Origin of the sequence: Roseibaca sp. Y0-43 (genome assembly GCF_020667835.1) — a bacterium.
Classification (GTDB): domain Bacteria; phylum Pseudomonadota; class Alphaproteobacteria; order Rhodobacterales; family Rhodobacteraceae; genus Roseinatronobacter.
In genome coordinates this window covers 1-54,854 of the sequence record NZ_JAFMPR010000002.1, presented here as the reverse complement: position 1 = coordinate 54,854, position 54,854 = coordinate 1, and the positions used below count along the sequence as shown (strand labels likewise).

The following is a 54,854-nucleotide window of genomic DNA, read 5'->3' as shown; positions in this document are numbered from 1 at the left end:
AGCGCTCTGCGCTCAGATACCCGCGCGCGCGACCCGCTTCCAGCGCCAGAACCGCCAGCACCAGAAGCTGCGCGGTGAACGCCTTGGTCGAGGCCACGCCGATTTCGGGACCGGCATGGATCGGCAGCGCCACGTCGCTTTCCCGCGCGATGGACGAGGTCGGCACATTCACAACCGAGATGACCTGTGCGACATGCGGCTTCACATGGCGCAGCGCGGCCAGTGTATCAGCGGTTTCGCCCGACTGGCTGACGAAGAGCGCCATGTTATTCGCGCCCAGAACCGGCTCGCGGTAGCGGTATTCGCTGGCGATATCCAGTTCCACCGGCAGGCCCGCGTATTTCTCGAACCAGTATTTCGCCACTTGGCAGGCGTAATAGGCCGTGCCGCAGGCAACCATGATAAGCCGGTCGGTGCGCGCGAAATCGACAGCGGCGGGCAGTTCCAGCGCGTTGCCGTCCAGCCCCGAATAGAACCCGAGCGCCGCTTTCAGGATCGCGGGCTGTTCGGCCATTTCCTTGGCCATGAAATGGCGGTGGCCGGATTTGTCTACCCGCGTGGTTTCCAGGTTGATGCGCGTGATGGGCCGGTTGGTCTGCTGGCCGTCGGCGTCGTAGATCTGCGCGCCTGCGCGCGTCAGCACCGCCATGTCGCCTTCTTCCAGATAGGTGATGCGGTCGGTCATCTCGGACAGCGCAATCGCGTCGGATCCAAGGAACATCTCGCCCTTACCATGCCCGAGGCACAAGGGCGAGCCGCGGCGCGCGCAGATAATCAGATCATCCTCGCCATCGAAGACGAAGGCCACGGCGAAAGCCCCTTCCAGCCGCGAAAGCGTTTCGCGCGCGGCCTGCACCGGGCTGCGGCCTTCGTCCAGCAGGCGCGAGGTCAGTTGCACGATGGTTTCGGTATCGGTCTGGCTTTGGAATTCGGCACCCGCGGCGGTCAGTTCCTCGCGCAGCGTGCGGAAATTCTCGATAATGCCGTTATGCACCACCGCCACGCGCCCCGCGCGGTGCGGGTGGGCGTTCGCGACCGTCGGGCCGCCATGCGTGGCCCAGCGGGTATGGCCAATGCCCACCCGGCCCGGCAGAGGGTGATGCACCAATTCGTCCGACAGGTTCACCAGCTTGCCCACCGCGCGGCGGCGGTCCAGCACGCCCTTGTTCACGGTGGCAATGCCCGCGCTGTCATAGCCGCGATATTCCAGCCGTTTCAGCGCCGACAGGATTGCGGGCGACACTTCGTGCTGGCCAAGGATTCCGACAATACCGCACATCTGCTTTAGCCCTTGTTCTTCTGTGCCTTGCGCGCGCGCAGCATGTCCATCAGCTTCGCGCCAAGGCCGGGTTTGTTCACCTGCTCGGCGCGGGCCAAGGCCAGATCGCCCGCAGGCACATCGCGGGTAATCACCGACCCCGACCCGGTCAGCGCGCCCGCGCCCACCGTGACGGGTGCCACCAGCATGGTGGACGAACCGATGAACGCCCCCTCGCCGATCGTGGTGCGGTGCTTGAAGACGCCGTCGTAATTGCACGTCACCGTGCCCGCGCCCAGATTGGCGCGCGCGCCCACATCGGCATCGCCCACATAGGACAGGTGGTTGACCTTTGCGCCCTCGCCCAGTTGGGCATTCTTCACCTCGACGAAATTGCCGATGCGCACGTCTTCGGCCAGTTCCGCACCGGGGCGCAGGCGGGCATAGGGGCCGACCACCGCGCCCCGGCTGACATGGGCCCCTTCCAGATGGCTGAAGGCGCGGATGGTCGCGCCCGATTCGACGGTTACATCGGGGCCAAAGACGACATAAGGCTCGATCACGCTGTCGCGGCCAAGGAATGTGTCCTGCGCGAAGATGACCGTGTCGGGCGCTTGCAGGGTCACCCCGTTTTCCATCGCGTCCCGCCGCGCCTGCGCCTGAAAGGCTGCTTCGGCGGCGGCGAGTTCGGCGCGGGTGTTGATGCCCAGTGTCTCTGCCTCTGGGCAGGTCACGATGCCTGCGCTCAGGCCCTTCGCGCGGGCCAGCGCCACCACGTCGGTCAGGTAATACTCGCCAGAGGCGTTGTTATTTCCGACCTCTGCGATCAGGTCGAACAGAACCGCGCGGTCGGCGCACAGAACCCCGCTGTTGCACAGGGTGATCGCGCGCTCGTCCTCGGTTGCGTCCTTGAATTCGACAATCCGCTCCAGCCGGTCGCCATTCGCCACCAGCCGCCCATAGCGCCCCGGATCGGCCGCGTGAAAGCCCAGCACGACCACGTCATGCGCCGCGCGCGCGGCTTGCAGCGCTTCCAGCGTTTCGGGCCGGATAAAGGGCGTGTCGCCATACAGAACAACCACATCGCCCGCCTGCCCCACCAGCGCACCCCGCGCCTGATCGACCGCATGGGCAGTGCCAAGCTGTTCGGGCTGGGTGACGATCTGCGCCTGCGGGTCTTCGTCGGCCACGACTGCTGCCACCTGCTCGGCCCCGTGGCCCACGACGACGACCACGCGCTCGGGATCGAGCGCGCGGCCCGCGCGCATGGCATGAACGACCAAGGGGCAGGACGCCAGCTTGTGCAGCACTTTCGGCAGGTCGGATTGCATACGGCTGCCTTGCCCGGCGGCAAGAATGACAAGCGAGATACTCATGGCCCCTCGATACGGTTCTGGATTTCGCCTGAATGCGCGGATTGGCGCTCAGACGCAAGTGGGCGGCCCATCACGCCTGATTTCAGCATGAAACAGGCGCAAGAACCCGCCGATTTGACCGATATCAATGTATCTTTTTAGAATGCTGCGATCTTGGCACCACACAGGCCGCCGCAAAGCCCGCGATGGCCCAAGGCAAAGGACACGCACCCATGTATAACTCGATCATCATCGCCGCGGCCCTGTTCAACGAGGGCGCGACCACGCGCGCCGCGTTGGAAAAGGCCAAAACGCTGCTCAATCCCGGCGGCACGGTCACGCTGGTCCATGTCATCGAAGAGGTGCCGGGCTATGTCGCGGCCTCTATCCCGAAAGAGCATATGGGCGCACGCCAGCGCGAGGTGCAGGAACAACTGGACGAGATGGCCAAGGCGGCTGGCGAGATGACCGTGAAATCCACCATCCGGCATGGTCAGCCCTCTGCCTCAATTCTGGGGGCCGCCAAAGAAGCAGGGGCCGATCTTATCATGATCGCCAGCCACAAGCCGGGGCTGAGCGATTATTTCATCGGCTCGACCGCCGCGCGCATCGTGCGCCATGCACAATGCTCGGTGCTGGTCACGCGCTGACACCATAAGGGGCCGCGCGGTTTGCCAAGCGCGCGGCCCTGTGCCAGTCTGAGAGGGCATCACACTCACCGCCCGGAGGACAGCATGTATAATTCCATCGTCGTGGCCGTCGCCTTGTTCAACCAAGGGGCCACCAGCCGCGCGTTGATCGAAAAGGCCAACAGACTGATCGGCCCAGACGGCACGATCACCCTTGTTCATGTGCTGGACGAGGTGCCCGCCTATCTGGCCGCCGCCGTCGCGAAAGAGCAATTGCTGGAACACCGCAAGGCCATCCGCGAGCAGCTCGACTCGCTCGCCGCCACCGCCAAGGCGAAACGCGTCGATGTCGATATTCGCGGCGGGCGTCCGTCCGAGAATATCCTCGCCTGCGCCGAGGAATGCCATGCCGACCTTATCATGATCGCCAGCCACAAGCCGGGCATGGGCGATTATTTCATCGGCTCGACCGCGTCGCGGGTGGTGCGCCACAGCCAAGTGTCGGTTCTGGTCAGCCGCTGACGCTTTTTTCGCGCCATGTGACGCGAACAAGCCTTTCCCGCGCCGTGCAAAAGGGTATCTGGAACCCTGTTGATTGGCAGGTAGGCACAGCATGTCCGACGCATTGGTGATCTTCACGCCCTCTGGCAAACGGGGGCGGTTCGCCCTTGGCACGCCCGTGCTGACGGCGGCGCGGAAATTGGGGGTGGACCTCGATTCGGTCTGCGGCGGGCGCGGCATTTGTTCCAAGTGCCAGATCACGCCGGGCTATGGCGATTTTCCCAAACATGGCGTGAATGTCGCCGCCGACGCGCTGTCCGCGTGGAACGCGGTCGAGCAGCGCTACAAGGACAAGCGCGGGCTGATCGACGGGCGGCGTCTGGGCTGTCAGGCGCAGATCATGGGCGATGTGGTCATCGACGTGCCAGCGGAAAGCCAGCTTCACAAACAGGTCGTGCGCAAGGATGCCAGCGCCCGGCCCATGGTCATGGACCCGGCGACGCGCCTGTTCTTTGTCGAGGTGGCCCAACCCGACATGCACGAGCCTTCGGGCGATCTGGAACGGCTTGGGGCGGCCTTGCGCACGCAATGGGACGTGGCCGAGATTTCGATGGGGTTGGACGTGCTGCGCAAGCTGCAACCCACCTTGCGCGCCGGCAATTGGCAGGTCACGGTCGCGCTGTTTGCCGACCACTCGGGCGGGCCGGCGCAGGTGCTCGACATCTGGCCGGGGCTGTATGACGGCGCGCTTTACGGGCTGGCGATTGATCTGGGATCAACCACCATCGCCGCGCATTTGTGCGATCTGCGCGATGGGCAGGTCGTGGCGTCCTCTGGCATCATGAACCCGCAAATCCGCTTCGGCGAAGACCTGATGAGCCGTGTCAGCTACGCCATGATGAACCCCGGCGGCGATGCAGAGATGACGCGCGCGGTGCGCGACAGTCTTGATACGCTGATCGCCGCGCTGGCATCAGACGCGGGCTGCAACGCGCGCCAGATCATGGAAGTGGTGATCGTGTGCAACCCAGTCATGCACCATCTGTTGTTGGGCGTGGACCCGGTGGAACTGGGTCAAGCCCCCTTTGCACTGGCCACATCGGGCGCGCTGTCGCTTGGGGCGCGCGACTTGGACCTGACCGCGCTGAACCCCGCCGCGCGCGCCTATCTTCTGCCCTGCATCGCGGGGCATGTGGGGGCGGATGCCGCCGCCGTGGCGCTGTCGGAAGCGCCAGAGCAATCGGATGACCTTGTGCTGATCGTCGATGTCGGCACGAATGCCGAGATCCTCTTGGGCGACACGCGCCGCGTGCTGGCCTGTTCCTCGCCCACCGGACCGGCCTTCGAGGGCGCACAAATCTCCTCTGGTCAGCGCGCCGCGCCCGGCGCCATCGAACGCATCGAAATCGACCCCTTCACAAAGGAGCCGCGCTTCCGCGTCATCGGGTCGGACCTATGGTCGGATGACCCCGAATTCGCCGCCAATGTCACCGGCATATGCGGTTCGGGCATTATCGAGGCCGTGGCAGAAATGCGCATGGCAGGGCTGGTCGATGCCTCTGGGCTGATCGGGTCGTCGGCGCAAACCGGGACAGAGCGCTGCGTGCCAGAGGGGCGCACGCACGCCTATGTCATCCATGACGCCACCGCCACCGGTGGGCCGCGCATTACCGTCACCCAAGGCGACATCCGCGCGATCCAGCTTGCGAAATCGGCGCTTTATGCGGGGGCGCGGCTGTTGATGGATGAAATCGGCACCGACACGGTCGACCGCATCGTTCTGGCGGGCGCGTTCGGCGCGCATATCAGCCCCAAACACGCGATGGTGCTGGGCATGATCCCCGACGCGCCCTTGGACCGTGTCACAAGTGCCGGGAACGCGGCGGGCACGGGCGCGCGCATGGCGCTCTGCTCGAAATCCGAGCGCGCGGCGATCGAGCGGACCGTGACCCGCATTCACAAGGTCGAAACCGCGATAGAGCCGCGCTTCCAGGAACATTTCGTGGCCGCCAATGCCCTGCCCCATGCAACCGCCCCCTTCCCGCACCTGTCGCAGGTGGTGACGCTGCCGCAGGTCAGCTTCAACAGCGGCGGCAGCGAAGGGCGGCGGCGCAAACGGGGTTGAAGCGGGGCGGCGGCAGGTTAGCTTGCGCGCCATGACACAGATCGACCTTGCCCATCGCACCCGCCTGCCCGACGCGCTTCGCGTGTTGCTGGAACAATATCCGCGCAACATGTGGGAAAGCCATCATAATTTCGACGGGCTGACCCGCTTCTGGCTGGAGCGGCACCTGATGTTCCGCCGCGCCCTGGCGCAATGGCAGGACGACACGCGCGGCTTTCTGGATGCCGGGCGCGATGCGCCGGCGCATGGGCAGATGACGGCGCGTTTGGGGGGCTTCCTGATAAACGAGTTGCACGGGCATCATCACATAGAAGACGCGCATTACTTCCCGGTTCTGGCACAGGCAGAGGCGCGGCTGGCGCAGGGGTTCGAGTTGCTGGATGCCGACCACCACGCGCTGGATGCGCAGCTTTCCGCGCTGACGGATGCGGCGAATGGCCATCTGCGCGCGTTGCAGGACAAGGGCGCCGACCAAAAGGCCAGCGCGGGGGCGATGTTGGCGCAGTTGGAAGGTTTTGAGCGCTTTCTGGACCGCCATCTGGTCGACGAGGAAGAGCTGGTGGTGCCGACGATCCTGCACCATGCGCTGAAATTTTAAACCGAAGCCCGTGGTTAACAGGCGCGGAACGCGCCCCACGGGCAGCGGTGGGCCGCCCCAGAGGCCTGCCGCTTTGGAAACCGCAAGTGCTCCGCTCACGGGTTATGCGGACTTGGTCGCCATAAAGTGCCCAAATCCACGCGCGGCAGCGGCAGACCGCGGCCCGCCGCTGCCCTGCCCCTACGCCGCCAGCGCCGCGTCCACCGCCTGTGCCAGCCGCCCGACGATCTGGTCGACATCGTCTTTCGTTACGATGAAGGGCGGTGCCAGCAGCACATGATCGCCGCGCACCCCGTCAATGGTCCCTCCCATCGGGTAGACCATAAGCCCCCGCGCCATCGCTTCGGTCTTGATCCGCGCGTGCAGTTTGCGCGCGGGGTCGAAGGGCGCTTTCGTGTCACGATCAGCCACCAGTTCGATCGCCTGAAACAGCCCGCGCCCGCGAATATCGCCCACATGCGCGTGCTGGCCAAAGGCCGCTTGCAATTGGTCGCGCAGATGCGCGCCCATGGCCTGCACATTGCCCAACAGATTGTCGCGCGCAATGACCTTTTGCACCGCCAAAGCCGCCGCCGCCGCCATCGGGTGGCCCATATAGGTATGCCCGTGCTGGAAAAACCCGGTCCCCTTGGCAAAGGCCTGATAGATGCGGTCGCTGAGCAGCGTCGCCCCCACCGGCTGATAGCCGCCGCCCAAGCCCTTGGCGATGGTCAGAAGGTCAGGCACCACGCCATCCTGTTCGCAGGCATAGAGGCTGCCGGTGCGCCCCATGCCGCACATGACTTCATCAAGGATCAGCAAAACGCCGTACTTGTCGCAAATCGCGCGGATCTGCTTGAAATAATCGCCCACCGACGGGACCGCGCCCGCCGTCGCACCCACCACGGGTTCGGCGATAAAGGCACAGACCGTGTCGGGGCCAAGCTCCAGTATCTTCGCTTCCAGCTCGCCCGCCGCGCGGGTGGCATAAGCGGCATCGGTTTCGCCCGCCTGCTGTTCGCGATAGGCGAAACAGGGCGCGATGTGATGCGCGTCCATCAGAAGCGGTTTGAACTGCGCGCGCCGCCATTCGTTGCCGCCCGCCGCCAGTGCACCCAACGTGTTGCCGTGATAGCTTTGGCGGCGCGCGATGATGTGGCGGCGCTGGGGCTGGCCGGTTTCGGTGAAATACTGGCGCGCCATCTTCAGCGCCGCCTCGACCGCCTCGGACCCGCCTGACACGAGGTAGACGTGGTCCAGCCCCTCGGGCGCATCGGCCACAAGCCGGTCGGCCAGTTCCTCTGCCACATCGGTGGTGAAAAAGCCGGTATGCGCATAGGCCAGCTTGTCGAGTTGTTCATGCAGTGCCGCCAGAACATCCGGGTGCCCATGCCCAAGGCAGGACACCGCCGCGCCGCCAGAGGCGTCGATATAGGTGCGCCCCTCTGTGTCGGTAAAGCGGATCCCCTGCGCGGAACGGGCCACGCGCGGGGCGGAATGGATGGAGCGGTGCAGAAGATGGGTCATGGCGCGGCCTTTTGGATGCTGGCCCCGGCATACCCCATGCGCCGCCCATGGATCAATGAAAACCGGCTAGAGCGCGGTGCCAGAGGCCGGGAAAAGCTCGTCCCGTGCGGTGTAATCCTGCCCATTGGCCAACAGGCACATGCGCCCGTCGGGCAGGCTGACGGTGATGGTCCACGCGCCCGCCTCAGAGGCGAAGGTTTCCATGATCGACTGGCCCGCATGGCCCACCGCGCGACGGGTTTGTTCCGCCTTGGCCAGCATGTCCAAAACCTTGGCGCGGGCGGCGCAGGGCATGGTCTGCGCCTGGGCGGTGCTGGCGCAGACGGCGAAACAAAGGGCAAGGAAAAGACGCATATCGGTGCTCCGTCACAGGATGACCCCACGTCGCACAGCCTGCCCGACAGGTGCAAAAGCTTGGTTAATGTGGCGCACGCGCCATGTTTGCGCACAAAAGTATACCGATTTGCCGCATTGCAGCATATTACCCCTTGCCATTTCTTTGCGAAACTGGTGGAACCGGCGCAAGATTCTTGCTTTCGGAGGTCACGATGGACACCCGCCCCTTCCGGTCCGTGCTGTATATTCCCGGCTCGAAAGAACGCGCGTTGCACAAGGCAACCGACCTGCCCACCGATGCGATCATCTTCGATCTGGAAGATGCCGTCGCCATCGACGAAAAACCCCGCGCGCGCAAGCTGCTGGCAGAGACGCTTCAAACGCTGGATTATGGCAACCGCGCGAAGCTGGTGCGCATCAACGCGCTGAGCAGCGAATGGGGTGCGGATGATCTGGACGTGATCGCCGCCGCCCGCCCCGAGGCGATCCTGCTGCCCAAGGTCGATTGTGCCGCTCATATCGAGGATCTGGCCCGCCGTCTGGATGCCCGCCCCGAGACCGCCGAGACCCGCATCTGGGCCATGATGGAATCGCCCCTTGGCATTCTGAACGCGCTGGAAATTGCCGGCGCGCCGCGCATGGCAGGCTTTATCATGGGCACCAACGATCTGGCCAAGGACATGGGCCTGCGCTACCGCGCCGACCGGATGCCGCTCTTGGCCAGTCTGCAAATGGGGGTTCTGGCCGCCAAAGCGCGCGGGCTGGTCGTGGTCGATGGGGTCTATAACGCGTTCCGCGACGGCGCGGGCCTGAAGGCCGAATGCGAGCAGGGCCGCGACATGGGCTTTGACGGCAAAAGCCTGATCCACCCTGCGCAGCTGGAAATCGCCAACCGCATCTTCGCGCCCTCGTCAGACGAGATCGACACCGCGCGCCGCCAGATCGAAGCCTATAACGCCGCCACCGCGCGCGGCGAGGGCGTGGCGGTTCTGGATGGAAAGATCGTCGAGAATCTGCACATAGTCACCGCGAAACAAATCCTGGCGAAGGCGGAAGCCCTCGCCTCTTGAGGGGAGTGAGCGATATGGGCACCTTGGTGCTGATCCTGGGCGTGGCGCTGTGGTGGGCAGCGCATCTGTTCAAACGCGTGATGCCCGAAAAGCGGGCGGCAATGGGCGATCAGGGGCGGCTGGCCGCGACGGGCGCGATCGTACTGTCGGTTATTCTGATGGTCATCGGCTATAAATGGGCCGATCCAATCTGGCTGTGGACGCGGCCAAGCTGGATGATCCACCTGAACAACCTGTTGGTATTCATCGCCTTTTACATGTTCGCCGTGTCGGGGATGAAAACCAACCTCGCTCGCAAGATCCGCCATCCGCAGCTGACCGGGTTCAAGGCATGGGCGACGGCGCATTTGCTGGTTGTGGGCAGCGTTCAAGGCGTGATCCTGTTTGGCGGTCTGCTGGCATGGGCGGTGGTGTCGGTTATCGTCATCAACCGCGCGAACCGCGACTGGACCCGCCCGCCCGAAGCGCCCATGTGGCGCGAAGGCGTGGCGCTGGTGTCTGCCGTGTTCCTGATGCTGGTTGTTGGCATCATCCATGGCTGGCTTGGCCCATGGCCCTTTGGCGGGGGTGCGTGATGCTGGCTTACCGCTTGCTGACGGCAGAGGACACATCGGCCTTTTGCCACAAGGTGACAGAGGCGCTGAGCAAGGGCTGGGTGCTGCATGGCAGCCCCGCCTATGCCGCGGACCCCGCCACGGGCGTGATGCGCTGCGCGCAGGCCGTGGTCAAAGAGGTGGATGCAACCTATTCGCCCGAGGTGAAGCTCGGCAGTCTCTGAGCTAAGAGGGGCTGCCGCCCCATCGGGGGCAAGCGGCCCTGCCTCCCCCGCACGTATTTTCGGCAAGATGAAGAAAAGGCCCCAAGCGTATGACTACACTTCCCAAAACCACCAAGGGCCGCTTCTTCGAAGACTACCGCATTGGCGACGAGATTGCCCATGCCGTGCCGCGCACCGTGTCGGGCGGCGAGCGCGCGCTCTACCACGCGCTTTACCCGTCGCGGGGCGCACTTTATTCGTCGGATGAATTCGCGCGCGCCTGCGGCCTGCCCGAAAGCCCGGTCGATGACCTGATGGCGTTTCACATCGTATTTGGCAAATCCGTGCCCGATATCAGCGTGAACGCGGTGGCGAATCTGGGCTATGCCCAAGGCCGCTTCCTGCGCCCCGTCTACCCCGGCGACACGTTGCGTGCGCAGTCGAAGGTGATCGGGCTGAAGCAGAACTCGAACGGCAAATCCGGTGTGGTCTATGTGCGCACCACCGGCATGAACCAGCGCGACGAATTGGTCATCGACTATGTGCGCTGGGTGATGGTCCGCAAGGGCAATCTGGACGCCCCCGCGCCCGAGACGGTGCTGCCAGAGCTGGCCGATGCCGTCAGCGCCGCCGATCTGGTGGTGCCCGAGGGGCTGCGCTTCGACGGCTATGATTGCGCGCTCGCCGGTGCCCCGCACCGTTGGGGCGATTATGCCGTGGGCGAGCAGATCGACCATGTCGATGGCATGACCATGGAAGAGGCCGAGCATATGCTGGCCACGCGGCTGTGGCAAAACACGTCGAAAGTGCATTTCGACCGCACGCAGCGGGTGGATGGCAAGCTTTTGGCCTATGGCGGGCATGTGATCTCGGTAGCGCGCGCGCTGTCCTTCAACGGGCTTGCCAATGCGCAGATGATCGTTGCGATCAACGCGGGCAGCCATGCGAACCCCTGTTTCGCGGGCGACACGATCCGCGCTTGGTCCGAAGTTCTGGACCGCGCCGAAACCGCGACCCCCGGCGTGGGCGCGCTGCGGCTGCGCACCGTGGCCACCAAGGGCGACCCGTTCGTGCTGCGTGGGGCCGAGGGCAAATACCACCGCGATGTGCTGCTGGATTTCGACTATTGGGTGCTGATGCCGATGTGAATGCGCCGGGCCAAGCCCGAATCATGCTAAGCTTTCCCCCGATCAGCTGCACGAGGAGAGAGCAAATGCGGTGTCACGTGGTCAGTGCGATGGTTCTGTTGCTTGTGCCAACGCTGGCACATGGGCAATCTGTTCTGAGTTGCGGGGCAAGTGAGCGCCCGTCATCCTTGATGGAGACGTTGAAAGGTGAATTCCGCGACGGGAATTTCCGCGCCTTCCTGGAGAAATCCGGTCGCTACCTGGCTGGCGAGGTGGCGAATTACGACAGTTATTTCGCGCGTATGGACGAGATTTTCCCAAACGGGTTTGACCTGTGTCAAACCGTTCTCGTCCGCCAAGAGGAGCCCGGCTTTCGTCAGGAAATCGTGCTTTACGAAGCCGACGCGATCAGCGGTCCGATATCGTTGTTTCTGACCTCGGTGGTCGTGAATGGCCGAGAGGAACTGCTGTATTTCAACTTCAATTCAAGCGCGACCGCCATTCTTGAACAGTTGCGCTGACGCGCGGGCGGCCAGATCGTGATCACATATCTGCGGATTTGTGATCTCAAGCTGGCAATTTGCGATCACAAAGGCCATCCAGCCGGGTTTTTTTAGCGGAAACAGCGTGGTTTTTGCGCGCAACCCCGCGCGCGACGCGTGACATTCGTGTGAAATTCGGTATGCACAGGGGCAAGAGCCGGGTCGCTTGCGACCAAGCCACATGAGAGAGGAGCCAGCCATGGCCGATGTGAACCGGGGCAATCGCCCGCTTTCCCCGCATCTTCAAGTCTACAAGCTGCCGCTGGCGGCGATCACCTCCATCCTGAACCGCATCACCGGCGTGGGCATGACGCTGGCCTCGGTGCTGATCGTGTGGTGGTTCGCGGCGGGGGCCTTCAGCGCGGGCTATTTCGATTTCGTCGATGGGTTGCTGACCTCGATCCTTGGCGAATTGGTGCTGATCGGATCGCTGGCGGCGCTGTGGTATCACATGCTCAATTCCATCCGCCACCTGATCTGGGACACGGGCCGCATGATGGATGTCGCGACCGTGGAAAAGACCAGCTACCTTGTGTTCGGCGGCACCGCCGTGCTGACCGTTCTGACCATTCTGGCCGTGTAAAAGGGGGATACCATGAGCTTCAAATCCGACTATTCCCGCGCGCATGGCCACGGCGCCGCCGGTGAAGGCCTGCACCATTGGTGGAGCCAGCGCGTCACCTCGATCGCGCTTATCCCGCTGACGCTGCTGTTCATCTTCCCGTTCGGGCGCACGCTGGGCGGCGGGCATGAAGCGTTCGTCGCCACCTATTCGAACCTGTGGCACGCGCTTGTGGCGGTGCTGTTCATCATCGCGGCCTTCGCGCATCTGCAACAGGGTTTGCAGACCGTGATCGAGGACTACGTTCCCAACAAGGCGCAGCGCACCGCCGCGCTGCTGGTCAACATGCTGCTGTGCTGGGCGCTTGGCGCGGCTGGCGTTCTGTCGGTTGCCACCGTCCTGTTCAGCGCCTGAGGAAGAAAGATGTCTGCATATAAGATCGAAGAACATACCTATGACGTGGTCGTGGTGGGCGCGGGCGGCGCGGGGTTGCGCGCAACGCTTGGCATGGCCGAGCAGGGGCTGAAAACCGCCTGCGTGACCAAGGTTTTCCCGACCCGCTCGCATACCGTGGCCGCTCAGGGCGGCATTGCTGCAAGCCTTGGCAATATGGGCCCCGATAGCTGGCAGTGGCACATGTATGACACGGTCAAGGGCTCTGACTGGCTGGGCGACACGGACGCGATGGAATACCTTGCCCGCGAAGCGCCCAAGGCGGTGTATGAGCTGGAACATTACGGCGTGCCGTTTTCGCGCACCGAGGACGGCAAGATCTACCAGCGCCCGTTTGGCGGCCACACCACCGAATTCGGCGAAGGCCCGCCCGTGCAGCGCACCTGTGCCGCCGCCGACCGCACCGGCCATGCCATGCTGCACACGCTTTATGGTCAGTCGGTGAAGCAAAAGGCAGAGTTCTTCATCGAGTATTTCGCAACCGACCTTATCATGTCCGAAGATGGCCAATGCCAGGGCGTGATGGCGTGGAAGCTGGATGACGGCACGCTGCATGTGTTCAACGCCAAGATGGTCGTTCTGGCCACGGGCGGCTACGGGCGCGCCTATTTCAGCGCAACATCCGCGCATACCTGCACCGGTGACGGCAACGGCATGGTCGCGCGCGCGGGCCTGCCGCTGCAAGACATGGAATTCGTGCAGTTCCACCCCACCGGCATTTTCGGCGCGGGCTGCCTGATTACCGAAGGCGCGCGCGGCGAAGGCGGCTATCTGACGAATTCCGAGGGCGAGCGCTTCATGGAACGCTACGCGCCGACCTACAAGGATCTGGCAAGCCGCGATGTGGTGTCGCGCTGCATGACCATTGAAATCCGCGAAGGGCGCGGGGTTGGGCCGAACAAGGACCATATCCACCTGAACCTGTCGCACCTGCCGAAAGAGGCGCTGCATCTGCGTCTGCCCGGCATTTCCGAATCCGCCCGCGTCTTTGCCGGTGTGGACGTGACCAAGGAACCCATCCCGGTGCTGCCGACCGTGCATTACAACATGGGCGGCATTCCCACGAATTACTGGGGCGAGGTGCTGAATGCCGATGCCGAGAACCCCGACCGCATCGCGCCCGGCCTGATGGCGGTGGGCGAAGCGGCCTGTGCAAGCGTGCACGGCGCGAACCGCCTGGGGTCGAACAGCCTGATCGACCTTGTGGTCTTTGGCCGTGCCGCCGCGATCCGCGCGGGGCAGATCGTGAACCCAAAAACCCCGAACCCCGAGCTGAACAAGGCCAGTGTCGAGCGCGCTCTGGACCGCTTCGACCGGTTCCGCAACTTCAACGGCGGCACACCCACGGCAGAGCTGCGGCTGGAGATGCAAAAGACCATGCAGGCCGATGCCGCCGTCTTCCGCACCGACAAGACGCTGGCCGAAGGGGTCGAGAAGATGAAGGTCGTCGCCTCGAAGATGGACGATCTGAAAGTGACCGACCGCTCGCTCATCTGGAACACCGACCTGATGGAAACGCTGGAGCTGGACAACCTGATGCCCTGCGCCATGGCAACCATCGTCGGCGCAGAGGCGCGCAAGGAAAGCCGCGGTGCCCATGCACACGAGGACTATCCCGACCGCGACGACGAGAACTGGCGCAAGCACACGCTGGCATGGGTGAATGGCGACAAGGTGGCGCTGGATTACCGCCCCGTCCACCTGAACCCGCTGACCGGCCATAACGAAGGCGGGATCGACCTGAAGAAGATCGCGCCGAAAGCGCGGGTCTATTGATCCGCGCGGCGCTTCTTGCGGCGCCCTTGGCGCTGTCGGCCTGCGCGGGTGTGCAGGACCAGCTTGCGCGCGACGCGGCCAAGCGCAGCGTCAACCCCGTGCTGGCCGAGCGCTTTCCCGGCGTGCCGCTGGAACCCGCAAGCGACTGCGTGATCGACAATGCCAGCGCGGGCGAAATCACCCGCCTGGCGCTGGCCGCAGCCCAGCCGACAGTCAGCCCGGAAACCAGCGCGCTGGTGGTCGAGATCGCCACGCGGCCCGAAACGATTAGATGTCTAGCCACGGACGGGCTTGCCCCGTTCCTGATGTAAGGAGGCAATCCATGGTCCAACTGACCCTGCCGAAGAACAGCCAGATGCGCACCGGCAAAACCTGGCCCAAGCCCGAAACCGGCGGCACGCTGCGCAAGTTCCAGATCTATCGCTGGTCGCCCGAAGATGGCGAGAACCCGCGCGTCGACACCTATTTCGTGGACCTTGACGATTGCGGGCCGATGGTGCTGGACGCGCTGATCTATATCAAGACCAAGATCGACCCGACGCTGACCTTCCGCCGGTCCTGCCGCGAAGGTATTTGCGGGTCTTGCGCGATGAATATCGACGGGCAGAACCGTCTGGCTTGTATCTTCGGCATGGACGAGGTGAAGGGCGATGTGAAAATCTACCCCCTGCCCCATATGCCGGTCATCAAGGACCTGATCCCGGACCTGACGCATTTCTACGCGCAGCACGCCAGCATCAAGCCGTGGCTGGAAACCAAGTCGAACACGCCCGCGAAAGAGTGGAAACAGTCGATCGAGGACCGCGAGAAGCTGGACGGGCTTTATGAATGCGTGATGTGCGCCTGCTGTTCCACATCCTGCCCCAGCTATTGGTGGAATGGCGACCGCTACCTTGGGCCGGCCGCGCTGCTGCACGCCTATCGCTGGCTGATCGATTCCCGCGACGAGGCCACGGGCGAGCGTCTGGACGACCTGCACGATCCGTTCAAGCTCTACCGGTGCCACACGATCATGAACTGCGCCAAGACCTGCCCCAAGGGTCTGAACCCGGCCAAGGCGATTGCCGAGATCAAGAAGATGATGGTCGAGCGCGTTCTCTGACCGCTGAAAAGGGGGGCGCTCGCGCCCCCCTCTGGGCCTGATCGGCCCATTCACCCCCCTGAGGATATTTGGGCAAGGATGAAATGGCACGGGTTCGTGCTATACCTGCCTTATGGACGACAAAGCCCCTATCGACGTGATCGTGTTGCGCGGCCTGTTGGCGATGGCCCTTGCCGGGCTGGCATTGGTCGGCATCGGCATGGCGATGACGGACAGCACCCGCGTCTTGCGCACCATGCCGCCGCCCGATTATGCGCTGGGTCTGTCAGAGGATGGGACGAGCTTCCACTTCTCGGGCCTTGTCGATTTCGGGCTGACGCGGGATTTGCGCGCCTTGGCTGCGGCGCATCCGCAGGTGAAGCGTTTGGTGCTGGACAGCCATGGCGGCTATATCGCAGAGGCGCGCGGCGCGGTCACGGTGTTGCAGGCCGAAGGGATTGCCACCCATGTCGAGGGGCATTGCGCCTCTGCCTGCGCGTTGATCTTCGCGGGCGGGGCCGCGCGGTCGCTGGCACCAGAGGCGCGGATCGGGCTGCATGGCTATGCGCTGCGCCCCGGCAACATGTATTTCGGCATGATCGACCCGCGTGCAGAGATGGCGCGCGACATGGCGATCTACCGCGCGCAAAAAGTGGCCGAGCCCTTCGTGCGCAAATTGTCAATCCTGCCGCAAGCGCCGATGTGGTATCCGGCCCATGAGGAACTGCGCGCGGCGGGGTTCGTGACCATTCCTTAGCGTTTGGGCAACTCGGCCAGCACCGCCTGCGCCGCCGCGCGGGGGTCATCCGCGCGCCAGATCGGGCGGCCCACCACGATGTGATCGGCCCCGTCCGCAAGCGCCTGCGCGGGTGTGGCGATGCGTTTCTGGTCATCGCTCGCGCTGCCAGCGGGCCGCACGCCGGGGGTGACGATCAGCCGCCCAGCCGCATTGGGCAAGGCCCGGATGGCGGCGGCTTCCTGCGGGCTGGCGATGACCCCATGCGCGCCCGCGTCGAATGCCGCGCTGGCGCGGGCGAGCACGATCTCTGGCACCGCGCCGGGGCGGATCTGGGCGGCATCCAGATCGCTGCGGTCGGACGAGGTCAGCACCGTGACGGCGAGGATTTTCAGGTCCGTCCCCGCAGCGCCCGCGCGCGCCGCCGCGACCACGGATGGATCGCCATGCACGGTCAGGAAATCGAGATCATAAGCCGCAATCCCCCGCACGGCATTTTCCACGGTCGCGGGGATGTCGAAGAACTTCATATCAAGGAAGATGCGCTTGCCATGTTCCTGTTTCAGCTCGTTGGCCAGCGCCAACCCGCCCCCGGTTAACATGCCAAGGCCGATCTTGTAGAACGAGACCGCGTCGCCCAAGCGCGCGGCCACTTCCAGCCCCGCTACGGCATTGGGCACGTCAAGGGCAACGATCAGGCGGTCATCGGACATGGGGGCGCTCCGGGTTCGGGGGAAATGCTGGCCCTGCGCTACCCCACCGGCACCGGCATGGCAAGCCTAGCGCAAGAGCCCGTCCAGCGCATCTTGCAGCATCGCGTCCAGCAGCGGCTGGCTGAGATAGCCCGTCACCGGCAGGTCGAACTGCGCTTGCGCGGCGGAAATGGCGCGGCGGCTGTCCTGGTCCAAGTTGCCATCGACCGGGCCGGGCGCATGACCGAGCGATTGAAGCCGCCGCTCCACCAGCAGGCGCACCGCCAAGGGCAGGTTCAGCCGCGCCTCTTCGGCCTCTGCCGCGCCGGGGTCGGGCGGGGTCAGAGGCGGCACTTCCGGAACAGGGGCGACCGGGGCCATGGCGTTTAGACGCTGTCGAGCGAGGGATGCGAATTCGCCTTCGGGAAAATCAGCCAGATAGCGCCGATAAGCGCGCACCGTGTCAGCAGCTTGAGCGCGCGCCCATGCGTCGCGATCGGCTTGCGCGCGGGCCTCGGCCTCTATCTGCGCCAGACGCTCGCGGGCGAGGCTGGCGAAGATGCCGTTCGGGTAGCGCTCGAGATAGGCGCGCAGCCCCGCCTCGTCACGGCCTGCGCCAGTGCCTTCCCAAAAGGCGCGGTCGGCGCGTTCTTCGGCCAATCGGCGTTCGCGTTCCTCGGCTTCCAGCTCTGCGGCGCGGCGCGCGGCTTGGCCCGCCAGTTGGAAAATCTGGTCGCGGGTCAGATAGCCGGTCTGGTCGAACTGGTAGCGGTCTTGCCACGCGGCAATGGCGCCACGCGTGCCCGGCCCGAACAAGCCGTCGATACCGCGCGTGTCATAGCCCAGCGTGGTCAGGTCGCGCTGGATGGCGCGGCGTTCGTCGCGGCTCAGCGCCAGATCGGCCTCTATGCGTTCGGGCGCGTTGCGCAGCGCCTCTATCCGGTCGCGCGCGGCCTGTGCGTTCAACCCGTTGGGATATTGGCCCAGATAGGCGCGATAAGCCTCTTCGGTGTCGGTGGCGCGGGCGTCTTCCCATGCCTCGCGGTCGGCGCGGGCGATGGGCGCGAAACCCTCGGGCAGGAAGGGCACCAAGGTGGGAACGGTGCCTTCGGCGCGCAGCGCGCGATTGGCGGCGAGGGCTTCGGACAGGGTCGTGCCCGGCTGCAAGACGACATCCAGCCCCGAGATGACCGCCCCGCCTTCGCCGCGCAGGACCGCCACACCGCGCGGCACCGCCAGACGGTCGGGCAGGCCCGCACGCAGGCCCGCGCCAAGGCTGCCGTCCAGATCATCGGCATCGGGGACGACCAGCCACAGATGCGCGGCATCGCGGGCTTGGGCCGCGATTTCCATGATCGTATCCAGCCGCAGCCCCGCGCCATCGGCCGTGGCAAGGCTTGGCACATCGGCATCGCTGGCCAGAACCCACGCGCCGCTGTCAGAGCTTGCGAACCAACCAGAGGCCAGCACGATCAGCCGCGCGATCTGCCCTTCGGCCAGTTGCGCCTGCACGGCTGCCAGTTCGGCGCGCAGATCGCCCATGGGCAGATCGCGCGCGACGATCACGTCAAAGCCGCGCCGGGTCAGCAGCCCTTGCGCCTGATCCAGAAGCGCCCGGTCGGTCAATTCCGGCAGGTTGCGGTAGTCGCGCGATTCCAGCAGCAGGGCCACGTTTTCGGCCCGCAAGGGCAGCGCAGCAAGGCCGAACAGAACCGCCAGAACCAGTTTGCGCATGGTGCCCCTCCGGATTGCAAGCAACATGGGGCAAGAGTAACGGGCGGGCGGCACGCGCGCAATCGTGCCATGCGCCGAACCCCGCGCGTGGGCGATCACATCGGCGGGTTCGCGCTATTCCCATTCCATCTGTTCAAAGGCGGTCTGGGCGTTGCGGCCTGCAAGGCTGTCGAACTCGACCAGATAGGACCATGCCGACTGGTCAATGCCGGGCGCATCAAGGATCGTGCCGCCCTCGTCCAGAAGCGCCCCGATCCGGGTGCGCAGGTTGACAAGGTAGTCATAGGTTTCCGCGCGGGCCTTAGGCAGATCCGTAGCCGGGCCGTGACCGGGCACGATATGGGCGGGCTCATATGCGGCCATCGCATCGAACGCGGCGATCCAGCTTTTGACATTGGATTGCGCGCCATTGCCCAAGATACGGTCGACATAGACAATATCACCGGTGAACATCGTATCGGCGCTTTCCAGCCAGACAAAACTGTCGCCCGGAGTATGCGCCTGCCCCCGGTGCAGGATGTGCAGGGTTTGGCCGCCCAGCTCCAGCGCGTAATCGCTGGCGAATGTGATGTCGGCATAGCTCGGCTCGGTGCCCTCCAGCCCGTCTGCCCCGATCAGTTGCGACAGCCCCGTCAGCTGCATGGACCCGCGCGCTGCCTGATCCGCCACCGCCGCGTCAGAGGCGATGACGGTTGCCCCCTGCGCCTGCCAATAGCCATTGCCCAGCCAGCGATGGTCCTGCCCGCCCGTGTTGATGACATGGGTCACGGGCGTGTCGGTGATCTGGCGGATGGCGTCATGCAGCATCGCGGCCCCCTTCCACGAACCGCCGGGGTCCATCAGCACCGCGCCCGCCTCTGTCACGACCAGCCCGAACGTGGCGTTATTGCCAAGGTTTTCGGGGTTGCGCTGTTCCAGCGGGCCGACGATGGCCCAGACATTCTCGGTCACGGGCTGGATGGTCAGCACATCGGCCAAAGCGGGCAACGGCAAGGCCAACATGGCGGCGCAGATGAGGGCGGCGGGTTTCATGGCAGATCTCCTCGGGCACGGCACCGCGGCGGGATGCCACGAATTCAGCGATGCGCATATGTTTGTTTATGCTGCGCCCTGCGTGTCGCGCAAGGCAAACTCCAGCCAGATGCCATCGCGGGCGCGCACGGTCATATGCGCTTGCGGCACCGGCACGCGGGCGGGGTCGGCGCGCAGGCGCCACTGCGCCAGAATGCGCGCCAGCATCAGCACGCCTTCGGCCATGGCAAAGCCCGCGCCGGGACAGACGCGCGGGCCTGCTGAAAACGGGATATAGCCGTCGCGGGCCCGCGCGCGGCTCTCGTCCTCTTGCCAGCGTTCGGGGCGAAATGCGTGCGGATCGGGCCAGATGGTTTCGTTGCGCCCCATATGCCACGGGCTGACGATGACCTGCGCGCCGGGGGCGATGGGGCGGTTGCGGAAGCTTTCCGGCTTGGCCGCCTCGCGCACCATCATCGGCACGGGCGGGTAAAGGCGCAGCGCCTCGCGGAACGTGTCGCGGATCAGGGGGAATTGCCGCAAGATACCGAAGTCCGGCGCGGGGCCGTCCAGATGGGGGGCGAGCGCCTGCGCCTCTGCCGCGAGCCTGTCCTGCCAGTCGGGATGGGTTGCGATCAGATAAAGCGCCCAAGCCAGCGCCGAGGCGCTGGTCTCATGCCCTGCCAAAAAGAAGATCGCCACCTGATCGACCATTTCATCCGTCTCGAACACCGCGCCGGTGTCGGGGTCGCTTGTGGTCATGATCTTGGTGGCCAGATCGTCTGGCGCGGTGCCTGCGGCGATGGCAACCGCACGCGCCTCTGTCATACCGGTGATGAGCGCGCGGATGCGTTTGGCGGTCAGGCGGGCCGCGCGCGGCATGGGGCGCGGCACCCAGCGCGGCAAGGGCACGATCGCGGCCAAGTTCAGGATGGGGGCGGCACGCTGATGGGCGCGGAAGCTTTGATAGACCTCGGACGCGGTCGCGTCCTCTATGGGCACGGAAAAGAGCGTGCGGAAGATGACATCGGCGGCGGCGTGGCTGGTCAGCGCCTCGACCTCTGCCCAGCCTTGGGTCAGGCGCGCGGCCATGGCTTGGGTCGCGTCCCACATGGCTGGAAACGTGTCGCGCAGGCGGCCCCCTTCGAACGCCGGGTCGATCATGCGGCGCTGGCGCGCCCATGTCGCGCCATTGGTGACAAAGACAGACTTGCCCAAGAGCGGGCGCAACCCCTCGGCCACGCGGCCCGATTTCGGGAAATCGCCCGCCCGCTCTTGCAGCACCAGCCGCACCAAATCGGGCGTGTTGACCATGACAGAGTGCAGGAAGGGCAGCCGCATCTCGGCCATCTTGGCGCGGTAGAGTTTCGCAGGCTGCGCCGACAGAATATCGCGCCGGAACATCAGCACATGCCGCCAAAACGCCACCCGGTCGGCGCGGTGATCGGGCATGGGCGGGCGTGTCACGCAGCCCCCGGCAAGTAGCAGGCGCGCGAAACGCTGGCAGAGGGTTTGCGGCCCGCGAACCGTTCGGCCAAGGAAACCGGCCCCGCCGTGATCTGGAAATAATCGTAATCCTTCGGCGCATCGAAAGCGCAAAGGTATTGAAAATGCAGCCGGAAATAGCGGCGCTTGAACTTGGCATAGGTTTCTGGCCGCAGGCTTTGGGTGAAGGCCGCCGAAATCACCAGCGGCCATTTCTGCCCCTCGCTGCCCGCGCCAGAGCAGGCCACCGGGTCGCAGAGCGCATAGCAACAGCCGTCGCCCGGCGCGGTCACATCCAGCCAGAACAGCTTGTCGGATTGCGAAAGCGCCGCCAGATCGGCGCGCAAGCCCTGCGCTTGCGGCAGGTAGGATTGCATCGGCACCGCATGGCCCAAGGACAAGAAAGCCAGTTTTCCCGCAGCCACATCCCCCGCCACCACGCGCGCCAGAACCGACACGCCCAGATGAACGCCAGAGGAATGGCCGACGACCAGCACCTCGTCCAGATCGGGATCGGCGAGGGCCGCGCGAATGAGGGCGGCGAATTCGTCCAGACGCGCCTCCAGCTCTGGCGGGTTGCGGCCCTTGTGCTTGGCGGTAAAGGCGAAATCCAGCAGCAGGTAATGCACGAAGAACTTGCCGTCTATGCGGCGAAACCCTTCCAATATGGGCCAGACCACGCCAAGGCCCAGAGGATAGGCCAGCCATCCGGGCAAGACGAAAGACAGCCCCCAGCCAAGCGCCAAGGCCGCCAAACAAGCGACCAAAAGCTGGCCCAGCAGCATGACCACCGGATACATGGCCGCGATCCCCGGCCCCGCGCGCAACCGAAACAGCCGAAACAGCGCCCCGGTCGAGATATAGATCCACGCCGTGCGCAGTAGCAGCGCATAGGTGGCCCATATCCCCGCCGCCATTGACGAACGCACGATGTCCGACCATTCGAGGATCTGGATGCGGCTCTCGGCGGCGCTGCCCTCCATCTCGGCGCTGACCACCCAGCCATAGGGGCCATCGCCCTTGAACGGCCTTTGGCGCAGCTTGTAGCCGGAAATAGCCGCTTGGGCGGCCCCTTCGGTGCGGTAAAGCTCGCGGTAGCGGCGCGGCGGGAAAGGGTCATAGCCGGGGATGTAGAACACCTGCCGCCGAAACGGCTGCCCCGCCCCGGCCATCACGCGGCCCCGATCTCTGCCGGGTCGCGCAGCCGCACACAGCGCGCGGGCACGCCCAGCATGACCGCACCGGGCGGCACATCGCGCGTGACAACCGCATTCGCCCCGATGATCGCGCCGCGCCCGATGACGATATCGCCAAGGATGACGGCACCCGCGCCCACATCGACATGATCCTCGAGCACGGGGCGGGCAGCGATGTCGTCATCGCGCGGAATGCCAAGGGTGGTGTTCTGGCGCAGGACCACGTCATTGCCGATCGTGCGCGCGACCAGCACCATGCCGCCGAAATGCTCCAGCCGGACGCGGCGGCCGACCTCCACGGTATAGGGCAGCTCTATCCCGCCCATCCATTGGCACAGCTTGAACATGAAGCGGTAGATCGCCGTCAGCACCATGCGCGCGGGCTTGAAGCGGATCGACATGCGCCAATTGCCGAAACGGTGCCAGAACAGGCACCAGAAGCCTTGGGCCAGCCAGTCGCCGCGATGCGTGGCCAGATCTTCGGCCACAAGCGACCAGAACCCGATACCGGCGGGGTTCATGTTCCGGCTGCCATCGGGCAAGGGCGCCGCCTTGGCGCGTGTCGAATTTGCAGCTTGGCCGTCCAACACCACTCGTAAACCCCGTCACTCCTGCCATTTGCCGGGCCGCGACGCGCGGTTAGGCAAAGGCCTCTGACGACAAGATCACGCCTAGACGCGCTGAAAGCAAGCCCAAGGCGTCCTCTGACCCGCGCCATGATGCAGCTTTGGCGGCAAACAGCGTGGCTTGCGAGCTATGGATGGGCGGGCCTTGCAGGATTTTCAGGTGGTTCGCGCGCAAGGTCTCGCCGGTAGAGGTGATGTCGGCCACCGCCTCGGCCGTCAGGTTGCGGATCGTGCCCTCGGTCGCGCCCTGGCTGTCGACCAGTTGGTAATCGGCCACGCCATGCGCGCGCAGATGGTCGCGCACAAGGCGGTGGTATTTCGTGGCAATCCGCAGCCGAAAGCCGTGACGCGCGCGAAAGGCCGCCGCCGCCGCATCCAGATCGTCGAGCGTGTCGACATCAACCCATGTGACCGGCACCGCCAAGATCAGGTCGGCATGGCCAAAGCCCATTTGCGCGACCTCGACCACTGACGCACGCCAGTCCGGCAAGGTTTCGCGCACAAGGTCGGACCCGGTCACGCCCAGATGAATGCGCCCAGCCGCCAGTTCGCGCGGGATTTCACTGGCCGACAAGAGCACCAGTTCCACCCCGTCGACCCCTTCGACAACGCCCGCATATTCGCGCGCCGACCCGGAGCGCGACAAGGTCAGCCCGCGGTCGGCGAACCACTCGAATGTCTGCTCCATCAACCGCCCCTTGGACGGCACGCCCAGCTTGATGGTCATTGCCCGCCCTCCAGACTGGCCAACAGGTCGGGCCGGATGACGCCGCCCACCGCCGGGATGGCGCGGCCTTGGCCCAGAACCGCCGTCAGCGCGTCATAGCGCCCGCCAGAGGCCACGGGCGGCAGGTCGTCGCGCGCGGTAAAGCCAAAGACGAAGCCGTCGTAATATTCCATCGTGGTGCGGCCGAAGCTTGCCTCGAACGGCAAGGTTTCGGTGTCGATCCCCGCCGCGTCCAGCGCATCGAGCCGCGCCTCCAGCCGGTCGAGCGCGGGCGCAAGCGCGTCCCAGCCCATGGCGCGCATCTGCTTCAGCGCCGCGCGCGCGGGTGCGGCGAGCGACAAAAGCGCCTCCAGCGCTTGCGCCTGCCCCTCGGGAATGGGGGCTGCGTCCGCGTCCTCCAGAAGCGAGGCGACGCGCTCGGCGATCTCGTCCTCTGACCGCAGGCCCAGATGGGGGCCGGCCTGTTCGATCAGAACAGCCGGCGGGGCCGTGCGCAACCGCGCGATCAGCGCCGCGCGCTCAGTGGCAAGCGCGCCCTGCCCGCGCATCCTCTCAAGCAGCGCCCGAAAGCGCTTGGGCCGCCAGACATGGCGCAACAGCGCCGCGCGCCGCCGATCCGACGTGGACAGCCCCGCCACGGCGGCGGTAATCAGGCCCATATCGCCCGTCACGGGGCGCAGGTTGTAGCCGTCCAGCAGCCGCGCGAACAATGCGAAGACCTCGGCATCGGCCTGCGCTTCGATATCGCGGGCGAAAACCTCGTAACCCACTTGCAGATATTCCCGCGCGCGCAGGCTGGATTGCTTGCGAAACACCGGCCCGGCATAGGCGTAGCGTGCGGGTTCAGCCCCCTCTGCCATATGCGCCTGCACCACCGGCACGGTGAAATCGGGGCGCAGCATCATCTCGCCCATCGCGGGGTCATGGGTGACATAGGCACGCGCGCGGATATCCTCGCCATACAGGTCCAAGAGCGTTTCCGCCGGTTGCAGAATGTCGGGCGTCACGCGCGCAGCACCTGCATCCAGCATCCGCGCCAGCAGGTCTTGGGCTATGTCCTCGGCGCGGCTCATGCGTAGCGGGCCAATATCTCGCGCACGGTGGCGACCATCTGCGCGCGCGGCACTTCGACTTGTTGAACCTGTGATTTCCATTCCTCGACAGAGGCTTCCGCCGCGATCTTCGCGCCAAGGATCAGGTCTTTCACCTGCACAACGCCCTTTGTCGCCTCATCCTCGCCCATGATGATGGCGACGGGGCTTTCGCGCTTATCGGCATATTTCAACTGGTTGCCGAAATTCTTGGGGTTGCCCAGATACATCTCGGCGCGGATGCCCGCTTGGCGCAACTCGTTCACCAGCGCCATGTAATCGGCCATGCGGGTGCGGTCCATGACGGTCACGACCACCGGGCCTTGCGCCTTTGCCGGCCCTTTACCTTTGGCGTCGAGCGCCGCCAGCAAGCGATCCACCCCGATGCTGACCCCGGTCGCGGGCACCGTCTGGCCGGTGAAGCGCTTGACCAGATCGTCATAGCGCCCACCACCTGCGACAGAGCCGAACTGACGCGGACGGCCTTTTTCGTCGAGGATTTCAAAGGTCAGTTCCGCCTCGAACACCGGGCCGGTATAATAGCCAAGGCCACGGACGACCGAGGGGTCGATCAGGATGCGGTCGGGGCCGTAGCCTTGGGCGGCGAGGAGAGAGGCGATTTGTTCGAGTTCTTCAACACCCTCTAGGCCCACGTCTGACGCGGGAATACCCGGAACAGAACCATCGACGAGACCGCGAAGGATCGAAATTGTGAAATCGTTAAGGCGTTGACGCCATTCATATGGAATGGCTGTGTTGCTATAGTCGCCCGCGAGTATAGCCTCGCGAGACTTTTCTTCTAACTTTCCGCCCGAACGGCTTTCCAAATCTGCTAGGTTCAGAAGTCTGCGTTCTCTTTGGGCTTCAAAGTCGAAGAATTGTAATACAACGTATGCCTCAGCATCGTTCAGCCCTGCCCCCTTCGTGAAGTCCCCGCTCTCATCCTTGCGCCCCTCACCGAGCAGCGCGCGCACGCCATCGACACCTAGACGGTCCAGCTTGTCGATGGCGCGCAGCACGATCCCGCGTTCATGCTCGAATTTCGAAGGGTCCGCCGGGTCCAGTATCCCCGCAACCTCCATCACGCCATTCAGCACCTTGCGGTTATTCACCCGGATCACGTAATCGCCGCGTGCAATCCCCACGGCTTCCAACGCATCCGCCAGCATGGCGCAAATCTCGGCGTCAGCCGCCACCGACGCGGCCCCGACCGTATCCGCATCGCATTGATAAAACTGCCGAAACCGCCCCGGCCCCGGCTTTTCATTGCGCCAGACCGGCCCCATGGCAAAGCGGCGGTAGGGCGTCGGCAAATCCTGCCGGTATTGCGCCGCCACGCGGGCCAAGGGGGCGGTCAGGTCGTAGCGCAAAGCCAGCCAATCGTCGTCTTCCTGCCATGCGAAGACGCCCTCGTTCGGGCGGTCCACATCGGGCAGGAACTTGCCCAAGGCTTCGACCGTTTCCACCGCCGAGGTTTCCAAGGCGTCGAACCCGTAGCGATGGTAGACCTCTGCGATCTTGTCCAACATTGCCTTGCGCGCGGTCACATCGCTGCCGAAATAATCACGGAACCCTTTCGGGGTCTGCGCTTTCGGACGGCTCGGGCCTTTGGATTTGGCCATCTGCGGGGCTCCTGTTTCGGGGTGTGCTTGTCGCAAATGGCCTTAGCCCAAGGGCTTGCGCGGGGCAAGGGCAAGGCCCGCGCGGCTTCTCCCCCGGTTTTCCACAGAGTTATACATTTTGCGATTTCCGCCCGAATCCGTTAAGACTCTGGCCTTACCAGATATAGCGGTGGCATGGCCCAAATGAACGAAATCAGCACGATCCGCCCCGAGGGTCCGGCAGAAACGCTGCCGCATAACATCGAAGCAGAGCAGCAGCTTCTGGGGGCGATTCTGGTCAATAACGATATTTACGACCGGATTTCGTCGCTGGTGAAGGCGGATCATTTCTATGAACCCGTCCATCAGCGCATTTTCGACATTGCAAGCGCGCGGATCGCAAAGAATGCTCTGGCCTCGCCGGTCACGCTCAAAGCCTTCATGGAAGATGACGAGGGGCTGAAGGAACTGGGCGGTGCGGCCTATCTGGCGCGCCTGGCGGCGGCGGCGATCTCGGCCTATGCGGCGCGCGACTATGCGCAGATGATCTACGACCTTGCCGTGCGGCGCGACCTGATCCGGCTGGGACAGGATATTGCCGCGCAGGCGCAAAAGATGGACGTGGCGTCAGAGCCGAAAGAGCAGATCGTCGAGGCCGAGCAGCGCCTGTATAAACTGGCCGAGCAAGGGGTTGCCGAGCGCGGCTTTCAAAGTTTCCTGAAAGCCGTGACGGACGCCGTGCAGATGGCCAATGCCGCCTATCAGCGTGACGGCGGGCTGGCGGGTATCTCGACCGGGTTGATCGACCTCGACAAGAAGCTGGGCGGGCTGCACCCGTCGGATTTGCTGATCTTGGCGGGGCGTCCGTCGATGGGCAAAACCTCGCTTGCCACCAACATCGCCTTCAACATCGCCAAGGCCTACCGCGTAGGCCGCAAGCCCGACGGGACCGAGGGCGCGATCGAGGGCGGCGCGGTGGGGTTCTTCTCGCTTGAAATGAGCGCCGAGCAATTGGCCGCGCGGATCCTTTCTGAGGCCGCCGAGGTGCCCAGCGAACAAATCCGCCGGGGCGACATGTCAGAGGCCGAGTTCCGCCGCTTTGTCGAAGCCGCCAAGGCGCTCGAATCCTGCCCGCTTTACATTGACGACACGCCCGCCCTGCCCATTAGCCAGGTCGCCGCCCGCGCCCGCCGCCTGAAACGCACACATGGGCTGGACGTGCTGATGGTGGACTATTTGCAGCTGCTGCGCGGGTCATCCAAGGAAAGCCGCGTGCAAGAGGTGTCGGAAATCACCCAAGGGCTGAAAGCCATCGCCAAGGAACTGAACATCCCCGTCATCGCGCTGTCGCAGTTGTCGCGGAACGTGGAATCGCGCGAGGACAAGCGGCCCCAACTGTCGGACCTCCGCGAATCCGGCTCTATCGAGCAGGATGCCGATGTGGTGATGTTCGTCTATCGCGACGAATATTACCGCGAGCGCGAAAAACCGGGCGAGGATGAGTTGGACAAGATGGCCGCGTGGAAGGCCAAGATGGAGCAAGTCCATGGCAAGGCCGAGGTCATCATCGGCAAGCAGCGTCACGGGCCGATTGGCACGGTAGAGCTGAAATTCGAAGGCCAGTTCACCCGCTTCGGCAACCTTGCCAAAGAATGGCAGCAGGATGGCGACCGGTTCTGACATCACCGGCGTGAACCATGTCACGCTGGTCGTGGCCGATCTGGACCGCGCGCTTGGGTTTTACTGCGAACGCTTGGGCCTTCGCTCGCGCGCACGCGGCCCGCGCTTGGCCTACCTTGAAGGGGGCGCGCTGTGGCTGTGTCTGGAACTGGGCCAGCCACAGCCCGCGCAAGATGACAGCCATATCGCGTTTTCGGTCACGCCAGAGGGGTTCGCGCGGCTAACCGCGCGGCTGAGCGATGCGCCGCGCTGGAAAGCGAACCGCTCGGAAGGCGCGTCGCTTTATTTGCAAGACCCGGACGGGCATAAGCTGGAGCTGCATGTCGGAACGCTTGCCTCTCGGCTGGCGCATTACGCAAAGACTAATCCCGAGATTGAAATCCTCGACTGAACTTTGCCGTGTCGCAACGCCTATAGGCGGGGATAGCCCGCCATCCCGTCATCCCAGATGATGCGGCAGATGCCCGATATCGGGCAGCACCAGATCGGCATGGGGCGCAAGGGTCGCTTCATCCGCCAGCCCCGTCAGCACGCCGATGCAGACCATCCCAGCAGCGCGCCCGGCATGCAGATCATGCGTGCTGTCGCCCACCATGGCCACGCTCTGCGGTGGCAGCCCTGCGCGGGCGGCAAAGCCCAGCAACATGTCGGGCGCGGGCTTGGGCGTATAGCCGCTGTCATAGCCCAGAACGTGGGCGAACTGGTTCGCGATCCCGGCACGGTCCAGATGCGCGCGCGCCGCCGCTTCGGCGTCATTCGTGGCCACACCCAGCACCAGCCCCCGCGCGCGCAAGCCCCCCAACAAGGGCGCAAGCGGCACGGGCGGGACCATATCGGCGGTTGTTGCACTGTCCAGAAGGAAGCCATCCAGCCCCGCCGCCCGCGCGGGCGGCAGATGCGGGCGGATCAGGTCGGCGGCTTCGGCCAACGTGCCCGCGATCAGTGGCGATGTGGGGGCAAAGGCGCGGGCGGCGCGGTCGAATTCCACCGCCTGCGCGATGGTATTGGCGCGCGCCGCGTCGCCCTCTGACAGCGTGTCGATCACCTCCGCGATCCAGCCCGCCCAGCTTGCGGCAAAGTCAAAGAGCGTGCCGTCCTTGTCGAACAGCACCGCGCGCAAGGCGGGCAAAGGCATGGATCAGAACACCATCGGCATGGCGCGGTTCATCTGGTCGATGGCGGCGCGCATCTCTGGGGTGATCGCGACATCCACCCCTTTCAGCAGATGCGCAAGCTGGTCAGACGTGGTTGCACCGATGATGGGCAAGGTCGGCGCGGGCCGCGTCAAGGTCCAGTTGATGGCCATATGCACCGCGTCGATGCCATGCTCGTTGGCAATCGCCAGATAGCCAGAGACCGCCTCGAACACGCGGCCCGTGATGCGCCCGCCCAGATCGTCATTGCGTGAGCGGCGAGAGCCGTCAGGCGTGACATTACCGGCGTATTTGCCCGTCAGCAGCCCCGCCGCCAAGGGGGTGTAGGCCAGAAGCGGGATCTCCTCGTTGAAGCACAGCTCTGCCATGTCCAGGTCGAAATAGCGGCACAGCAGCGAATATTCGTTCTGCATGGTCAGAACGCGGGGAAGCCCCTCTTCCTCGGCGATCCGCAACCACATGGCGGTGCCCCAGGCGGTTTCATTCGACAGCGCGATATGCCGGATCTTGCCCGCCGCAACCAGCTCTGCCGCGACATGCAGGATCTCGCGCATATGGGCGACCGTCTCGGTGCGGTTCTGGCCAGAGGGGTCGAAGCTCCAGCTTTTGCGGAAGTGATACGAGCCGCGATTGGGCCAGTGCAGCTGGTAGATGTCGATGCAATCGCTCTGCAAGCGGGCAAGCGACGCATCGACCGCCGCGCGCATCCGCTCGGGCGAAATCTCGACCCCGCCGGGGACCGCGTTCGACCCGGCCCCGGTGATCTTGGTGGCGATCACGGCATCCGCGGGTTTGCGGCTGGCCAGCCAGCGGCCGATGATTTCCTCGGTCCGGCCCGCGGTTTCCAGCGTGACCGGGTTGACCGGATACATCTCTGCGGCATCGAGGAAATTGATCCCCGCCTCCCATGCCATGTCCAGCTGGCGGTGGGCGTCGGCCTCGTCGGTCTGGCTGCCATAGGTCATGGTGCCAAGGCAATATTCCGACACCATCAACTCGCTTCGGCCAAGTTTCACTTTGCGCATCAAGGGCATCCTTCCTGTGTGTCGTGCTTGCGGCGCAACTTAGCGGCTGCGCGGGTAAGTTAAACCGTTTTTCTTGCTTTTTCGGGCGGGGCGCGCCAAAATGGAACATTATATGAACATTTGGAGCTGCCATGCTGGACGATCAGGGCTTTGCGCTGGACCAGGTGCTGACGCTTGCACCAGGGCGCGCGCATGAGTTTTGCGGGCCGGCGCGGCGCGTGCTGGCGGTCTGGGCCATGCCGGGGGCTGCGCCCGTGTTGTGGCTGCGCCTGTCGCACAATCCCGACCGGATCAGCCCGCAAGGGCTGGCGGACTGGGCGGACCCCGGCGGGGTGATCTGGGCCGAAAGCCCGCGCCCTTCGGAATTACTGGCCTGCGCCGAGGATGGCTTGCGCAGCGGGGCTTGCGCGCTGGTGGTGGTCGACCTGGCAGAGCCGGTGGCCATGACGCCCCTGCGCCGCCTGCATCTGGCGGCAGAGTCGGGGCTGGCAAGGCGGCGCGCACGCAACCCGGCGGCCAATCTGCGCGCGCTGGTGTTGACACCGGGGGATGGCGGCACGCCGGGGGTGGAAAGCCGCTGGCACATGGCCGCGTGCCCCGCGCGCGGCACCACGCCCGCCGACCCGGTGGGCATGGCATGGCGGCTGACACGCGCCCGCGCCCGCATGGCCCCGCCCGCAAGCTGGCATGTGCAGCGCGATGGCGGGCATCTGTGGCTGGAAGGCTTGGACGAGCCCGCGACGGGGGCAGCGGCTAGGACGGGGGCCAGCGGCTAGGCACGGCGCGATTGCAACCGGGGCGCGGGAATTGGCTTGCCACGTCCGTCGCCCGCGCGCTCCGTCGCGCGAAGGGCAAGGATGCGGGTGCGGACGGATTGAGCCGATGACGACGCGGCGGCACTCTGCTTTCGGGCGGGCAGGCCAAGACTTCGGAGGCTGCAAAGGCTGTAGGACAGCGGCACGAGCGTTCGAACCTGGCCCGCGCGCAAATGCCGCCAGATACCCCGGCTTTATGACCCGCTTGCGCGTGCGTGCCCCCCCCGGCGCGCGTATCAGCGCGGAATTTCCAGCACGCCCGTTTCCGTGACGATCAGGTCCAATTTCTCATCGGTGGATTCTGTCGGCACCTCGGGCTGTTCCTGAGCGACATAGGCCAGCCCCACGGCCAGCACCCTGCCCTGCGCGCGCAATTGCGCAAGCGTGCGGTCGTAAAAGCCGCCGCCATAGCCCAGCCGGTAGCCGCGCGCGTCATAGGCCAGAAGCGGCACGATCAGGATTTGCGGCACAAGCGCCTCTGCCTGTTCAGGCACACGCGCACCGAAGCGGCCCGGCACCATCGGCATGTCAGGGGTCCAGCGATGAAAGATCAGCGGGCTGTGCAACGCCGGGATGACGGGCACGCAGACCGGGCCGGGATGCGCGTGCATGGCCGGCAGCGGGCTGATCTCGCTGCGCATGGGCATGTAGCCGGCCAATATGCGACCACCAAGCGACGCGCCGAACCGCGCCTGCAAGACCTGTGTCAGCCGGTCACAGGCGGCCTGCGCTGCCGCTTGGGCATTGCCCTCATGCGCCTCGGCGCGGCGTTTGGCGGCGGCGGCGCGGCTGGCAGATTTGTCTTCGCTCATCCGGTCCCTGCCCCGTCATCTGCGGCTGGCCATACGGCCAGGCGCGGTCCATGGCAAAGCTTGCACGGCGCCAATACGCAGTCAAAGCCAGCACCGACGCAGCGCGGCGCGCAACCGACACGCACCGGATAGCAACCCCAGTGCCGTGAAACCCGGCCCTAGCGCGTGCGGGCCAGCACCAGACGCGCGCGCAGGATGTCGGCACACAGGACCGACACCAGAAACCCCATCGCCCCCGAGGCGCTGTAGGCGACCAGCCCCGCCGGGAAAGGCGCGTTCAGCCCAAGGGCCAATGCCCCGCCGAAAGCGCCGAAAACCATGCCGAATAGAACGTGCCCGATAACCATGTCGCTGCCCACTCGCTGTTTTGTTTTTCCAGCATAGTAGCAAGGTCTGACCAAAAAGTTAATCACTTCGTCCCGCGCGCGCCTCAGCCACGCCGCGCTTCGAACTCTGCATTCAGCCCGCGCACGAAATCGTTCAGCCCCGGCTGGCGGTCGCGGCGCAGGCGCTCGCCTTCGATGATGGCGCGCAGGCGGGACTCTGTCGCGTCCAGATCGTCATTGACCAGAACATAATCGTATTCCGCCCAATGGCTTATCTCGTCGCGGGATTTGCGCATCCTGCCTTCTATCACCTCGGCGCTGTCTTGCGCGCGCCCATGCAGGCGGCGTTCCAGTTCGGCAATCGAGGGCGGCAGGATGAAGATGGAAATCACGTCCTTGCCAAGACTGGAATTGCGCACCTGCTGCCCGCCCTGCCAGTCGATGTCGAAAAGCGTGTCGCGCCCGGCGTCCATCGCCTCGACCACCGGACCCTTGGGCGAGCCGTAGAAATTGCCGAACACCTCGGCATGTTCCAGCATCTCGCCCGCCGCGATCATGGCGGCGAATTCCTCGTGGCTGCGGAAATAGTATTCGCGCCCGTCCACCTCGCCCGCGCGCGGCGCTCGCGTGGTGGCAGAGACCGAGAAGCGCAGCGTATCGTCCCATGCCATCAGCCGCTTGGCCAAGGTCGATTTGCCCGCGCCAGACGGCGATGACAGGATGATGAGAAGCCCGCGACGGGTCATGTGTCTACTCCAGGTTCTGAACTTGCTCGCGCATCTGGTCGATGACGCTTTTCATCTCCAGACCGATGCGCGTCAACTCTATATGCTGCGCCTTGGAACAGAGCGTGTTGGCCTCGCGGTTGAATTCCTGCGTCAGGAAATCCAGACGCCGACCGATCGCGCCGCCTTCGGACAAAAGCGCACGGGCGGCGGCGCAATGGGCGTCCAGACGGTCCAGTTCCTCGGACAGGTCGGATTTGACGGCTTGTAGCGCCAGTTCTTGCTCCAGCCGGGCAGGGTCGGCCTGCGTACCATCGGTGAATTGCGCGATCACACCTTGGAACAGCGTGCGCAGCGCGGCGGCGCGTTCGGGCACGCGCGCGCGGGCATCCAGCACAAGCGCCGCGATCTGGTCGATCTGGCCCGACAGGATGGCGTGCAGCGCCTGCCCCTCGCCTTGGCGCGCGGCGTTGAAGGCGGCGAGCAACCCCTCCATATCCGCCAGCAGCAGCTTGCCCAATTCTGCCGTGTCGATTGTGGCAGCATCATGGCCGTCGGGGTTCAGGCCGCGCCATGACAGCACGTCGAGCGTAGTGGGCGCGCGCAGGTCCAGACCCTTGGCCGCGGCCTGCGCGTGCATCTGCGCAAGGGTCTGGAACAGGTCTTGCAGGGCCGCCTCATCAATGGGCGCGCGCCCCTCTGGCCGGACTGCGCGCAGCCGCAGGGACAGCGCCACATTGCCGCGCGAGATTTGGGCGGAAAGCTTGTCGCGCAAGGGTTTTTCCAGAAACCCGAAACCATCTGGCAGGCGCAGGCGCAGGTCCAGCCCGCGCCCGTTGACCGCGCGCAGCTCCCAATCCCATGTCATGCGTTGGCCTGCCAGATCGGCAGCGCCCTGTCGGCTGGCATAGCCGGTCATGGAATGCAGCATGTCCCCTCCGCATCTGGCCAAGCGGTTAACCATTTGCCCAGAATGTGGCAGAAATCTGTCACAATCTGGTCTATTAAGGGGGTGTTAACGGAGCTTGCCCAAAGATGAAAGTCAGAGCAGCCCCGAGCCTGTAATCCCGGTGCCCGGCGCGCCCTTCGCGTAAGAGAGACCTGCCAGATGAGTGACATGACCCGCTTCAACCGCCCCGAGACGCAGACGGACTATCCGCTGGTCGCACAGGTCTGCGCGCATTGGGCCAGCCTGCGCAGCCGCACCGCCCTGCCCGCCCGCGCCGCCCTCGACCCCGCCGCGCTGGCCGATGCGTTGCCGCATGTGTTCCTGGCCGAATTCGTCACCCCGCGCGTGGCCCGCATTCGCCTGTGCGGCCACCAGATAGAGGACGTGCTGGGCATGGACCTGCGGGGAATGCCGCTGACCGCCCTTTTTGGCCCCGACGCGCGCGAGGACATCATGTCGGCCCTTGAAATCGTTGGCCATGGCGCGCGCGCGACGCTGGCCTTGCAGGCAGAACGTGGCTTTGGCCAGCCCGAGATGAGCGCGCAGCTGGCGCTGATGCCGCTTTGCGACGCGAATGGGCGGATCACCCATGTTCTGGGCGTGCTGGAACGTCAGGGCCGGATCGGTCGCCGCCCGCGCCGTTTTGCAACGGCCAAAGCCGCCCCTGTCGCGCAGGACACGGCGCCCATGCTGCGGGTTATCACCGGCGGCAAAGCCTGATGAAAAAAGGGCCGAAGCGCTGTCACGCTCCGGCCCCGATTTTGCATGTCGCTACGCTTTAGCTGGCGGCGGCCAGTTTCTCGCGCCGCCCGTCCAGTTCTTCTGCCACCAAGAAGGCCAGTTCCAGCGATTGGCTGGCATTCAGGCGCGGGTCACAGGCGGTGTGATAGCGCTGTGACAGATCTTCGTCGCTCACCGCGTGCAGACCGCCGGTGCATTCGGTTACATCCTTGCCCGTCATCTCGAAATGCACGCCGCCGGGGATGGTGCCCTCGGCATTGTGCACGGCGAAGAATTCGCGCACTTCGCGCAGGATCGATTCAAACGGCCGGGTCTTGTAGCCGGTCGAGGATTTGATGACATTGCCGTGCATCGGGTCGCAGGTCCAAAGCACATTCGCGCCCTCTTCCTGCACTGCTTTAATCAGGCGCGGCAGGTGATCGCCGACCTGCCCGGCCCCGAAACGCGCGATCAGCGTCAGGCGGCCCGCTTCGTTGGTCGGGTTCAGCTTGGCCAGCAGCACTTTCAGGTCATCCGCCGTCAGCGACGGGCCGCATTTCAGGCCGATGGGGTTTTGCACGCCCCGGCAGAATTCGACATGCGCGCCATCGGGCTGGCGGGTGCGGTCGCCGATCCAGATCAGGTGGCCGGAACCGGCAATCGGCTGGCCAGAGGTCGAGTCGACCCGGCAGAGCGCTTCTTCGTATTCCAGCAACAGCGCTTCATGGCTGGTGTAGAAATCGACCGTCGCCAGGTCGCGGCTGGTCTCCGAGGTGATACCCGCCGCCGTCAGGAAGTCGAGCGTGTCGGAAATGCGGTTCGTCATCTCGCGGTAGCGTTCGGCCTTTTCGCCCTCGGAAAAGCCCAGCGTCCAGGAATGCACGCGGTGCATGTCGGCATAGCCCCCCGTCGAGAAGGCGCGCAGCAGGTTCAGGCTGGCCGCCGCCTGCGTATAGGCCTGCAACATGCGGTCGGGGTCCGGGATGCGCGCCTCTGGCGTGAAATCGAACCCGTTGATGATGTCGCCCCGGTAGCTGGGCAGTTCCACCCCGCCCATGGTTTCCATGGCCGACGAGCGCGGCTTGGCGAATTGGCCCGCCATCCGGCCCACCTTCACCACCGGCACTTTGGCGCCATAGGTCAGCACGATCGCCATTTGCAACAGCACCTTGAACGTGTCGCGGATGCTGTCGGCGTTGAACTCGGCAAAGCTTTCAGCGCAGTCCCCGCCTTGCAGCAGGAACGCCTCGCCACGGGCAGCCGCGCCCAGCTTGCGCTTGAGCGCGCGGGCTTCACCGGCAAAAACCAGCGGCGGGTAGCTGGAGAGTTTCGCCTCGACCCGGTGCAGCGCGTCCTGGTCGGGATAGTCGGGCATCTGGATGCGCGGCTTTTGCCGCCACGACGATTTGGTCCAGTTTTGTGTCATCATGCCCTCCGGGTGTCTGGTTGCGCCACCATGGTGCGCGTGCGCCACCCTATACAAAAGGCGTCCGGCGCTTGCAAATGCGTTTGCTCTTGCGTGGGAAAATGAAACCTGTTTGTGTCGATCAACTTCCGCGCAGCCGATAGCCCGTGCCAATGACGAAACCCGCCAGTCAGTCCAGCCCAGCGCATGTGGCGTTTTTGCTGCTGGACCGGTTCACCCTGATCGCCTTTTCTTCTGCGATAGAGCCGTTGCGTCTGGCCAACCGCGTGGCCGGGCGCACGCTCTATACATGGCAGTTGGTCAGCGAGCATGGCGGGTCGGTCAAATGCTCGAACGGAACGGAGATCGCGGGAACGACCAAGATGGACGACCTGCCGAATGACGCGCTGATCGTGGTCTGCGGCGGCGTCGATGTGCAGCGCGCGACCAGTGCGGGTGTGCTGTCATGGCTGCGCAAGCGCGCGCGGCATGGCAACCGCATCGGCGGTATTTGCACCGCGTCCTGGGCCTTGGCCAAGGCGGGGCTGCTGGATGGCAAACGCGCGACCATCCATTGGGAAAACTTCAATGCCATGGCAGAGGAATTCACCGAGGTCGATCTGGCGCGCACCGTCTTCGTGGTCGATGGCGCGCGCATCACGGCGGCGGGGGGGATCGCGTCGCTCGACATGATCCTTGCTTTGATCGCGTCGAGCCATGGCAGCGACCTGGCCAATTCCGTGGCCGACCAGCTTGTCTATTCCGCGATCCGCACCAACCGCGACACCCAGCGCCTGTCGATCCCGGCGCGCATTGGCGTGCGCCACCCCAAGCTGGCGCGGGTGATAGAGATCATGGAAAGCCATATCGAAGACCCGATAAGCCCGTCCGACCTGGCCGAGGCGGTCGACATGTCCACCCGCCAGCTGGAACGCCTGTTCCGCCGCTACCTGAACCGCAGCCCCAAGCGATATTACATGGAGCTGCGGCTGGAACGCGCGCGCAACCTGCTCATGCAGACGGATATGAGCGTCATCAACGTAGCACTGGCGGCGGGGTTCACCTCGCCCTCGCATTTCTCGAAATGCTACCGCGCGCAATATGATACAACGCCCTACCGCGAGCGCGGCGCGCATGGTGAAGAGTAGCGCCTAGTTCAAGCGCTGATACATGTCGCGCAAATAGGGTTCGAATTCGGAGCAAAAGACAATCTCGACGGTGTCGAGTTCGTAGAAGGCGTTCGGCTCGTCACACTCCTGCACCGAGACGAGCAATTCGTGCGAAAGTTGCAATTGTTCATTCAGCACTTCCACTTCCGCGGCAATCTCGGAAGCGAAGCCCGTGCCTTCAGTAAAGACCAAGGGCCAGCCGTCTTCCAGCGCCTCTAGTTCGTCCAGCACCGGACCCCAACTGTCATTGGCCAGCGTGAACTCGTCGGGGCAAAGCTCGGCGCGTTCGTCAGGCAGGTCCATTTCCTCGGCGAAATCATCGCGCAGGTCGGGGTCCGCGCCGTAGAACAGGCAGACCGTATTGTAAAAGCGCTGCTCGTCAGGGCCGTGCACACCCCAATAGGCGTTCTCATTGCCCTCGGCCTCGCGCATGACCTTCTCGCCCCAGAAGCCCAGCGCGACACTGTAGGCAAGGTCCAGCGCGGTATCGGGGTCGAAATAGGCGTCGATCATGAGGATGGAAAACACGTCCGCCGCATCTTCTTCCTGCCCAAAAATCGGCAGCCCTTCGATGTCGATGATCGCGTGGCCCAATTCGTGGTAGAAGATGCCTAGGATATTGGCTTCGACAAAGGCGTCTTCATCCGCCTGCGCCACATTAGCCAGTGCCATGCTGCCAGCCAGCACCGCCACAAAGATCGCGCGCTGTCGCATGATCGCCCCCGCTACCCAACCCAAAAGTAGCTTACACCGGATCACTAACGCTGCAAGCGCAGCTTACGACCCCGCGTTGCGCTCGAACCAGTCACGGATGTCCTGGCGGGCGTAATCGTCCATCAGCACGGTGCTGCCCGGCGGCATCGCGTGGCTGACGCCCGCTTGCAGGTAGATGGCTTGCGCCGCGCGCGCGACCTGCGCTTCGGTTTGCAAGACCACGGCCTTGGGCGCCCAATGCAGCCCCGGCCAGAGCGGTTCTTCCGAATGGCACATCGAACAATGGCCCTGCACTGTCCAATAGACATCCTCGAAGGCCGGGTCATTCATGAAGCGCGCGGCGGCGGGCGACAGGCTTGCCACCTCTTCCTCGGCGACATCCTTGGGCTGGCCCATGACCGACAGCATCACGACACCCGCGAACAGCAGGACGGTCGCGACCCATGTCCACCACTTATACCCCTGCCCCATATGCATGGAGTTGAAGAAATGCCGGATCGTGACCCCCATCAGGAACACCAGCCCCGCGATCAGCCAGTTATAGTCGGACGCAAAGGCCAGCGGGTAGTGGTTGGACAGCATCAGGAACAGGACCGGCAGCGTCAGGTAATTGTTATGGGTCGAGCGTTGCTTGGCGATCTTGCCATACTTTGCATCCGGCGTGCGCCCCGCTTTCAGGTCGGCCACGACGATTTTCTGGTTCGGGATGATGATGAAGAACACATTGCCCGACATGATGGTGGCGGTGAACGCGCCTAGGTGCAGCAGCGCCGCGCGACCGGTGAAGACCTGCGTGTAGCCCCATGCCATGATGACCAGCAGCACGAACAGGAACACCATCAGGCGGGTGTTGTCCTCTCCGAAGCGGGATTTGCACAGCTGGTCATAGATGACCCAGCCCAGACCCAGCGACGCGACCGAGATCGCCACCGCCTGCCATGTCTGCAACTCCATCTTCTCTAGGTCGATCAGGTAGAATTCCGCACCCACGTAATAGACCAGAACGAGCAGCGTGAAGCCGGAAATCCATGTCCAGTAGCTTTGCCATTTATGCCAGATCAGGTGGTCGGGCAGCTTGTCGGGCGCGACCAGATATTTCTGGATGTGGTAAAAGCCGCCACCATGGACCTGCCATTCTTCGCCATGCGCCCCCGGCGCAAGGCTGGGCGATTTGCGCAGGCCCAGATCCAGCGCGATGAAATAAAAGCTGGACCCGATCCAGGCTATCGCGGTGATGACATGCAGCCAGCGCACGGCAAATTCAGCCCATGCACCGATGACGGCAAGCTCGAACATGGTTGGCCCTTTCGTATTTGTGGTTCTCGGCAGGCTATACCGGCGCGGCGCTTTCTGTTAATTCCATAAAACACCCATCACTTTCAAATACAGCCTGAAAATCAACATGGCCTATCTGAGCAATCTCCAGATGTTCGTGCGTGTCTATGAATTGGGCAGCATGTCGGCGGCGGCGCGCGATCAGCGCACCTCGCCCGCCGTCGCCTCGGCGCGGGTGGCGGAGTTGGAAAAGCATCTGGGCGTGCGGCTGTTCAACCGCACCACGCGGTCGCTGCAACCCACTTCGAACGGACGGCTGTTCTACGAGGGCGCGCAGCGCGTGCTCGATGCCGTGGCAGATGCCGAAGCCGCGCTGACCCATGCCAGCGCGCAGCCGCGCGGCACGCTCTTCGTGGCCGCGCCCTTGGGGCTGGGGCGGCGGTTGATCGCGCCGCATGTGCCCGCGTTCAAGGACGCCCACCCCCAGATCGACCTGCGCCTGCGCCTGTCGGACCGCAAGGTGGATGTGACCGCCGAAGGGCTGGACCTGGCGTTCCACCTTGGCACGCTGGAGGATTCGGGGCTGAAGATGCGGATGCTGTCGGAATGCGCGCGGGTGCTGTGCGCAGCGCCCGACTATATCGCGCGGCGCGGCCTGCCCCGCGACGGCGCGGCACTTGTGGCCGAGAAACACGATTGCCTGACGCTGCGCTATCCGGGGGCCACCGAATTTCAATGGGCGCTGCAAACGCCCGAGGGGCCGAAACGCTTCAAGATCAGCGGGCCGTTCGAATCGGATGACGGCGATGTGCTGACCGGCTGGGCGCTCGATGGGCGGGGGATTATCCTGAAGCCTGTGTTCGAGGTGGCCGAGCATCTGGCCAGCGGCGCGCTGGTGCCCGTGGCGACCGAAACCCCGCCCCTGCCCGTGACCTTGGCCGCCCTGACACCGCATCGCCGCTTGCGCGACCCGAAAGTGACGCTGTTCATCGACTTTATCGCAGATCGCATTCGCGACGCGCTGGCCCAAACCCCAGGCTGACCACGTTACTTGGTGTAGCGCGCCCGGCGCGCCAGCACCGCCAGCATGTCGGCGCGGGTAACGACCCCGACAATGCGTTTGTCTTCTACCACTGGCACGGCTTCGGTCTCGCCATCCGCCATCATCGGCAGCAGCGCGCCCAACGGCGTTGTGGGGGCGACGCGCGGTCCCTTGGCGCACATCACATCCGCCGCCGTGCCCATCGGTTGCGCGCCTTGCCCCGTCAGCCGCCGCATGGAAATTTCGAACTGCCCACGCAGCAGCCGCGCGTCTTCGCTGGCGCGGCTGATAAGGTCCAGCTGAAAGATGATGCCCTGAAACAGCCCATCCGCCCCCACCACAGGCAGGGTCGTGAAACGGTGATGGCGAAACAGCGCCGCGACCTTGCCCAAGGGCGTTTCGGGCGCAACCGTGACCAGATCGCGCGACATGATGTCCGCCGCCGTCAGCGGGCCGGTGCTTTGGGCGACCGCCTCCATCTGGGCGGCACCGATCAGGCGCGCGAGGTCTTCGGTGCCAAGGTTGAAGGACTGGCGGTAACGCTCCAGAATGCTGGTCAACTGCTCTTCGGACAGGCCCACGCGGTCGCTGGGGTCGCGGTCCTGCGTGCCCGCGCGGCCCGGCCCGTCATATTGCCGGAACGGGTATTTGCGCCCCGTCATGCGCGCATAGACCGCCCCGATGGCCACCAGCGACACGGCCCCAAGGCCGATGGGCGTCAGCACGAACCAGAAGCCAAGGGGAAAGATCTCTTCGGGGTGAAGCGCTGCTGCCATGGCAACGCCGCCCGCCGGCGGGTGCACTGCGCGCAGCTGCGCCATGGCAAGGATCGTGACCGACACCGCCAGCGCCACGCGCAAGGTCGCGTCGGGCACAAGGTAGCACATCGCCACCCCGATGGCCGCGCCAAGGCTGTTGCCGATGATGACCGACCAAGGCTGGGCCAGCGGGCTGTTGGGCACGGCAAAGACCATGACCGCAGACGCGCCGAACGGGGCCACCAGATACAGACCGAAGCGCGTGTCCACCTCTGGCGAGAGCAGGAAGGCCGCGATCAGCCCCACGGCCAGAAGCGCACCAAGCCCCGCGCGCACCGCCTCTTTGACGGTGACGCGCGCCATGGCGGGGCCAAGCGTTTTCCACATGGGCGGCGGTCTCCGTCATATCCGGTCTGGACAGGGTTTTACCGCTGGCCCAGATGCGGGACAAGCCTTGTGGCGGGCCGCATCACGCCACGGGCCGGGCGCGCGGCAAGTGCTGGCGGATCAACCCGGCGCGATGGGCGAAGACCGTCTCGTCATCGAATTGCGCGCCGTCCTGCGCCGCGCGCCCGATCAGCGCGGCCAGCCGCGCGCGGTCCCTGGCAAGTGCCGCCAGCGCCGTGGCCAAATGTTGCGGCTGTCCCAAGGGGGTCAACACGCCCCCGCCATGGCCCGCGATCAGATCCGCCGGATAGGCGCTGTCATAGCCCAGAAGCGGGCAGCCAGAGGCCAAGGCCTCGATCAGCACGCGCGGCGATTCCGGGGTCAGGTGGCAGAACATCAGAACATCCGCGTCGCGCAACGCTTCCAGCAAGCGCCCCCGGTCCGCGACGAAACCAGGCAGCGCCACCCGGCCCTTCAATGGCCCGGCCTCGACCCGCGCGCGCATGGCGGTCAAATCCGGCCCGTCGCCCAGCCATTCGGCGTGAAAATCGACGCCTGCCTGCGTCAGTTGCTCCAGCACAGACAACCAGTCGCCCGTGCCCTTCATCGGGTCGGCGCGGCCCGCATAGACAATGCGCAGCGTCCCTTGCCGCGCCTGCTTCTGCGCAAGCGCATCCGCCGTGATATGGTCCAATTTGCGGATATGGATGTCATGCACATGCTGCGGGTTGGGGCTGTGTGGGGCGTAGGCGTCATAGGTTTCGCGCCCGTGAAACAGGCCCAGCGCGGCCTTGGCGATCAAGCCCTGCTCCATCCGCTGCATGATCGGATATTCCACCGCCAGCCGCAGCTTGCGCCGCAAGGGTGCGGTCTTGACCAGACGCCGCGCGACGTCCGGCTCTACCCGGTCGGTCCAGATGTAGAAGGGCAAACCCAGCTTCACAGCCTCGCGCGCGATGACCGCGCCCCAGTCACCGAAAGACGCACCACCCAGCGTGGTGCCGATGAAATCGGCCTGCGCCAGCGCGTGGCGGATGCGTTTTCGCGTTGGTCCCAGCGCGCGCAGGAACCGGTCGGGCCGCCACGCGCTCGGCAGATGGACAAACTCGATGCGGCTGGCCGAGGGGCCGATATGCTCCAGCGGCACCCAAGACCCCGGCGCAGCCCCGTCCTCGACCGCGACCAGCACGATCAGACGTCCGAAATGCTCGGCCCAAAGCCGCAAGCCGTTGCACGCCTGATCGTCCAGCAGCAACACGTCGCCCCGCCGATAGAGCGATGCCGGCAGGTGCATGAGAAGCGTGTCTTGCGGAAGCGTCATGCGCTGCATGAAGCGCACAAGGCCAAAAGGCTGTCAACTGCCGCGATAGGTGGAAAAGCCGTAGGGCGACAACAGCAGCGGCACATGATAATGGCTGTCCGGGTCATTGATGCCGAAGCGGATCGGCACCTCGTCCAGAAACAACGGGTCCGCGCCCGCCTGCCCGGTTGCGCGCAGGTAGTCGCCAGCCGCGAAAACCAGCTCATACCGGCCCGTGGCGAAGCGATCCTGCGGCAAGATTGGGCTGTCGGTGCGCCCGTCGTCATTGGTGATCATGCGCGCCAGTTCGGTGCGCGAAGCGCCCTCCAGATGATACAGCACAACCTCCAGCCCGGCGGCGGGCAGCCCGCGCGCGGTGTCCAGAACATGGGTGGTCAGAAATCCGGCCATTGCGCCCTCCATTTGCTGTGATCCTTCGCATCTAGGCCCAAGCGCGCGCAAAACACCAGCGCCGGGGCTTGCGCCGCGCGCGCAGGTCTTTCAAGAAATTCCAGAAAGCGGAAATGATTATTCCGGTTTATCACATAATCACGATTTCGGAGGGCAAAGTGCAACGCTACCCACGCAACATGACCGGATATGGCGCCACGCCCCCCGCTGCCGATTGGCCGAACGGGGCGAAAATCGCGATTTCCCTTGTGCTCAACTACGAGGAAGGCGGCGAAAACTGCCTTTTGCACGGCGATGCCGCGTCAGAGGCGTTCCTGTCCGACATTCCGGGCGCGGCCCCATGGCCGGGGATGCGCCATTGGAACATGGAATCGATTTACGATTACGGCGCGCGCGCCGGGTTCTGGCGTCTGCACCGGTTGTTCACGGGCCGTGGCGTGCCCGTCACCATTTTCGGCGTGGCCAGCGCCCTTGCCCGCAGCCCCGAACAGGTCGCCGCCATGCAATCGGCGGGGTGGGAGATTGCCAGCCACGGGCTGAAATGGGTCGAACACCGCGACATGCCCGAGGAAGAGGAACGCGCGGCGATTGCCGAAGCGATCCGCCTGCACACCGAAGTGACGGGCGCGCCCCCGCGCGGCTGGTATACCGGGCGCTGTTCCGCGAACACCGTGCGGCTTGTCGCGGAAACTGGGCAATTCGACTGGATTTCAGATACTTACGACGATGACCTGCCGCATTGGATGGAATTCGGGTCGCGCGACCAGTTGATCCTGCCCTATACGCTGGAAGCCAATGACATGCGCTTTGCGACCGCGCCCGGCTGGGTCACGGGCCGCGATTTTGAGGATTATCTGACCGACGCGTTCGACACGCTTTATGACGAAGGCACCGCAGGCGCACCCAAGATGCTGTCGATCGGGCTGCATTGCCGCCTTGTGGGGCGTCCGGGCAAGATCGCGGGGCTGATGCGCTTCCTCGATCACGCGATGTCGCATGATGGGGTCTGGTTCGCCACGCGGGGGCAGATTGCGCGCCATTGGGCCACGCATCACCCGCATAAGCGGTTCGAACGCCCAAGCCAGATGGACCGCGACGCGTTCGTGGCCCGGTTCGGCGGCATCTATGAACACTCGCCTTGGGTGGCCGAAGCCGCGCACGGCTTGGAACTTGGCCCCGCGCATGACAGCGCCGTGGGGTTGGCCCATGCCATGGCGCGGGCCTTCCGGTCGGGCAGCGATGACGCGCGGATGCAGGTTCTGCGCGCGCACCCTGACCTTGCGGGCAAACTGGCCGCCGCCAAGCGCCTGACGCCGGAATCGACCGCCGAGCAGTCGAGCGCGGGGCTCGATGCGCTGACAGATGACGAGCGCGCGACCTTCCAGCGCTTGAACACCGCCTATGTCGAAAAGCACGGCTTTCCCTTCATCATCGCGGTGCGCGACAACACGAAGGACAGCATTCTGGCGGCGTTTCACACCCGGATCGACAATGACAGCGCGACCGAATTCGCCACCGCCTGCGCGCAGGTCGAACGGATCGGCGCGCTGCGGTTGATGGATATGCTGCCATGATGGCGTCATCTTGCGGCGCATACGTTCGGCGGCACGACGGGGGCCGGGCATGACGCAGATCTTGCGCACCCTAGCCCTGACCGCCCAAGCCTTCGCCCCCTATGGCGATGTGCTGGACGCGACAGGCGCGCCCGACAAGCTGATTAATCAAGGGCTGTGCGGGCGTTTCCATGACCGGGCAAAGCTCGATTTCGGGGCGGATGGCCGCGCGGGCCTCTCTATCTTCAACGCCCAGCCGCGCGCCCTGCCCTATATGCTGGACATGGTCGAGCGGCATCCCGACGGCTCTCAGGCCTTCATCCCCCTGCACCAGCACCCGTTTCTGGTCATCGTCGCCCCTGACAAGGGCGGCACCCCCGGCACGCCCTTGGCCTTTGTTACCAACGGCGCGCAGGCGATCAACCTGCACCGCAACACATGGCACGGGGTGCTGACACCTCTGGCCGCGCCGGGGCTGTTCGCGGTGATTGACCGTATCGGCCCTACCCCGAACCTTGAAGAGCACTGGTTCACCACCCCGTGGGAGGTGCGTTCCGCCTGACCACATCACACCCCGCGCGACAGCACCCGCCTTGGCGGACCGACCGCGCATGTCTTTGGAGGAGGACAGACAATGGCAGACCAATCCCTCGGCACGCCCGAGCAACTGCGCGACGTGGATTACATGCCGCCCCTGCACAAGGCGATCCCTTTGGGCGTGCAGCATGTGATGGCGATGTTCGTATCGAACGTGACACCCGCGATCATCGTGGCGGGGGCTGCTGGCTTCGGCTTCGGGTCGAACTCGCCCGATTTCCCGAACCTGATCTACATGATCCAGATGTCGATGTTCTTCGCAGGCGTGGCCACGCTGTTCCAGACCATCACCTTCGGCCCCGTGGGCGCGAAAATGCCTATCGTGCAGGGCACCTCTTTCGCGTTTATCCCGATCATGATTCCGCTTGTGGCGGGCAAGGGCGTCGATGCGATGGCGGCCGTGATGGGCGGCATCTTGGTGGGCGGGCTGTTTCACGCGGCCCTTGGCACCGTGATCGGGCGCATCCGTTTCGCGCTGCCGCCCTTGGTGACGGGTCTGGTCGTGACCATGATCGGCCTCGCACTGGTGCGCGTGGGTGTGCAATATGCCGCCGGCGGCGTGCCCGCCATGGGCACAGAGAAATTCGGCAACCTGCAAAGCTGGTCGGTCGCGCTGGTCGTGATCTTCGTCACGCTGGGGCTGAAATTCTTCACCCGCGGAATGCTGGCCATTTCCGCCGTGCTGCTGGGGTTGCTGGCGGGCTATGCGGTGGCCTTCTCGCTCGGCATGGTCAGTTTCGCCAATGTGGGCCGCGCGGCCGCCTTCGCGCTTCCGAACCCGCTTCATTTCGGCATGGAATTCACCGCTGCCGCCATCATCGGCTTTTGTGCCATGGCGTTTGTCTCGGCGGTCGAAACCGTGGGCGATGTGTCGGGCATTGCCAAGGGCGGCGCGGGGCGCGAGGCGAGTGACCGTGAAATCGCCGGGGCCACCTATGCCGACGGTCTGGGCACCGCCGTGTCGGGCCTGTTCGGGGCGCTGCCCAATACCAGCTTCAGCCAGAATGTGGGCCTGATCGCCATGACCGGCGTCATGTCGCGCCATGTCGTGACCATCGGCGCGGTTCTGCTGCTGATAGCGGGTCTGTTCCCGAAGGTCGGCGCCATCATCTCGACCGTCCCGATCGAGGTTCTGGGCGGCGGCGTGATCGTGATGTTCGGCATGGTGGTGGCCGCCGGTATCTCGATGCTGTCGGACGTGCATTGGAACCGCCGCAACATGGTGATCTTCGCCATCGCGCTGTCGCTGGGCTTGGGGCTGCAACTGGAGCCGTCTGCCTTGCAACACCTGCCCGACACGCCACGCGTGCTGCTGACCTCTGGCATTCTGCCCGCCGCCTTCATCGCCATCGTGCTGAACCTGATCCTGCCGCAAGAGCTGGCCGGAGAGGCCACGGAAGAGGTGAATGGCGGGATGCACGGGGGCGGCGCGGGGCTTGATCCGGCCGACCGCAAGGGCTGATCCAGCGGGGTGCGCGCGGGGGCTTTTTCCGCGCCACCCCTTGACGCATGGCGATCAAGGTCTCTTATACAAGGCAGCCAAACCCATAACGAAAGACGAGGAAAGACATGGCATTCGAACTTCCCGACCTTCCCTATGCACATGACGCGCTGGCCGATCTGGGCATGAGCGCCGAAACGCTGGAATTCCACCACGACATTCACCACAAGGCCTATGTCGATAACGGCAACAAGCTGATTGCCGGCACCGAATGGGAAGACAAATCGCTGGAGGACATCATCACCGGCACCTACCAGTCGGGCGCGGTGGCACAGTCGGGCATCTTCAACAATGCCAGCCAGCACTGGAACCATGTCCAGTTCTGGGAGATGATGGGTCCGGGCACCTCCGGTATGCCGGGCGAGCTGGAAAAGGCGCTGGTCGAAAGCTTCGGCTCTGTCGACAAGTTCAAGGAAGAATTCGCCGCCGCAGGTGCGGGCCAGTTCGGGTCGGGCTGGTGCTGGCTGGTCAAGGACAAGGACGGCTCGCTGCGCGTGACCAAGACCGAGAACGGCGTCAACCCGCTCTGCTTCGGCCAGACCGCGCTTCTGGGCTGCGACGTGTGGGAGCACAGCTACTACATCGACTTCCGCAACAAGCGCCCGGCTTACCTGTCGAACTTCCTGGAAAAGCTGGTGAACTGGGAAAATGTCGCGTCGCGGATGTAATCCGGCGCGTTGGCAGTTTGCGAGGGGCGTCCCAAAGGGGCGCCCTTTTTCATGCGTTGCCCTTCGGCGCGGGACAAGGGCGCAGCCCGCCGCGCCATCGGCGGGCCGTCCCGCGGCCTGCCGATTGGTTACCACAGGCTCGACGCTCGCATGTCTTACGGATTTGGCGGCCATAAAGCGCTGCCGCTCGACGAGTAGATCGGCAGTCCCCGGCCCGCCGCTAGCGCTCTGTTATGACCCCATCCCCCAAACCCTTGCACCCTATGCAACGCGGCCTTGCACCCCTGTCGGTTGTTCTGCGCCGCAGCATGGCCCATCTTCGGGTCAAGTTACCGCAAACACCGAAAGGAGCCTGATATGACCGCGCTTCTCGAAACGCTGCAAACCCGCCTGAAGCAACGCGCCGCCTATGCGCGCACCAAGGCGGAACTCGAAGCCATGCCGCTCGACGTGGCGATTGATCTGGACATCTACAAACCCGACGCCGCCAAGATCGCGGCGCAAGCGGTTTACGGGCGCTGACCCAGCTTTTCCAGCAGCGCCACGCGGATCGCGGGGGGCACGAATTTCGTGACATCCCCGCCCAGCCGCGCGATTTCCTTGACCAGCTTCGACGCAATCGCCTGATGGCGGGCCTCTGCCATCAGAAAGACCGTCTCTACGCTGTCATCCATCGCGCGGTTCATGCCGACCATCTGGAACTCGTATTCGAAATCTGTGACCGCGCGCAGCCCGCGTATGATGATCGTCGCGCCCACGTCATGCGCGCAATCGATCAGCAGGTTCTCGAACGGGTGCGCCACGATCTCGACACCCGTGCGCTCTGACAGCACCGCAACCTCGGCCTCGATCATCGCCACCCGCTCCTCAAGGCTGAACAGCGGCCCCTTGTCACGATTGATCGCCACGCCGATCACCAGACGGTCCACCAATTGCGCGGCCCGCGTGATGATATCGACATGGCCCAGCGTCAGCGGGTCGAAAGTGCCGGGGTAAAGTCCGATACGCATAATGTCCCTCGCGTTTTTCGCCACGCAACAATATTGCGCGGCAAAACGCAACCCTCGGGATCAGTATCCGGCAATCATTCCCGTCAGCGCGTCTTTTTCCAGTTGCAATTCCGACAGGCGCGCGGCCACCACATCGCCGATGGAAATCAGCGCAATCATGCGCCCGCCTTCCATGACAGGCAGGTGCCGAAAGCGCTTGGTGGTCATGGTTTGCAGCACGACATCGGCATTATCCTCGGGCTTGCAGCCATAGACATTGCGCGTCATCACATCCTCGACCGGGCGGGCGAAACTCTCGGCCCCGGACCGTGCGATTTCCCGCACGATGTCACGTTCCGACAAGATGCCCAAGACAGCGCCCCCGTCATCCGAGACGACCACCGCCCCGATCCGGTGCTCAGCCAGCAAGCTCGCGGCATTCCCCAGCGTTGTGCCGGGTGGCAGCGTGACCACACCCCCCTCGGCCTTGTTGCGCACGATCTGACTGACAAGCATGGGCGTCCTCCCTGATAGGGTGCCGCGACAAGGTGCGACACCTTGTCACAGCTTCCGCCACCATAGACCCATCTGTCAAGCGTTACGCAGTGGCGGCCCGGATCGCGGCCTCGAATTCGCGTTTCAGCAGGTCAATGTCCTCAATGCCCACCGACACCCGGAAAAACCCCTCCGAAATCCCAAGCGCCGCGCGCCCCTCCGCGCCCAAGGCCCGGTGCGAGGAACTGGCCGGATGCGAAATCGTCGTGCCGATATCGCCCAAGGTCGGCGCGAAAGCGATATTCGGCGCGGCCTGTGTCAACCGGTTCGCCGCCGCGCGCCCGCCTTCCACTTCAAAGCTGACCATATGGCCGCCGCGCGCGCCCAGCAGGGCCACGGCGCGGTTATGGTCAGGGTGGTCAGGCCGCGTGGGATAAAGCACGCGCACCACCCCCGGCAGCCCCGCGATATGCTCGGCCAGCGCGCGCGCATTCGCCTCGGCCCGGTCATAGCGCAGCTCGAAGGAATAAAGCCCCCGCTCGGCCAGCCAGCAATCAAATGGGCTGGGCGTAAAGCCCACTGTGACAGAGAAATCATAGATCGCCTTGCGATGCGCGGCGTCTTTCGCCGCCACATAGCCCAAGGTCGCATCCGAATGCCCGGCCAATATCTTGGTCACGGAATGAACCACGACATCCGCCCCATGATCGAAGGGCCGAAACCCGCGCGGCGTGGTGAATGTGTTATCCACCACCACCAACACGCGCCGCGCCTTTGCGCCCGCCACGATTGCTTCAATATCGGCCACGCGCAGCGTCGGGTTCGACACCACTTCCAGCAGGATCAGCTTCGTCTCGGGACGGATCGCGGCCAGGAACGCATCGGCATCGGTCGGGTCGGCCAAAGACGTGGCCACGCCAAACCGCGGCAAATCCTCGCGCATCAGCCGCAAGGACCGTCCATATAGCTGGTCGCCCCCCAGCACATGATCGCCCGCGCGCGTCAGCCCCATCAACACCGCCGTCACGGCAGCCATGCCGGACCCCAGAACGATCCCGCCGCGCGCCCCTTCCAAAAGGTCGATCTTGCGCGCCAGCACATCGGCATTCGGGTGCCCCTCGCGTGCATAGGTATAGCCCGACAGCCGCCCCTCGTATTGCGCATCCAGCGTATCGGGGTCGGGCGAGGCGTAAACCACCGATGGCTGGATCGGTGTCCCCACGGGGCGCGAGGCGCTCTCGGGCCAAGCCATCCGCCGCACCAGGCTGTATTCGTCACTCATGTCGCTTTTCCTCTTCTTCATCCTTGCAAAAATATCCCGGGGGAGTCGCACCGCAGGTGCGGCGGGGGCAGCGCCCCCTCTCGCGCGCGTCAGCGCGCCGCCGCGCGGCCCCCTCGACGGGGGCCAAGCGGCGCCCCCTCTCCCGGTCAGACGCCCTTCACCAGACGCGCATGTTCCTGAATGGCGAAACGGTCGGTCATCCCCGACACGTAATCCGCCACGATCCGCGCGAGTTCGGTCTCGCCGCGCGCAGCGTCCACGTCGCGGCGCCATTCTTCTGGCAACAGCTCCGGCCGCGCCATGAACAGCGGGAACAGGTCTTCCACCATCGCCGTCACCTTGGCCCGCATCTCGACCACGCTCGGCGCACGATACATGCGCGTGAACAGGAACTGCCGGATCACCTTCAGCTCGCGGAAAAGCCGGTCCGAGAAGCGAATGATCGTCAGTCCCAGATCGCGGATATCCTGCGCCGATTTCAGATCCGCCGGCCCCAACCGCGTGCCCGCGACCAGCAGCACATCCTCCACCATCACGCCAAAGACGCGGCGCAGCGCCTCGTGACGGCGGCGCATCGGCTCCAGTCCGGGATAGAGCTTGTCCACCTCGGCGAATGCCGGCCCGGTGATCGGCAATTCCATCAAATCGGCCTCGGTGAACAGGCCAGAGCGCAACCCGTCATGCAGGTCATGGTGGTTATAGGCGATGTCATCGGCAATCGCCGCGACCTGCGCCTCGGCGCTGGCATAGCCCGACAATTCCAGATCGAACCCCGCGTTGCATTCAACCAGCGCATAGGGCAGCGCGTCGCCTTTCAGGGGCTTGCCCGCCGCATCCGTCACCGGGCCATTATGCTTGGCGATCCCTTCCAAGGTTTCCCATGTCAGGTTCAGCCCGTCGAAATCGGCGTAATGGCGTTCCAGCTTGGTCACGATGCGCAGCGCCTGGGCGTTGTGATCGAACCCGCCATAGGGCGCCATCAGCGCGCAAAGCGCATCCTCGCCCGTATGCCCGAAAGGCGGGTGGCCAAGGTCATGCGCCAGCGCTATCGCCTCTGCCAGATCGGTGTTCAACCCCAATGCTGCCGCCAGCGTGCGCGCGACCTGCGCGACCTCTATCGAATGGGTCAGGCGCGTGCGGTAGTAATCGCCCTCATGCTCTATGAAGACCTGCGTTTTGTGCTTCAGCCGCCGGAAGGCGCTCGAATGAATGATCCGGTCGCGGTCGCGCTGAAAGGGCGAGCGAAAGGTGCTCATCGCCTCGGCAAAGGCGCGCCCGCGCGAGTGTTCGGGCTGGGTGGCATAGGGTTTGAGCATCATCTCTCCGGTCGTCTTGCCCCGCGCGGCGCCCGCGCTTATATCAGAGTGGAGTTATCGGGAATACCATAGGAAAAGGCGCATTCCATGTCCTTCGCCATCCCCCCGCGTGTGAGTGACCGGGCCTTCGCCCGCTTGGCCGAGATTGCCGAAGACACGGGCGAGGTCAAGGCCTTGCGGGTGGCCGTCAATGGCGGCGGCTGCTCTGGCTTTCAATATGATATCCGCTTCGACGACCCGGCGCAGGATGATCTGGTGCTGGAAAAGAACGGCCATAAGGTGCTGGTCGATCCCGTGTCGCTGCCGTTTCTTGAAAACGCGCTGATCGACTTCTCCGAAGACCTGATCGGCGCGCGTTTCGTGATCGACAACCCCAATGCCTCTTCCAGTTGCGGCTGCGGCATCAGTTTCTCGATGTGACGCGGAAATCATCCATCTGATACGATTGTTTCTTGCATCTTCCGCCATTGCCCCCAACTTTGGGACAATCAAAGGGAGAGAGCATGAAACCGGAAGCCATCACCTCCAGCTACCGTCGTTGGGCGCCGATTTATGACGCGACCTTTGGCAAGATCACCCATGCCGGGCGCCATCATGCCACCAAGGTCGCCAACCAGATCGGCGGCAACGTGTTGGAAGTGGGGGTCGGCACCGGGCTGGCGCTGCCTTTTTACGGCGCGAATGTCACCGTGACCGGCATAGATTTTTCCGAGGACATGCTCGAGCGCGCCCGCGCCAAGGTCGCCGAGGAAAACCTGACGCATGTGCGCGAGCTACGCCAGATGGATGCGCGGTATCTCGATTTTCCCGATAACAGTTTCGACACGGTCGTCGCGATGCACCTCATTTCGGTGGTGCCCGACCCCGAGCAGGTCATGGCCGAAATGGCGCGCGTCTGCAAACCGGGCGGGCAGATCCTGGTGGTCAACCATTTCGCCCGCGAGGAAGGCTGGCTGGCGTGGTTCGAGCGCAAATTCGCGCCCTTCGCCGACTACCTTGGCTGGCATTCGAACTTCCCCAAGGACCGCGTGCTGGGCGTCGACGCGTTGCGGCTGGTCGAGGAAAAACACCTCACGAAGCTCGGCCTGTTCACCTTCCTGCGGATGCAAAAGCTCGCCTGAGCGGGCCACGCCGCGGGCCATGCTGGCCCAGCCCCGCAGGCCGGGGCTTGCCCCGTGGCCCCCGCTCGCCTAAACCCGTGGCATTGCAAGCCAAAGCCGGACCACCATGACAGATACGACCGCCGCCGCCCGCGACGCGCGCGCCAAATCGAAGAACCTTTCGGCCCTGCGCGGGCTTTGGCCCTTCATCCGCCCCTATCGCGGGTTGTTGGTCGTGGCGATCGTGGCGCTGGTGGCCACGGCTGCGATCACGCTGACCCTGCCCTTGGCCGTGCGCCGCGTGGTCGACGGGTTCGAAGCGCGCGAAATGGTCATGCTGAACCAGTATTTCGGCGCGGCGCTTGGATTGGCGGGGCTTTTGGCGCTGGGCACGGGCCTGCGCTACTATTTCGTCACGCGACTGGGCGAACGTATCGTGGCCGACATCCGCAAGGCGCTTTTCGCGCGCGTTATCGACCGCTCGCCCGCCTTCTACGAGCAGATCATGACGGGCGAGGTGCTGTCGCGCCTGACCACCGACACCACGCTTATCCAGTCGGTGATCGGGTCTTCGGTATCCATCGCGCTGCGCAATGCACTGATGCTCTTGGGCGGGCTGGCACTGCTGGCGCTGACCAGCGCCAAGCTGACCGGCTTCGTTCTGCTGATGGTGCCGGTCATCATCGTGCCCATCGTGGTCATGGGCCGCAAGCTGCGCAAACTCTCGCGCGAGAACCAGGACTGGATCGCGGCCAGTTCCGGCAACGCGTCGGAAGCGCTCAGCGCCGTGCAGACCGTGCAGGCCAACACCGCAGAGGCCGCCAGCCGCGCCGAATTCGACCGCGTGACAGAGATCAGCTTCGACGTGGCGCGCAAACGTATCTTCACCCGGGCGCTTCTGACCGTGGTCGTCATCTTCCTTGTCTTCGCCGGCATCCTTGGCACGCTCTGGGTCGGCGCGCGCGACGTGTCGGCAGGCACCATGACACCGGGCGAATTGGCGCAATTCGTCATCTACGCCGTGATCGTTGCGGGGTCGGTGGGCGCGCTGTCGGAAATCTGGTCCGAATTGCAGCGCGCGGCGGGTGCGACCGAGCGTCTGGTCGAGCTTCTGACCGCCATCGACACGGTTCTGGACCCCGCTGCCCCGCGCGCCCTGCCCCGCCCTGCGCGCGGCGCGGTGCGGCTGGAGAATGTGACCTTCACCTACCCCACCCGCCCCGACGAGCGCGCGCTGAACGGCGTCACGCTCGACGTGCAACCGGGCGAGACGGTGGCGCTGGTCGGCCCCTCTGGCGCGGGGAAGACGACCATCCTGCAAATGCTGATGCGCTTCTATGACCCCGCGCAAGGCGCGGTGATGATCGACGGGATCGACCTGCGCGACATGGCGCGCACCGATTTCCGGCAGGTCATGGCGCTGGTGCCGCAAGACCCGATGATCTTCGCCACCTCCGCGCTGGAGAACATCCGCTTCGGGCGGCCCGGTGCCACGGATGACGAGGTGAAAGCCGCCGCCCGCGCCGCCGCCGCCGATGAGTTCATCGAGAAGCTGCCCAAGGGCTACGCCACCGAACTGGGCGAGCGCGGCGTGATGCTGTCAGGGGGCCAACGCCAACGCATCGCCATCGCCCGCGCCATCCTGCGCGATGCGCCGATCCTGCTGTTGGACGAGGCCACCTCGGCACTGGACGCCGAGTCGGAAGCACTGGTGCAACGCGCGGTCGACCGCCTGTCACAAGGCCGCACCACCATCGTCATCGCGCACCGCTTGGCGACGGTAAAGCAAGCCGACCGGATCGTGGTGTTCGAGGACGGGCAGATCGTGGCCCAAGGGCGGCATGACGAGCTGGTGGCGCAGGGGGGGCTATATGCGCGACTGGCGAGGTTGCAGTTCACGGCGGATCAGGCGGCGTGAGAAGATATATATCGTTTCCTGACTATGCTTAAGTGAATATGAAAGTATAACTGCACGCACAGTAGCGAAAGGTCTGCAATGGAAGTGAGCCTATTCGACATAATTAGTTCGTCCTGAACAACTCCCAACATTCTGATTTTATGTAGGAAATGGGTGTTTTCTGTCGCCTTTGATTGCAGGGTTTCGTATGATT

At 64.7% G+C, this 54,854-nt stretch carries 58 protein-coding genes (1 of these 58 running past the window's edge); 29 read left to right on the top strand and 29 right to left on the bottom strand.

Annotation, left to right across the window (positions count from 1 at the left end):
* Both glmS and glmU read right to left on the bottom strand, forming a co-directional pair.
* On the bottom strand, positions 1-1,279 hold the 5' portion of the coding sequence (gene glmS / locus J1C52_RS02545; RefSeq protein WP_227426360.1) for a glutamine--fructose-6-phosphate transaminase (isomerizing). 539 nt of this gene lie to the left of the window's left edge; 1,279 of the gene's 1,818 nt are visible here — the first part of the coding sequence; its start codon is at positions 1,277-1,279; its stop codon lies off the left edge, out of view.
* 5 nt (positions 1,280-1,284) lie between these two features.
* Positions 1,285-2,634 (bottom strand): bifunctional UDP-N-acetylglucosamine diphosphorylase/glucosamine-1-phosphate N-acetyltransferase GlmU, encoded by a 1,350-nt coding sequence (glmU, locus tag J1C52_RS02540; RefSeq protein ID WP_227426359.1) that lies wholly within the window; start codon positions 2,632-2,634, stop codon positions 1,285-1,287.
* 212 nt (positions 2,635-2,846) lie between these two features.
* On the opposite strand from glmU, the gene J1C52_RS02535 reads away from it, so the two are divergent.
* The 4 genes from J1C52_RS02535 (at position 2,847) to J1C52_RS02520 (ending at position 6,466) form a co-directional block, all read left to right on the top strand.
* Entirely contained in the window at positions 2,847-3,263 is a 417-nt protein-coding gene (locus J1C52_RS02535) for a universal stress protein (protein ID WP_227426358.1), read from the top strand.
* 84 nt (positions 3,264-3,347) lie between these two features.
* On the top strand, positions 3,348-3,764 hold the full coding sequence (locus tag J1C52_RS02530; RefSeq protein WP_227426357.1) for a universal stress protein: 417 nt from the start codon (positions 3,348-3,350) through the stop codon (positions 3,762-3,764).
* A 91-nt stretch (positions 3,765-3,855) separates the two neighbouring features.
* A complete protein-coding gene (locus tag J1C52_RS02525; protein ID WP_227426356.1) occupies positions 3,856-5,868 on the top strand; it encodes an ASKHA domain-containing protein in 2,013 nt (670 codons plus the stop codon).
* A 31-nt stretch (positions 5,869-5,899) separates the two neighbouring features.
* Positions 5,900-6,466: a hemerythrin domain-containing protein gene (locus J1C52_RS02520; protein WP_227426355.1), complete on the top strand. Its 567-nt coding sequence runs from the start codon at positions 5,900-5,902 to the stop codon at positions 6,464-6,466.
* 180 nt (positions 6,467-6,646) lie between these two features.
* On the opposite strand, the gene J1C52_RS02515 is transcribed toward J1C52_RS02520, so the two are convergent.
* Both J1C52_RS02515 and J1C52_RS02510 read right to left on the bottom strand, forming a co-directional pair.
* Entirely contained in the window at positions 6,647-7,972 is a 1,326-nt protein-coding gene (locus tag J1C52_RS02515) for an aspartate aminotransferase family protein (RefSeq protein WP_227426354.1), read from the bottom strand.
* Positions 7,973-8,038: 66 nt separating this feature from the next.
* Positions 8,039-8,326, bottom strand: a complete 288-nt coding sequence (locus J1C52_RS02510; RefSeq protein ID WP_227426353.1) for a hypothetical protein — start codon at positions 8,324-8,326, stop codon at positions 8,039-8,041.
* 194 nt (positions 8,327-8,520) lie between these two features.
* On the opposite strand from J1C52_RS02510, the gene J1C52_RS02505 reads away from it, so the two are divergent.
* The 11 genes from J1C52_RS02505 to J1C52_RS02455 all read left to right on the top strand — a co-directional run bounded on the left by J1C52_RS02505 (position 8,521) and on the right by J1C52_RS02455 (position 16,433).
* A complete protein-coding gene (locus J1C52_RS02505; protein ID WP_227426352.1) occupies positions 8,521-9,378 on the top strand; it encodes an HpcH/HpaI aldolase/citrate lyase family protein in 858 nt (285 codons plus the stop codon).
* Positions 9,379-9,392: 14 nt separating this feature from the next.
* Complete coding sequence (locus tag J1C52_RS02500) at positions 9,393-9,953, top strand: NnrU family protein (protein ID WP_227426660.1); 561 nt, start codon at positions 9,393-9,395, stop codon at positions 9,951-9,953.
* Entirely contained in the window at positions 9,953-10,156 is a 204-nt protein-coding gene (locus J1C52_RS02495) for a DUF1737 domain-containing protein (RefSeq protein ID WP_227426351.1), read from the top strand. Before J1C52_RS02500 ends, J1C52_RS02495 begins: the two co-directional genes overlap by 1 nt.
* 89 nt (positions 10,157-10,245) lie before the next feature.
* The gene (locus J1C52_RS02490) at positions 10,246-11,283 is read left to right on the top strand and encodes a MaoC family dehydratase (protein WP_227426350.1); all 1,038 of its coding nucleotides are present in this window, start codon (positions 10,246-10,248) and stop codon (positions 11,281-11,283) included.
* Positions 11,284-11,453: 170 nt separating this feature from the next.
* Positions 11,454-11,783 carry a hypothetical protein gene (locus J1C52_RS02485; protein WP_227426349.1) on the top strand — a complete coding sequence of 110 codons (330 nt, stop codon included), beginning with the start codon at positions 11,454-11,456 and terminating at the stop codon, positions 11,781-11,783.
* 220 nt (positions 11,784-12,003) lie between these two features.
* Positions 12,004-12,387 carry a succinate dehydrogenase, cytochrome b556 subunit gene (gene sdhC, locus J1C52_RS02480; RefSeq protein WP_227426348.1) on the top strand — a complete coding sequence of 128 codons (384 nt, stop codon included), beginning with the start codon at positions 12,004-12,006 and terminating at the stop codon, positions 12,385-12,387.
* Between the two features lie 12 nt (positions 12,388-12,399).
* Positions 12,400-12,780 (top strand): succinate dehydrogenase, hydrophobic membrane anchor protein, encoded by a 381-nt coding sequence (gene sdhD / locus J1C52_RS02475; RefSeq protein WP_227426347.1) that lies wholly within the window; start codon positions 12,400-12,402, stop codon positions 12,778-12,780.
* Between the two features lie 9 nt (positions 12,781-12,789).
* Positions 12,790-14,595 carry a succinate dehydrogenase flavoprotein subunit gene (gene sdhA, locus J1C52_RS02470; RefSeq protein WP_227426346.1) on the top strand — a complete coding sequence of 602 codons (1,806 nt, stop codon included), beginning with the start codon at positions 12,790-12,792 and terminating at the stop codon, positions 14,593-14,595.
* Positions 14,592-14,906, top strand: a complete 315-nt coding sequence (locus tag J1C52_RS02465; RefSeq protein ID WP_227426345.1) for a succinate dehydrogenase — start codon at positions 14,592-14,594, stop codon at positions 14,904-14,906. The genes sdhA and J1C52_RS02465 overlap by 4 nt, the downstream gene beginning before the upstream one ends.
* Positions 14,907-14,917: 11 nt before the next feature.
* Positions 14,918-15,697 carry a succinate dehydrogenase iron-sulfur subunit gene (locus J1C52_RS02460; protein WP_227426344.1) on the top strand — a complete coding sequence of 260 codons (780 nt, stop codon included), beginning with the start codon at positions 14,918-14,920 and terminating at the stop codon, positions 15,695-15,697.
* A 112-nt stretch (positions 15,698-15,809) separates the two neighbouring features.
* Positions 15,810-16,433: a hypothetical protein gene (locus tag J1C52_RS02455; RefSeq protein WP_227426343.1), complete on the top strand. Its 624-nt coding sequence runs from the start codon at positions 15,810-15,812 to the stop codon at positions 16,431-16,433.
* Here the strand turns inward: J1C52_RS02455 and pyrF are convergent.
* From pyrF to hisS, 9 genes are all read right to left on the bottom strand, one after another.
* The gene (pyrF, locus tag J1C52_RS02450) at positions 16,430-17,125 is read right to left on the bottom strand and encodes an orotidine-5'-phosphate decarboxylase (RefSeq protein WP_227426342.1); all 696 of its coding nucleotides are present in this window, start codon (positions 17,123-17,125) and stop codon (positions 16,430-16,432) included. The genes J1C52_RS02455 and pyrF overlap by 4 nt on opposite strands.
* A gap of 66 nt (positions 17,126-17,191) precedes the next feature.
* Complete coding sequence (locus J1C52_RS02445; RefSeq protein ID WP_227426341.1) at positions 17,192-18,838, bottom strand: peptidoglycan-binding domain-containing protein; 1,647 nt, start codon at positions 18,836-18,838, stop codon at positions 17,192-17,194.
* Between the two features lie 114 nt (positions 18,839-18,952).
* Positions 18,953-19,870 carry an MBL fold metallo-hydrolase gene (locus tag J1C52_RS02440; RefSeq protein WP_227426340.1) on the bottom strand — a complete coding sequence of 306 codons (918 nt, stop codon included), beginning with the start codon at positions 19,868-19,870 and terminating at the stop codon, positions 18,953-18,955.
* A 66-nt stretch (positions 19,871-19,936) separates the two neighbouring features.
* Positions 19,937-21,316, bottom strand: coding sequence for a cytochrome P450 (locus J1C52_RS02435; protein ID WP_227426339.1), 1,380 nt, complete (start codon positions 21,314-21,316; stop codon positions 19,937-19,939).
* A complete protein-coding gene (locus tag J1C52_RS02430; RefSeq protein WP_227426338.1) occupies positions 21,313-22,506 on the bottom strand; it encodes a hypothetical protein in 1,194 nt (397 codons plus the stop codon). The genes J1C52_RS02435 and J1C52_RS02430 overlap by 4 nt, the downstream gene beginning before the upstream one ends.
* A complete protein-coding gene (locus J1C52_RS02425; RefSeq protein WP_227426337.1) occupies positions 22,506-23,072 on the bottom strand; it encodes a serine O-acetyltransferase in 567 nt (188 codons plus the stop codon). The genes J1C52_RS02430 and J1C52_RS02425 overlap by 1 nt, the downstream gene beginning before the upstream one ends.
* A 97-nt stretch (positions 23,073-23,169) precedes the next feature.
* Positions 23,170-23,883: an ATP phosphoribosyltransferase gene (gene hisG / locus J1C52_RS02420; protein WP_227426336.1), complete on the bottom strand. Its 714-nt coding sequence runs from the start codon at positions 23,881-23,883 to the stop codon at positions 23,170-23,172.
* Positions 23,880-24,956: an ATP phosphoribosyltransferase regulatory subunit gene (locus J1C52_RS02415; RefSeq protein WP_227426335.1), complete on the bottom strand. Its 1,077-nt coding sequence runs from the start codon at positions 24,954-24,956 to the stop codon at positions 23,880-23,882. The genes hisG and J1C52_RS02415 overlap by 4 nt, the downstream gene beginning before the upstream one ends.
* Positions 24,953-26,596 (bottom strand): histidine--tRNA ligase, encoded by a 1,644-nt coding sequence (gene hisS, locus J1C52_RS02410; RefSeq protein ID WP_227426334.1) that lies wholly within the window; start codon positions 26,594-26,596, stop codon positions 24,953-24,955. The genes J1C52_RS02415 and hisS overlap by 4 nt, the downstream gene beginning before the upstream one ends.
* Before the next feature lie 183 nt (positions 26,597-26,779).
* Here hisS and J1C52_RS02405 point away from each other — a divergent pair, with 183 nt between their 5' ends.
* Both J1C52_RS02405 and J1C52_RS02400 read left to right on the top strand, forming a co-directional pair.
* Positions 26,780-28,255: a replicative DNA helicase gene (locus J1C52_RS02405; protein WP_227426659.1), complete on the top strand. Its 1,476-nt coding sequence runs from the start codon at positions 26,780-26,782 to the stop codon at positions 28,253-28,255.
* On the top strand, positions 28,239-28,646 hold the full coding sequence (locus J1C52_RS02400; RefSeq protein WP_227426333.1) for a VOC family protein: 408 nt from the start codon (positions 28,239-28,241) through the stop codon (positions 28,644-28,646). The genes J1C52_RS02405 and J1C52_RS02400 overlap by 17 nt, the downstream gene beginning before the upstream one ends.
* A 48-nt stretch (positions 28,647-28,694) precedes the next feature.
* On the opposite strand, the gene J1C52_RS02395 is transcribed toward J1C52_RS02400, so the two are convergent.
* Both J1C52_RS02395 and J1C52_RS02390 read right to left on the bottom strand, forming a co-directional pair.
* Positions 28,695-29,390: an HAD family hydrolase gene (locus tag J1C52_RS02395; protein WP_227426332.1), complete on the bottom strand. Its 696-nt coding sequence runs from the start codon at positions 29,388-29,390 to the stop codon at positions 28,695-28,697.
* Between the two features lie 3 nt (positions 29,391-29,393).
* Entirely contained in the window at positions 29,394-30,434 is a 1,041-nt protein-coding gene (locus tag J1C52_RS02390) for an aldo/keto reductase (protein ID WP_227426331.1), read from the bottom strand.
* Positions 30,435-30,565: 131 nt separating this feature from the next.
* Here J1C52_RS02390 and J1C52_RS02385 point away from each other — a divergent pair, with 131 nt between their 5' ends.
* A complete protein-coding gene (locus tag J1C52_RS02385) occupies positions 30,566-31,210 on the top strand; it encodes an ImuA family protein (RefSeq protein WP_227426330.1) in 645 nt (214 codons plus the stop codon).
* A gap of 275 nt (positions 31,211-31,485) precedes the next feature.
* Here J1C52_RS02385 and J1C52_RS02380 read toward each other — a convergent pair whose 3' ends face one another.
* The 4 genes from J1C52_RS02380 to J1C52_RS02365 all read right to left on the bottom strand — a co-directional run bounded on the left by J1C52_RS02380 (position 31,486) and on the right by J1C52_RS02365 (position 34,043).
* Positions 31,486-32,061 carry a 5-formyltetrahydrofolate cyclo-ligase gene (locus tag J1C52_RS02380; RefSeq protein ID WP_227426329.1) on the bottom strand — a complete coding sequence of 192 codons (576 nt, stop codon included), beginning with the start codon at positions 32,059-32,061 and terminating at the stop codon, positions 31,486-31,488.
* A gap of 158 nt (positions 32,062-32,219) precedes the next feature.
* Entirely contained in the window at positions 32,220-32,408 is a 189-nt protein-coding gene (locus J1C52_RS02375) for a hypothetical protein (protein ID WP_227426328.1), read from the bottom strand.
* 83 nt (positions 32,409-32,491) lie between these two features.
* On the bottom strand, positions 32,492-33,133 hold the full coding sequence (gene gmk / locus J1C52_RS02370) for a guanylate kinase (RefSeq protein WP_227426327.1): 642 nt from the start codon (positions 33,131-33,133) through the stop codon (positions 32,492-32,494).
* A gap of 4 nt (positions 33,134-33,137) precedes the next feature.
* Positions 33,138-34,043, bottom strand: coding sequence for a YicC/YloC family endoribonuclease (locus J1C52_RS02365; protein ID WP_227426326.1), 906 nt, complete (start codon positions 34,041-34,043; stop codon positions 33,138-33,140).
* 177 nt (positions 34,044-34,220) lie between these two features.
* Between J1C52_RS02365 and J1C52_RS02360 the strand changes: the two genes are divergently transcribed.
* Entirely contained in the window at positions 34,221-34,781 is a 561-nt protein-coding gene (locus tag J1C52_RS02360) for a PAS domain-containing protein (protein WP_227426325.1), read from the top strand.
* A gap of 58 nt (positions 34,782-34,839) precedes the next feature.
* On the opposite strand, the gene J1C52_RS02355 is transcribed toward J1C52_RS02360, so the two are convergent.
* A complete protein-coding gene (locus J1C52_RS02355; RefSeq protein WP_227426324.1) occupies positions 34,840-36,207 on the bottom strand; it encodes a class II 3-deoxy-7-phosphoheptulonate synthase in 1,368 nt (455 codons plus the stop codon).
* 152 nt (positions 36,208-36,359) lie between these two features.
* Here J1C52_RS02355 and J1C52_RS02350 point away from each other — a divergent pair, with 152 nt between their 5' ends.
* On the top strand, positions 36,360-37,334 hold the full coding sequence (locus J1C52_RS02350) for a GlxA family transcriptional regulator (protein WP_227426323.1): 975 nt from the start codon (positions 36,360-36,362) through the stop codon (positions 37,332-37,334).
* A 3-nt stretch (positions 37,335-37,337) separates the two neighbouring features.
* Here J1C52_RS02350 and J1C52_RS02345 read toward each other — a convergent pair whose 3' ends face one another.
* Positions 37,338-38,069 carry a DUF4344 domain-containing metallopeptidase gene (locus J1C52_RS02345; protein WP_227426322.1) on the bottom strand — a complete coding sequence of 244 codons (732 nt, stop codon included), beginning with the start codon at positions 38,067-38,069 and terminating at the stop codon, positions 37,338-37,340.
* Positions 38,070-38,132: 63 nt separating this feature from the next.
* Positions 38,133-39,365: a urate hydroxylase PuuD gene (locus tag J1C52_RS02340; RefSeq protein ID WP_227426321.1), complete on the bottom strand. Its 1,233-nt coding sequence runs from the start codon at positions 39,363-39,365 to the stop codon at positions 38,133-38,135.
* A gap of 106 nt (positions 39,366-39,471) precedes the next feature.
* Between J1C52_RS02340 and J1C52_RS02335 the strand changes: the two genes are divergently transcribed.
* The gene (locus tag J1C52_RS02335; RefSeq protein WP_227426320.1) at positions 39,472-40,386 is read left to right on the top strand and encodes a LysR family transcriptional regulator; all 915 of its coding nucleotides are present in this window, start codon (positions 39,472-39,474) and stop codon (positions 40,384-40,386) included.
* 5 nt (positions 40,387-40,391) lie between these two features.
* Here the strand turns inward: J1C52_RS02335 and J1C52_RS02330 are convergent, their stop codons facing one another.
* From J1C52_RS02330 to uraH, 3 genes are all read right to left on the bottom strand, one after another.
* Positions 40,392-41,531: an HPP family protein gene (locus tag J1C52_RS02330; RefSeq protein WP_227426319.1), complete on the bottom strand. Its 1,140-nt coding sequence runs from the start codon at positions 41,529-41,531 to the stop codon at positions 40,392-40,394.
* Positions 41,532-41,613: 82 nt separating this feature from the next.
* Positions 41,614-42,852 (bottom strand): glycosyltransferase, encoded by a 1,239-nt coding sequence (locus tag J1C52_RS02325; RefSeq protein ID WP_227426318.1) that lies wholly within the window; start codon positions 42,850-42,852, stop codon positions 41,614-41,616.
* 33 nt (positions 42,853-42,885) lie between these two features.
* Positions 42,886-43,242: a hydroxyisourate hydrolase gene (gene uraH, locus J1C52_RS02320; RefSeq protein WP_227426317.1), complete on the bottom strand. Its 357-nt coding sequence runs from the start codon at positions 43,240-43,242 to the stop codon at positions 42,886-42,888.
* Between the two features lie 158 nt (positions 43,243-43,400).
* Here uraH and puuE point away from each other — a divergent pair, with 158 nt between their 5' ends.
* The 5 genes from puuE to J1C52_RS02295 all read left to right on the top strand — a co-directional run bounded on the left by puuE (position 43,401) and on the right by J1C52_RS02295 (position 48,083).
* On the top strand, positions 43,401-44,816 hold the full coding sequence (gene puuE, locus J1C52_RS02315) for an allantoinase PuuE (protein WP_227426316.1): 1,416 nt from the start codon (positions 43,401-43,403) through the stop codon (positions 44,814-44,816).
* Between the two features lie 49 nt (positions 44,817-44,865).
* Entirely contained in the window at positions 44,866-45,357 is a 492-nt protein-coding gene (locus J1C52_RS02310) for an ureidoglycolate lyase (protein ID WP_227426315.1), read from the top strand.
* A gap of 72 nt (positions 45,358-45,429) precedes the next feature.
* Positions 45,430-46,854 (top strand): uracil-xanthine permease family protein, encoded by a 1,425-nt coding sequence (locus J1C52_RS02305; RefSeq protein ID WP_227426314.1) that lies wholly within the window; start codon positions 45,430-45,432, stop codon positions 46,852-46,854.
* A 107-nt stretch (positions 46,855-46,961) separates the two neighbouring features.
* Entirely contained in the window at positions 46,962-47,561 is a 600-nt protein-coding gene (locus tag J1C52_RS02300) for a superoxide dismutase (protein ID WP_227426313.1), read from the top strand.
* 357 nt (positions 47,562-47,918) lie between these two features.
* On the top strand, positions 47,919-48,083 hold the full coding sequence (locus J1C52_RS02295) for a hypothetical protein (RefSeq protein WP_176699374.1): 165 nt from the start codon (positions 47,919-47,921) through the stop codon (positions 48,081-48,083).
* On the opposite strand, the gene coaD is transcribed toward J1C52_RS02295, so the two are convergent.
* The 4 genes from coaD to J1C52_RS02275 all read right to left on the bottom strand — a co-directional run bounded on the left by coaD (position 48,071) and on the right by J1C52_RS02275 (position 51,643).
* Positions 48,071-48,571 (bottom strand): pantetheine-phosphate adenylyltransferase, encoded by a 501-nt coding sequence (gene coaD, locus J1C52_RS02290; protein WP_227426312.1) that lies wholly within the window; start codon positions 48,569-48,571, stop codon positions 48,071-48,073. The genes J1C52_RS02295 and coaD overlap by 13 nt on opposite strands.
* 60 nt (positions 48,572-48,631) lie before the next feature.
* Entirely contained in the window at positions 48,632-49,066 is a 435-nt protein-coding gene (locus J1C52_RS02285; RefSeq protein ID WP_227426311.1) for a CBS domain-containing protein, read from the bottom strand.
* 82 nt (positions 49,067-49,148) lie between these two features.
* Positions 49,149-50,327, bottom strand: a complete 1,179-nt coding sequence (locus J1C52_RS02280) for a trans-sulfuration enzyme family protein (RefSeq protein ID WP_227426310.1) — start codon at positions 50,325-50,327, stop codon at positions 49,149-49,151.
* A 146-nt stretch (positions 50,328-50,473) separates the two neighbouring features.
* Positions 50,474-51,643 carry a deoxyguanosinetriphosphate triphosphohydrolase gene (locus tag J1C52_RS02275; protein ID WP_227426309.1) on the bottom strand — a complete coding sequence of 390 codons (1,170 nt, stop codon included), beginning with the start codon at positions 51,641-51,643 and terminating at the stop codon, positions 50,474-50,476.
* Positions 51,644-51,730: 87 nt separating this feature from the next.
* Between J1C52_RS02275 and J1C52_RS02270 the strand changes: the two genes are divergently transcribed.
* The 3 genes from J1C52_RS02270 (at position 51,731) to J1C52_RS02260 (ending at position 54,661) form a co-directional block, all read left to right on the top strand.
* Complete coding sequence (locus J1C52_RS02270) at positions 51,731-52,063, top strand: HesB/IscA family protein (RefSeq protein ID WP_227426308.1); 333 nt, start codon at positions 51,731-51,733, stop codon at positions 52,061-52,063.
* 83 nt (positions 52,064-52,146) lie between these two features.
* Positions 52,147-52,764 carry a class I SAM-dependent methyltransferase gene (locus tag J1C52_RS02265; RefSeq protein WP_227426307.1) on the top strand — a complete coding sequence of 206 codons (618 nt, stop codon included), beginning with the start codon at positions 52,147-52,149 and terminating at the stop codon, positions 52,762-52,764.
* 106 nt (positions 52,765-52,870) lie between these two features.
* Entirely contained in the window at positions 52,871-54,661 is a 1,791-nt protein-coding gene (locus tag J1C52_RS02260) for an ABC transporter transmembrane domain-containing protein (RefSeq protein WP_227426306.1), read from the top strand.
* Positions 54,662-54,854 lie beyond the last annotated feature (193 nt).

Bases quoted from the DNA above. Each gene is read 5' to 3' on its own strand.
- glmU (WP_227426359.1), bottom strand. From the start codon at position 2,634: ATGAGTATCTCGCTTGTCATTCTTGCCGCCGGGCAAGGCAGCCGTATG.
- J1C52_RS02535 (WP_227426358.1), top strand. From the start codon at position 2,847: ATGTATAACTCGATCATCATCGCCGCGGCCCTGTTCAACGAGGGCGCG.
- J1C52_RS02530 (WP_227426357.1), top strand. From the start codon at position 3,348: ATGTATAATTCCATCGTCGTGGCCGTCGCCTTGTTCAACCAAGGGGCC.
- J1C52_RS02525 (WP_227426356.1), top strand. From the start codon at position 3,856: ATGTCCGACGCATTGGTGATCTTCACGCCCTCTGGCAAACGGGGGCGG.
- J1C52_RS02520 (WP_227426355.1), top strand. From the start codon at position 5,900: ATGACACAGATCGACCTTGCCCATCGCACCCGCCTGCCCGACGCGCTT.
- J1C52_RS02515 (WP_227426354.1), bottom strand. From the start codon at position 7,972: ATGACCCATCTTCTGCACCGCTCCATCCATTCCGCCCCGCGCGTGGCC.
- J1C52_RS02510 (WP_227426353.1), bottom strand. From the start codon at position 8,326: ATGCGTCTTTTCCTTGCCCTTTGTTTCGCCGTCTGCGCCAGCACCGCC.
- J1C52_RS02505 (WP_227426352.1), top strand. From the start codon at position 8,521: ATGGACACCCGCCCCTTCCGGTCCGTGCTGTATATTCCCGGCTCGAAA.
- J1C52_RS02500 (WP_227426660.1), top strand. From the start codon at position 9,393: ATGGGCACCTTGGTGCTGATCCTGGGCGTGGCGCTGTGGTGGGCAGCG.
- J1C52_RS02495 (WP_227426351.1), top strand. From the start codon at position 9,953: ATGCTGGCTTACCGCTTGCTGACGGCAGAGGACACATCGGCCTTTTGC.
- J1C52_RS02490 (WP_227426350.1), top strand. From the start codon at position 10,246: ATGACTACACTTCCCAAAACCACCAAGGGCCGCTTCTTCGAAGACTAC.
- J1C52_RS02485 (WP_227426349.1), top strand. From the start codon at position 11,454: ATGGAGACGTTGAAAGGTGAATTCCGCGACGGGAATTTCCGCGCCTTC.
- sdhC (WP_227426348.1), top strand. From the start codon at position 12,004: ATGGCCGATGTGAACCGGGGCAATCGCCCGCTTTCCCCGCATCTTCAA.
- sdhD (WP_227426347.1), top strand. From the start codon at position 12,400: ATGAGCTTCAAATCCGACTATTCCCGCGCGCATGGCCACGGCGCCGCC.
- sdhA (WP_227426346.1), top strand. From the start codon at position 12,790: ATGTCTGCATATAAGATCGAAGAACATACCTATGACGTGGTCGTGGTG.
- J1C52_RS02460 (WP_227426344.1), top strand. From the start codon at position 14,918: ATGGTCCAACTGACCCTGCCGAAGAACAGCCAGATGCGCACCGGCAAA.
- J1C52_RS02455 (WP_227426343.1), top strand. From the start codon at position 15,810: ATGGACGACAAAGCCCCTATCGACGTGATCGTGTTGCGCGGCCTGTTG.
- pyrF (WP_227426342.1), bottom strand. From the start codon at position 17,125: ATGTCCGATGACCGCCTGATCGTTGCCCTTGACGTGCCCAATGCCGTA.
- J1C52_RS02445 (WP_227426341.1), bottom strand. From the start codon at position 18,838: ATGCGCAAACTGGTTCTGGCGGTTCTGTTCGGCCTTGCTGCGCTGCCC.
- J1C52_RS02440 (WP_227426340.1), bottom strand. From the start codon at position 19,870: ATGAAACCCGCCGCCCTCATCTGCGCCGCCATGTTGGCCTTGCCGTTG.
- J1C52_RS02430 (WP_227426338.1), bottom strand. From the start codon at position 22,506: ATGGCCGGGGCGGGGCAGCCGTTTCGGCGGCAGGTGTTCTACATCCCC.
- hisG (WP_227426336.1), bottom strand. From the start codon at position 23,883: ATGACCATCAAGCTGGGCGTGCCGTCCAAGGGGCGGTTGATGGAGCAG.
- J1C52_RS02415 (WP_227426335.1), bottom strand. From the start codon at position 24,956: ATGAGCCGCGCCGAGGACATAGCCCAAGACCTGCTGGCGCGGATGCTG.
- hisS (WP_227426334.1), bottom strand. From the start codon at position 26,596: ATGGCCAAATCCAAAGGCCCGAGCCGTCCGAAAGCGCAGACCCCGAAA.
- J1C52_RS02405 (WP_227426659.1), top strand. From the start codon at position 26,780: ATGAACGAAATCAGCACGATCCGCCCCGAGGGTCCGGCAGAAACGCTG.
- J1C52_RS02400 (WP_227426333.1), top strand. From the start codon at position 28,239: ATGGCGACCGGTTCTGACATCACCGGCGTGAACCATGTCACGCTGGTC.
- J1C52_RS02395 (WP_227426332.1), bottom strand. From the start codon at position 29,390: ATGCCTTTGCCCGCCTTGCGCGCGGTGCTGTTCGACAAGGACGGCACG.
- J1C52_RS02390 (WP_227426331.1), bottom strand. From the start codon at position 30,434: ATGCGCAAAGTGAAACTTGGCCGAAGCGAGTTGATGGTGTCGGAATAT.
- J1C52_RS02385 (WP_227426330.1), top strand. From the start codon at position 30,566: ATGCTGGACGATCAGGGCTTTGCGCTGGACCAGGTGCTGACGCTTGCA.
- J1C52_RS02380 (WP_227426329.1), bottom strand. From the start codon at position 32,061: ATGAGCGAAGACAAATCTGCCAGCCGCGCCGCCGCCGCCAAACGCCGC.
- J1C52_RS02375 (WP_227426328.1), bottom strand. From the start codon at position 32,408: ATGGTTATCGGGCACGTTCTATTCGGCATGGTTTTCGGCGCTTTCGGC.
- gmk (WP_227426327.1), bottom strand. From the start codon at position 33,133: ATGACCCGTCGCGGGCTTCTCATCATCCTGTCATCGCCGTCTGGCGCG.
- J1C52_RS02365 (WP_227426326.1), bottom strand. From the start codon at position 34,043: ATGCTGCATTCCATGACCGGCTATGCCAGCCGACAGGGCGCTGCCGAT.
- J1C52_RS02360 (WP_227426325.1), top strand. From the start codon at position 34,221: ATGAGTGACATGACCCGCTTCAACCGCCCCGAGACGCAGACGGACTAT.
- J1C52_RS02355 (WP_227426324.1), bottom strand. From the start codon at position 36,207: ATGACACAAAACTGGACCAAATCGTCGTGGCGGCAAAAGCCGCGCATC.
- J1C52_RS02350 (WP_227426323.1), top strand. From the start codon at position 36,360: ATGACGAAACCCGCCAGTCAGTCCAGCCCAGCGCATGTGGCGTTTTTG.
- J1C52_RS02345 (WP_227426322.1), bottom strand. From the start codon at position 38,069: ATGCGACAGCGCGCGATCTTTGTGGCGGTGCTGGCTGGCAGCATGGCA.
- J1C52_RS02340 (WP_227426321.1), bottom strand. From the start codon at position 39,365: ATGTTCGAGCTTGCCGTCATCGGTGCATGGGCTGAATTTGCCGTGCGC.
- J1C52_RS02335 (WP_227426320.1), top strand. From the start codon at position 39,472: ATGGCCTATCTGAGCAATCTCCAGATGTTCGTGCGTGTCTATGAATTG.
- J1C52_RS02330 (WP_227426319.1), bottom strand. From the start codon at position 41,531: ATGTGGAAAACGCTTGGCCCCGCCATGGCGCGCGTCACCGTCAAAGAG.
- J1C52_RS02325 (WP_227426318.1), bottom strand. From the start codon at position 42,852: ATGACGCTTCCGCAAGACACGCTTCTCATGCACCTGCCGGCATCGCTC.
- uraH (WP_227426317.1), bottom strand. From the start codon at position 43,242: ATGGCCGGATTTCTGACCACCCATGTTCTGGACACCGCGCGCGGGCTG.
- J1C52_RS02310 (WP_227426315.1), top strand. From the start codon at position 44,866: ATGACGCAGATCTTGCGCACCCTAGCCCTGACCGCCCAAGCCTTCGCC.
- J1C52_RS02305 (WP_227426314.1), top strand. From the start codon at position 45,430: ATGGCAGACCAATCCCTCGGCACGCCCGAGCAACTGCGCGACGTGGAT.
- J1C52_RS02300 (WP_227426313.1), top strand. From the start codon at position 46,962: ATGGCATTCGAACTTCCCGACCTTCCCTATGCACATGACGCGCTGGCC.
- J1C52_RS02295 (WP_176699374.1), top strand. From the start codon at position 47,919: ATGACCGCGCTTCTCGAAACGCTGCAAACCCGCCTGAAGCAACGCGCC.
- coaD (WP_227426312.1), bottom strand. From the start codon at position 48,571: ATGCGTATCGGACTTTACCCCGGCACTTTCGACCCGCTGACGCTGGGC.
- J1C52_RS02285 (WP_227426311.1), bottom strand. From the start codon at position 49,066: ATGCTTGTCAGTCAGATCGTGCGCAACAAGGCCGAGGGGGGTGTGGTC.
- J1C52_RS02280 (WP_227426310.1), bottom strand. From the start codon at position 50,327: ATGAGTGACGAATACAGCCTGGTGCGGCGGATGGCTTGGCCCGAGAGC.
- J1C52_RS02275 (WP_227426309.1), bottom strand. From the start codon at position 51,643: ATGCTCAAACCCTATGCCACCCAGCCCGAACACTCGCGCGGGCGCGCC.
- J1C52_RS02270 (WP_227426308.1), top strand. From the start codon at position 51,731: ATGTCCTTCGCCATCCCCCCGCGTGTGAGTGACCGGGCCTTCGCCCGC.
- J1C52_RS02265 (WP_227426307.1), top strand. From the start codon at position 52,147: ATGAAACCGGAAGCCATCACCTCCAGCTACCGTCGTTGGGCGCCGATT.
- J1C52_RS02260 (WP_227426306.1), top strand. From the start codon at position 52,871: ATGACAGATACGACCGCCGCCGCCCGCGACGCGCGCGCCAAATCGAAG.